This window comes from Actinospica durhamensis, assembly GCF_018139695.1.
Lineage (GTDB): Bacteria > Actinomycetota > Actinomycetes > Streptomycetales > Catenulisporaceae > Actinospica > Actinospica durhamensis.
Window position 1 is genome coordinate 57672 of sequence record NZ_JAGSOG010000004.1, and the last position, 42705, is coordinate 100376.

The window sequence follows — 42705 nt, forward strand, 5'->3', positions numbered from 1 at the left end:
CAGCCGTCCGCTTTCGGCCAGCGAGGAATTCCTCTACGCCTTCGACCGTGGCGATGATGTCGGCGTCTTCGGCCCGAGGATGATCATCTCCGCCGGTTGGCGTGTTCACGGGCAATTGGACATGACGATCGTGCAGCTCGCGCTGGACGATGTCGTCGCTCGGCATGAGGCGCTGCGTACCACCATCATCAGGGACACCGACGTCCCTTATGCCCGCATCAGCCCGCCGAGCCCGGTGTCCTTCACGGTCCTCGACCTTCCGTCGTCAGCCGGGCCGGCCGACCGCGAGCGCCTGGCGCACGAATTCCACAACGAGGTCGACCGGACCGCCAGGCTCGCCGCCACGGAAACGCCGTTGCTGCAGGTCGCGCTGGGACGATTCGACGACGATGATGCCGTGCTCGTGCTGGCCGCCAATCACGTGGTCAGTGACGGCTGGTCGATGCAGGTGATGATGCGCGACTTCGCCATCTGCTATGCGACCCGGCGCGGGCTGCCCGCACCCGAGCTGCCGGTCATGCGCCAGTACGGCGAGTACGCCGACTGGCAGCGGCAGGCCGGCCGCGGCGAACACGCGGCGATCGCGCGCGAGTACTGGCGGGCCAAGCTGGCGGGCGGGCATATCATCACCCTCCCCAGCGACCGGCCTGGGCGCCCGGGCGTCCCGCCGGTCTATTCGGTGTACCGGTTCCCGATCGACCGGGAGCTGGCCGACGGCGCCGCCTCACTGGCCAAGTCGCTCAACAGCTCGCCGTTCATGATTTTCTATACCTGTTTCACCTTGTTCCTGTACCGCAGGACGAACGAGCGTGACATCCTCTCGCCGATCATCACGTCCGGGCGTACAGAGCCCGGTTTCGACCACACGGTGGGAGTGCTGTTCAACTTCCTGCCGATCCGGACCGACCTGTCGGGCTGTGTGACCTTCACCGACCTGGTGAACCGGAACCGGGCCGCGTTGCTCGAGGCGTACTCCTACGAGCTGCCGTTCAACGAGATCATCGCCCAGGCCGACGTGGAAATGATGCGTGGCCCGACCAGGAGTGAGCACAGCGTCGTCACCACGTTCCAGGTTTCCCAGTTCCCGCCGGAATCGGAGGCGGAGGGCATCGGCGATATCCGCTATACGGCGCTCCGTCGAAGCCTGATCTCCTCGCTCGACACCTCGGAGATCCCGGACGGCGTCCTGTGGGACTTCGACCTCGACGAGGCCGGGGACGTGGCGGGGCTCGTGAAGTTCAACAGCCTTGAAATCGATCAGTCGACCATCGTCGCGATGGTCGACGAGTACCGGGAGTTGCTGCACGCCTCGCTCACGGCCCCGGATTCGGCATTGCCGCATTAGGAATGCGGTCAGTCAGACGGAAAGGACGGCCGGCCGACGGCGTGGGACCACGTCGGCCGGCCATCGTCGTCCACTGAGGCGGGTGAGGCGTTCGGCGGCCTGAGATGGCGGCCGTTGTCAGCAGCACTCGGCCGACACAGCGGATCCGGGTATGTCGTCATTACGCGTCGGCCCGTGACACGCTAATTTGGGTATCCCAAGCAGCAGAGGAGATGCCCATGGGCTCGGTGGTCATGTACGGCTCGGTGTCAGTGGACGGTTTCGTGGCGGACGAGAAGGACCAGCCCGGACCGCTGTTCGATTGGTTGACGTCCGGTGACGTCCCGTTGGACGAGAGCGGCGAGCTGAAGGTATCGCAGGAGTCGTATGACCACACCCGGTCGTATTGGAATTCGATCGGGGTGACCGTGGTCGGCCGTCACGTCTTCGACATGACGGACGGCTGGGATGGGACGCCTCCGAGTGGGATCGAGCATGTGGTGGTCGTGACACACCGGCCGCAGCCGGAGGGTTGGGACCCTGAGGCGCCGTTCCATTTCGTCGAGGGCGTCGAGGCGGCCCTGGCCAAGGCACAGGAGCTTGCGGGCGACCGTATCGTCGAGGTCGCGGCCGGTGAAGTCGGTGGGCAGGTGCTTGCCGCGGGTCTGGTCGACGAAGTGCGTATGGATGTCGTACCCGTGGTGTTCGGGTCCGGCAAGCGCTTTTTCGGATTGGTCGACGTGCAGCACCTGTTGGAGGACCCTGAAGTGACGATCCAGGGCAACCGGGTCCTTCACCTGCGTTATCGGGTGCGTCGTTGACCGATCCGAGCGCGTGCGCGAGGAAGTCTCCCGTGGATGACGATGCAAGATCGTGCCTCCGGCTGCGTGTGCACAGGCCGGAGGCCATTGCGCGGGGCCGCCGCGCGGCGGGACGCGGCCGGCCTCGCAAGCGCAGGTGACAAACCCGGCGACGGCGAACGGTGCTCTCGAGATACTGGTCGCCATGGATGAGGTCGAGGTCGTCGTCGCCCATTCCGAGCGAGCGACTCTGCGCGTCGGCGATGTGTTCCTGAAGGTGGACGCCGACCAGGCGCGCCTGGACGTCGAGGTCGAGGCGATGGCCCTGGCGCCGGTCCCGACGCCGGAGGTTTTGTGGCGCAAGCCTCCTGCGCTCGCGCTCGCCGCGCTCCCGGGGACGGCGCTCGGCCGCTTGGGCGAGCCGTCGAGCGCGTCGCCGGCGGTGTGGGCCGCGGCGGGTGCTGCCATCCGGAGGTTGCACGATGCACCGTTGCCGCCCTGGCCCGGCCATGGCCTCCAGGAGTTGGCATCAGGCCTGGACGGCGAGTGCGAGTGGCTCCTGACGAACGGCGTCCTACCCGCCGACCTGATCGCCCGCAACCGCAAGGTCGCCGAGGCCGCGCTGCGGCCGTGGACTCCGGTGTTCGCGCACGGCGACCTGCAGATCACCCACGTGTTCGTCGACGGTGACGAGATCACCGGCATCATCGACTGGTCCGAGGCGGGTCCGGGTGATGCCCTGTTCGACCTCGCCATCTTGACGCTCGGACACGAGGAGCATCTCGGCGACGTCGTCGCCGGCTACGGCATGGATGTCGACCTCGACGTGATCCGCGGGTGGTGGTCGCTGCGAAGCCTGCTGGCGGCCCGCTGGCTGATCGAGCACGGCTTCGACCCGTCCGCGCCGGGCTGCGAGTTCGACGTGCTCAGATCCGCCGCGAGGCTGTACGGACCCGACGGCCACGAGTAGTCCCCAGGGCTTCCCACGGGGTGTGTGGCGCAGTCGCCGCCGGCAGATGATCGGACGGACCCACTCTTGTCGGGAGTCCTCAAGCACCACTGTCGGGGAGGGCGAGCCACCAGGGATTGTCGCGGGCCCAGGCGATGGTCTGGGCGAGCCCGTCCTTGAGGGTGGTGGTGGGGTTCCAGCGCAGCAGCGTGCGGGCTTTGGTGTTGTCCGGGATGCGGCGGTTGAGGTCCTCGTAGGCCTGCCCGAGGGTGGCCTGGGTGTCGACATAGCTGATCGGCGCGCTGGGAGGCCCGGCCAGCTCGGAGATGAGCCTGATGGTGTCGCCGACGGTGGTTTCGGTCATGCTTCCGACATTGAACGCCTCACCGATGGCGGCGGGGTGGTCGGCGGCGAGCAGGGTCGCGCCGACGGCGTCCTGGACGTACGTGAAGCTTCGAGTCTGATCGCCCGTGTCGTAGACGACCAGCGGGCGCCCGTTGAGTGCCCGATGGACCGAGCGGCTGACGATGAAGCCCGGGCGTTGACCGCCGCCGTAGACGTTGAAGTAACGAACAATGGTCGCCTGTAAGCGGCGTTGTCGCACGAACCCGAAGGTGAGGTGCTCGGCGAGGGCCTTGCTGGAGGAATAGGCCCAGCGGTCCGCGGCGGTGGAGCCCAGGACTCGGTCGTCGTCCTCGCGCCAGGGCACGGACGGGTTCTTGCCGAACACCTCGCTGGTGCTGGCGATCACGACCTTGGCGCCGACCCCGCTGGCCAGGTCGAGCACGTTGCGGGTTCCCATGAGGTTGACGTCGATGACTTCCAGCGGCCGCGCAAGGTACTGGTCGACGCCGACCATGGCGGCAAGATGGAACACCACGTCCACCCCGTCGGTGACGGCGCGCCGCAGCGCGGCGGTGTCCAGGACGTCGCCCTCGAGGTAGCGGGCATGCTGACGGGCGAGCTTCTGGTGCGGCGGCGGCGGCGTCCGGTCGAGGATGGTCACCTCGTCGCCCCGGGAAATCAGCCGCTCCACAAGGTGACCGCCGATGAAGCCGCAGCCACCGGTGACCACGACGCGGGACGCGCTCATCGCCCGACCCCCCGATAGTGGTAGCCCAGCGCCCGCAGCGAGGCGATCGTCTCACGGGAGTAGTACGCCCGGCCGTCCAGGATCAGACATCCCGGCGCCACCGGGAGCGCTGCGAAATCGAGATCCTCGAACTCCCGGTGCAACGCCAGTACCGCGATACAGTCTGCCCCCGCCACCGCATCGTGCAGGCTCGCCGCCTGCGCCCGGCCGAACAGCCTGCGCGCTTCGTCCGTGTCCACCAGCGGGTCGTAGATGCTCACCTCGGCGCACGCGCCTGCCAGGGACGCCACCGCCTCCACGGTCGGTGTGGCCCGCAGGTCCCCGGTGTTGTTCTTGAACGCCAGCCCCAGCACGGCCACCTTCGACGTGGCAGGGTCCTTACCGAGCTTGGTGAGCTCATCGATGGCCAGCTGCGCGGTGTACTCCGGCATGCTGGCATTCACCCGCCTGCCCGCCGGCGCGGTCAGGATCTCCAGACCCCGCTCCCGCGCCGAGTGCCACACCATCCACGGATCCTTGGTCAGACACGACCCACCGACACCCACGCTCGGCAACAGGATGTTCACCTGGCCTTTTCCCTTGGGGATCGAGTTCGCGGCGGTAATCACGTCCAGCACATCCACATCGAACAGCGCCGAGTACTTGGCCAGCTCGTTACCCAACGCGATGTTCAGATCAATCCACCAATTGTCGGCCAACTTCACAATCTCCGCGGCCTCCAACGAGTCCATCACCATGACCTCGACCCCTAGCGATGAACGCCAGAACTCCGCCGTATCCTGCGTACTGTCGTCATTCAAACCGCCGACGACGATCGGGAACGACCGCAACTCCGCCAAGGCCGCGCCCTCCGCCAACCGTTCCGGAGTGAACGCCAGGCCGAAATCGACCCCGCCGATCAGCCCGCTGTCTTGTAACAACGGCAGCACCAGACCGCGAGTGGTCCCCGGCGGCACGGTGCTCTTCAACACCAGCAACTGGCCCGGACGAATATGGCTGCTCAACTCCAGACATGCACCGCGCAGCTGTTCCTCGGCGAGCGAACCATCCTCGAGGACAGGCGTGCCCACCGTGATGAGCACGACATCGACATCCCTCACCAGCGCATAGTCGGTCGTCGCCCGCAACCGGCCGGCAGCCACTGCGCCGGCCATCAATTCGGCGAGCCCTTCCTCCTCGAGCCGACAGTGGCCGGCGTTGATCTCCTCGACAAGGCGCGGGTTCGCGTCCACGCCGACCACATCCAGGCCACGAGCAGCCAATGTCGCGGCGACACACGAACCGACGTAGCCCAGGCCGATGACCGCTACCCGGAGATCTTCGCCATCGTGTGGAAGGGGAATTCGCGCTCCACTCCCGCCAGGTACCACTCCGCGATCTCCAATCCTCATACCGATGGGGATCATCTCCTCGGTCTCGACCCGGAACAGGCCTCTGATATGTGATGGAAGCGGAGCCGAACGGCCATTCTCAAGAATCGGCCTCGACGCCCCGTGGCTTGGCGAAGTTGAACCGTTGCGCGAGCTGGTTCGAAGCCGAACCGCGTCCACGCCACCTTCTTCCTGGCATCGTCACAGTTGATGGGGCGGCGCCGCATCTCCTGGGTTGCCTGACGGAAAAGCGATCGCATCCCCGTCCGGACACGGCAATCCACGAGATGTCGCGCCGGCCCGAACGACGGATAATTCGACTGCGGAGCGGAGGCAATTGTTCGGCTGTGATGACGAGGCGAAACGAAACAACGTCAAGAAGGTGTTGCATTGTTACCCGCCCTCGAACGGCGGCCCCTGCAGTAGTGACGCCCAGGTTAGGCGGGAATTTCTCATGTATATCAATTGTCGGGTATGTGGCGGCAACGTCCAGGAGTTCGTCGACCTGGGACGTCAAACCATGGCCAACGGCTTCCTGCGGCCAGAAGATGTCGAGCGCGAGTACTTCTTCCGGCTCGCGGTGGGCATGTGCGAGTTGTGCACCATGGTTCAATTGCTCGAGGAAGTCCCCCAGCACCTCCGATACCACGACGCGTACCGGTATCACGCGTCCGGCTCGGAAAGCCACCGGAAGCACTTCGCGCAGAACGCGCGCCGCTTCATGGAGTCCGAGCTGACCGGCCCGGATCCCTTCATCGTGGAGATCGGGTGCAACGACGGCGTGATGCTTTCGACCATCGCGCAGGCCGGGGTCCGACACCTCGGTGTGGAACCCGCCGGCAACGTGGCTGAGTTGGCCAAGGCCAAGGGCGTCCAGGTGCTGAGCGAGTTCTTCGATCTGGCGACCGCAACGGAGATCCGCGCCGAGCACGGCCGTGCCGATGTCATCTTCGGCGCCAACACCATATGCCACATCGCCGACATCGAGTCGCTGCTGCTCGGCGTGGACGTACTGCTGGGGCCCGACGGAGTGTTCGTGTTCGAGGAACCCTATCTCGGCACCATCGTCGGGCGGACGGCCTTCGACCAGATCTACGACGAGCACATCTTCTACTTCACCGTCAGGTCGGTACAGGCCATGGCGGATCGCTTCGGACTCGAGCTCGTCGACGTCGAGCGGATACCGCTGCACGGCGGCGAGATCCGCTACACGCTGGCCCGCCCTTCCAAGCGCACGCCGACACCGGCGGTGGGTGACCTGCTCGCGGCCGAGCGTACCCGGGGGCTGGCCGAACCCGAGACCTTCGAACGCTTCGGGCATGACGTCGAGCGCGTCCGCGGCGATCTCGTCACGCTGCTGCGAGAGATTCGCGCCGAGGGCAGGCGAGTCGTCGGCTACGGTGCACCCGGAAAGTGCACGACGGTGACGAACTACTGCGAGATCGGGCCGGATCTGGTTCCCTTCATCTGCGATTCGACCCCGTCCAAGCAAGGGCATCTGGTCTCGGGTTCGCATATCCCGGTGCGACCGCCGGAAGCCTTCGCGCACGACTACCCGGACTTCGCCCTGCTTTTCGCCTGGAACCATGCCGAAGAAATCATGACGAAAGAGAAGGCGTTTCGTGATGCCGGCGGTAAATGGATTCTCTACGTACCGGATGTCCACATCATCGGATGAGCGCGGGCGAACAGGAGGCCGCCGTCCGCGACCAGCCCGCTCGCCGTCCCAGCCGGCGCGGTCCTGACCGGTGTGACCGCACCTCCGCCGCCATCCATCCGGCACCGCACTCTCGGAGATGCGGCACTGAACGACCCGTACAACGATTCGTGGGGACACAAACTCATCCACGGCTGTGGGGCGCCTCCTGATCGGGATCCGACGCCTCGTCAGCCGTATTGGTCGGCCACCTGAACGGCGATGAGCTTCGCGCCGGATGCCGCCTCACGAGAGGCCACCCGATACGAGCGGCTCCCGACGAGAGGATCGAGAACTTGACTATGGACAAGGTCGCGCCGAGGGCCGGTCGGCGAGAGTGGCTCGGGCTGGCCGTGCTGATTCTGCCCACGATGCTCACGATGATCGATATCAATGTACTGTTTCTGGCGCTGCCCCGCCTGAGCGCGGACCTCAATGCCACTGCCATCCAGCAATTGTGGATCACGGACAGCTACGGGTTCGTGAGTGCGGGGTTCCTGGTCACGATGGGTACCCTCGGTGACAAGATCGGCCGCCGAAGAGTGTTGATGAGCGGTGCGGCGGCGTTCGGTCTCGTTTCGGTGCTGGCCGCCTATTCGAGCAGCCCCGAGTTGCTCATCGCCGCCCGCCTGCTGCTCGGCGCGGCCGGGGCGACGGTCATGCCCTCGACCCTGGGACTCATGCGGAGCATGTTCAAGGACCCCAAGCAGATGGGCACGGCCATCTCCGTGTGGGCGTCCGCGATCATCGCCGGCGTCGCGCTCGGCCCGGTGGTCGGCGGGGTGATGCTGGCGTACTTCTGGTGGGGTTCGGTATTCCTCATCGCAGTACCGGTGATGGGGCTTCTGTTGGTGGCCGGGCCGTTTCTGCTGCCCGAAGCCCGGGACCCGGACGCGGGTCGGCTGGACCTGTTCAGCGTGTTCCTGGCGCTGGTCACGGTTCTGCCGGCTGTCTACGGCCTCAAGGAACTGGCCAGGGACGGCTGGGGCCTGGTGCCCGCCGCCTTCATCGTGGTCGGCGTGGTGTTCGGCAGGGTCTTCGTGGTTCGACAGCGTAAGCTGGCAAGTCCGCTTCTCGACCTGCGCCTGCTGCGCATCCCCATCCTGAGCAGTGCGTTGTTGGTCGGGCTGCTGTTCGCGGTCATCCAGGGCGGCAGCGGCTTCATGGTCACTCAGCACCTGCAGCTGGTCGAGGGACTTCAACCGCTGCAGGCGGGGCTGTGGCTGCTGCCGCCGACCGCCCTGTTGATCAGCGGCATCTATCTGAGCCCACTGCTCGCGCGCCGGATTCGCGCGGAGTACCTCCTCGTGGGCGGCACGCTGCTCGCCGCGGCAGGCCAGTTCGTGATCACTCAGGTCAGCGCCACGTCCGGGCTGGCGGTCCTGCTGATCGGGTTCGGCATCGTCTACCTCGGCATCAGTCCGATGGGCGTGCTCGTGGCCCAGTTCACCATGGGATCGTGCCCACCGGAGATGGCTTCGTCGGCGGCGTCGCTGTCGGCGACCGGTAGCGAGCTCGGCGCCGCACTGGGCATCGCCGCCCTGGGCTCAGTCGGCTCATTCGTCTATCGCAGCGACTTCCATGTCCCCGCCGGGGTCCCGTCCGCGGCGGCGGACGCCGCCAAGGAGAGCATGGCCGGAGCCGCGGCCGTGGCCCCGAATCTGCCCCCTCAGGTGGCCGCCAACCTGTTGGACTCCGCTCGCGATTCCTTCAATTCCGGCCTCCACGTGGTCGCCGTCGTCGCTGCCGTCCTGTTCGTCGGGCTCGCCGGCCTCGTGGCGGTCACGTTTCGGCAGGTACGTCCCTCGAGTGCGGATCCGGCGGAACAGGCCGAGGAAGTCGGAGCGGACGAACCTGAGATGGAAAGCCAACCTGCCGACTGACAAGTCGCAATCGAGAAGGCGTGAACATGCAATTGCGAGGACGACGATATCCGCGCCGTGTGAATGAGACCTGATGTGGAGGCTGATATGTTTCGTGATGCTGTTCGGGAAGCGTTCGTCCGTGCCGTCGCCGAGCGGTCGTGGGCGCCGAGGGTGAACGCCGAGGTGGGTCGATGAACGGCCGCCTCGGAGGCCGGGCCGTGGTGCTCGGCGGAAGCATGGCCGGCGTGCTCGCCGCCCGGGTGCTCACCGAGTTCTACGACGAGGTGCTCGTCGTCGAGCGCGACGAGGTGCTCGGAGTCAGCTCTCCGCGGAAGGGCGCACCCCACACCGTGCACGCCCACGGCCTGCACGCCCGCGGCCACCTGATTCTGGAGGAGTTGTTCCCCGGCCTGACGGACGAGCTGGGCGCGGCCGGCGTGCCGATCGGCGATCTCGGCGAGATGCGTTGGTACTTCGACGCCAGGCGGCTGCAGCCGGCGCACACGGGACTGATCTCGATCACTGCTCCGCGGCCGGTCCTCGAACACCATGTTAGGTCGAGGGTGGCGGCCCTGCCGAACGTCAAGTTCCTGGAACGGCACGACATCCTCGGGCTTGTCGGCACGCCCGACCGTGCCCGGGTCGTGGGTGTGCGGGTGCAGCAGCGGGCGGAGGATGCCACGGCGGAGGTGCTCGAGGCCGATCTGGTCGTCGACGCCACCGGCCGCGGGTCTCGAACTCCCGCTTGGCTGGAGGAGTTCGGCTACAAGCGCCCCGAAGAGGAACGGATAAAGATCGGTCTCGCCTACACGACTCGGCACTACCGGACGCGTCCGGAGTGGTTCGACGGCGTCCAGTCGATCAATCCGGTCGCTTCACCCGAGTATCCGCGCGGTGCCTTCTTCGGGCAGGTCGGCCCGGACACGTGCATCGTGTCCCTGACGGGCATCCTCGGTGACTTCCCGCCGACCGAGCCCGAAGCGTTCCTCGAGTTCGCCAAGTCGCTGCCGGTACCGGACGTGTACGAGGCCATTCGAGACGGCGAGGCGCTCGACGAGCCTGTCTCGTTCCGTTTCCCGGCCAGTGTTCGGCGTCGCTATGAACGGCTGACCCGGCTGCCGGAGCGTCTGCTGGTCCTGGGCGACGCGGTGTGCAGCTTCAACCCGGTCTACGGCCAGGGCATGAGCGTCGCCGCCATCGAGTCACTGACGCTGCGTGACCACCTGCGGCAGGGCATGGCGCCGCAGCCGCAACGGTTCTTCGCGGACATCGCCCGCGTCATCGACACGCCGTGGGAAATCTCCGCGGGTGGCGATCTCGACTTCCCCGAGGTGGAGGGACGACGGACGATCAAGGTCCGCGTCGGCAACGGCTACATGGCGCGGCTGCGCTACGCCGCGACCAAGGACGAAGAGGTCACCAAGGGATTCATGCGGGTCGCCGGGCTCATCGACCCGCCCCAGTCGCTCATGCGCCCGGGAATGCTGCGGCGGGTCCTGCGACACGCCGTCCGCCGCCCCTCGGCAGGGCCGGTTGTGGTCGGCCAGGCAGAACCCGGTCAAGTGATCGACCACCGGTAGCCCCGACCACGGACAGGCCGCCCACCTCCCGGCGATGACCCGTCGCGGCGATAGCCACAGTACTGGTGGGAAGAAGGGGAGAACCGCGAAGCGCGGTTCTCCCCTTCTTGGTCTGTCCGCTGGGGATTTCGTTCCGGCCACCGGGGGTCCGGGGGAGTCGTGGGCGAACGTTTGCGCGATGCCGCCCGGCGGGGGACGCGGCCCGGTGCCGGCCGCCGGCGCTGGGGCGCTGGGGCGTACTCCGAGCGCGCGAAGGCGTGTACATGGGGTAGGAGGCAGGCACCACGTCGAAGACCACCAGCCGTGAGGCGCAGTCGGAGCGGGAGAACGAAGAGCTCAAAACCGCCTCCTCGGCGAGGCCGCGGCCGAGCTGGGGGTGGGGGAGAAGAGCGCCGAGGACCTGGCCCCTCCCGCGGACCCCGAGGCGAAACGCCAGGACGCAGTGATGCCGGCCCGAGGTTCGCAACGCTCATCGGCATCCCGCGGCGCACCTCTGTGCCAGAAGCTTGACGCGGGACATCGTCGGCGATCAACACCGCGTCCGGATGGGCGAGTTGCTCGAGCACGAAAGCCCGTCCGTTTTCACGGACGGGCTTCGGCGTCCCACGCCGCCTCGCCGAGGAGTCGTCGCATCCGCCGCGGGCTGTGGTGGCCGGCAGGCTCGGCCGGCCACCACAGTTCTTCCGCTCCACCGGCGACTGTTGTCGTATCCGCCGTGCTCAATGATCAGGAGGCTGCCGCCCTCGCGCATCCGCGCGGCTCACACTGCGGCGCCGATCGGAACTGCCGTATCAGGAGAGGGTGGCGGTGTCGATGACGAAGCGGTAGCGGACGTCGGAGGCCAGGACGCGGTCGTAGGCGGTGTTGATGGCGTCGGGGGTGATGACCTCGATGTCGGCGGTGATGCCGTGGGCGGCGCAGAAGTCGAGCATCTCCTGGGTTTCGGCGATGCCGCCGAACAGGGAGCCGGCGAGGGTTTTGCGGCCCATGATGAGAGCGAAAGCGGGCAATGCGAGGGGCTCGGGGGGAATGCCCACGGTGACAAGGGTGCCGCCGGGCGTCAGCAGGGACAGCAGGGCGGCGAGATCGTGGGGTGCGCTGAGGGTGCTGATCATGAGGTCGAACTGGCCGCCGAGGCCGGCCAGGGCGTCGGGGTCGCCGGTCGCGTGGTAGTCGGTGGCGCCGAGGCGTATGCCGTCCTCCCGCTTTTTCAGGGTTTGGGACAGCACGGTGACCTCGGCGCCCATCGCGACGGCGAGCTTGACGCCGATGTGGCCGAGGCCGCCCAGTCCGATCACGGCGACCTTCTTGCCCGGGCCGGCGCCGTAGCGGCGCAGCGGGGAGTACATCGTGATGCCGGCGCACAGCAGCGGTGCGGCCCCCGCCGGGTCGAGGCCTTCGGGGATGCGGAGCACGAAGTGCTGGTCCACCACGATCCTTCCGGCGTAGCCGCCCTGCGTGGTGGTGCCGTCGGTGTCGGGGTCGCCGTAGGTGCCGACCCTGGCCGCGCAGTCCTGCTCCTGCCCCGACCGGCAGCTCGCGCAGTCCCCACAGGACCCGACCATGCAGCCGACCCCGACCCGGTCTCCGGGTGAGAACCGGGTCGCCTGCGCTCCGACCGCGACGACGGTCCCGATGATCTCGTGGCCGGGCACCAGCGGGTAAGACCGCGGCCCCCACTCCCCGCGTACGATGTGAATGTCGGTATGGCAGATCCCGCAGTAGGCCACGTCGATCAGCACGTCGTGCGGACCAACGTCGCGTCGGGCGACCGACGTGATCCCGAGCGGGGCTCCCTCGGCCGGTGCGGCAACAGCATCAGTGGTGAACAAGGGTCAGCACTCTCCTCACGAGCTCGGAAACCATCGCACCATCGAGTCAATCACCCAGCCCCCGCACCCGCGTATCTCACGTTGCCCAACCTCGCAGGCCGCCCTTCGGTACGGCTGGGATACCGGGCGGCTCGGAACGATGACCGTGGCCGAGTGCGGCCGTGGTCGCGAGCCCAGACGACCCAGACCAATGGGGAATCGATCATCTGGACGGGACACGGCGGCCGCTGTCGATCAGGGCCTCAGCCCACCCACGAGAACGTCATAAGGGCCCTCATCGCGACCGCCGCGAACGACTCCCAGGCACAAAGACGATGATGTGATGGGATGGCCTGTCCCAGGGCGCCGTCGTCGGTGACGATCAGGGTCGACTCCTCGCAGGGACACGTGATGTCTGACCCGCACCGCCGGACGCTACTTCGCATTGACGCTGCTCACCAGGTTGTCCACTACTTCCGTGACCACCGATTCAGTAGCTGCTGATTTGGTCGAGTACCGCCGTGGCCAGCTCTGGTGTCACGGCATCAGGCCGTTCCGCGGGGGGTGGTGGTGTGATCCGGCACCGCTCCGGAGCAGCCCCGGGCAACACGAAGCCCGGTTCGTCGGTCAGCACTGACACCGCGACCGCAGCGGAGGGCGCTTTCGCCGGCTGGTCGTTGCGGCAGGCCAGAAGGAAGGCGAGCCACGTCCGGTAAGACACCCGCAGCTCGGAGAATGCCAGGGGGACGGCACCGAGTCCGAGCCGTGTCGCCAACCCGGTCAGGTCCTCAGTCATGTGCCGCTCTATCTCCGCGATACAGGACCACGGATCGCCATCCAGGTCAGGGTGCGGCCGGCTGCCCGCGCCCAGCTTTCCCTGGAACTCGACGAGTCGCTCGGTGACGTGTGCGTCGCCCGGCCAGGTCGGTTGCACCAGAATGGTGGTGATTTCCCGGTCGCTGCTCAGGAGACTGGCGATCCGCAGGGACAAACCCGCGGCGCTGCAGTGGCTCACGACGAACGCCCGCTGCTCCGTTGCCGCCGAAGACTCGCCTGCGCGAAAGATGGCCGCTGCCTCCTCGGCCAGGTCCGGCAGGGCGGCGTAGAGCCGGTCACCGGACAGCGCACCGCGCGGATCCACCTGGTAGACCGGGTGACCGGTGGCGGCGTCGCTGATCAGCCTGCTGAGCCGCGGCGCCGGGGTGAGCGGCTGGAAGTCGGCAACGAGGATAGCCGCTCCGTCCCCGGCGCTGAGCTGGCTGCACAGTGGTCTGGTACCCACCACGGCCTGCATCGAAGTTTCCTTCCCTCGGACCCTCAGCCCTGCAGCACCATCGGGACTTCTTCGTACCCGTTGAAGATGTACGTCGCGGCGGGCTTCAGCTCGGCGGCCGGAACGGCCAGCCTGAGGTGGGGAAACCGCTCGAACAGTGCCGGCAGCGCGACCATCGCCTCCATGTTGGCCAGCGCCGGGCCGAGGCAGCGGTGCCGGCCGTAACCGAAGCTCAGGCTGCCCTTGTCCGCGCGGGTGATGTCGAACTCGTCGGCGGTGTCGCCGTACCTCGCGGGGTCACGGCCGGCCCCCGCGTAGTTGATGAGCACCAGGTCACCCTTGGCGATGGTCACCCCGGCGATCTCGATATCGTCGATCGCGCAGCGGAACGGCATCGAGCCGACGGCGCCGTCCTTGCGGACCTCCTCTTCCCACGCCGCCTCCCAGCTCGCGTTCCCGGCGAGGACCGCGGTGAGCTGGTCGGGGTGCGTGAGCAGGTCGACGACCGTGTGGCACAGGACGTTGGCCGTGGTTTCCGTGCCACCGCCGATGAGCAGGTGCACCGAGCCGAGGACCTCTTCGTCGGTCAGGGGCGCCTCGTCGTCTTCCGTCGCCCTGAGGATGACGGTGGTGAGGTCGTCGCCCGGCTCGCGGCGCTTGGTCTCGACCAGTTGGCCGAGCGCCTGGTGCGTCTGGTGGAGGTTGGCCTCGGCCTCCTCGGCCGTGTTCGTCGTCTTGGCGTTCACGCGGGCGCCCTGCAGCATGGTCACCTGGTCCTCCTCCCGGATGCCCAGCAGGTCGCAGACGAGGATGGTCGAGAGCGGGTAGAAGTACTGCCCCTTGATGTCCACCACCTCGCCGGCGGGCACCTTCTCCAGGTCGTCGAGGAGCCGGCGCACGATGCCCTCGATGATCGGCCGGGTCGCTGCCACCCTTCGGCCGGTGAAGGCCTGCGCGACGAGCTTGCGCAGGCGGTCGTGTTCCGCGCCGTCCCTGGTCTGCATGTTGTCCATGACAAGCCAGGAGTAGAGCTCCCAGTCCTGCGACACCCGGCCCTGCAGGAACTCGGGCCAGTTGTCCTTGGTGTTCTTCGCTATCCGGGAGTCGACGAGCAGTTGCTTCGCCTCGTCGTAACCGGTCACGGACCAGGCGGTGTATCCGCCGAGCAGTTCCACCCGAGTGACAGGGCCGCGGGCGCGCAGGTTCCTGTTCTCCCCGTGCAGGTCACTGCCGGTGCGGTCCAGTACGTAAGGGCACTTGTCCATTTCCTACTCCACATTGCCGACGGTACCGGAAAGGTTGAGCTTGATTCCGTGCCATGGGCCGACCCGAACGGTTCGACCGGCAGGAAGCCCCTTCATCATCCGTGCAGTCCGGGCCGGCGACGTCTTGAATGCTGCTCGAAATCGCCCGGCCGCCCGGCGCATCAGATCGCCCTGGCGACGTCGCGGGCCCCGACCGGGTCCCGGGCCGCTTCGCGCTCAACGCTCGGGACCGGGACCGGGATCGGGACCGCATGGGACCGGCTCAACCAGGGATCTGCGACCCGGTGACGGCCAGCGTCGCCAGCTCTACGAGCCGGGTGCCGACGTCGATGACGGGCAGGTCGCAGGCCGCGGTGATCAGCGGCAGGATGGTGGTGAAGTGCGTGCAGGCGAGGACGACGGCGTCCAGGTCGAGGCGCTGCGCCAAGCGCAGCGTCGTCGGCAGGTGCGAGTGGGTGAAGGCCGCTTCCGGGTCACCGGTCTCGATCCCGCTAACCAGGGCAGGATCCGACAACCCGACCATCCGATGGCCGGGGCTGACCTGCCAGGTGGTCCGTTCGACACCGACGAGGGCTTGCGCGTTCCCGGTGATCACCAATGACGAGCGCAACTCCGGAAACACCTCCCGGTAGACGGCGATGGGCGAGATCACCGGCAGCGCCGCCTTGTCGTGGTCCACCACGGCGGACATCGAATTGCAGAACAGCATCGCCAGCTCGGTCCCCCGAGCGTGCAGGCCGTGGAGGCGAGCGTGGAACGCCGCAGCCAGCCCGCGGGGATCCTGGTACTGCATCGAGTCCTGCTCGTGCGGCGTATTCGCCATGCCATACGGAACCGCCGCCAGTCCCTTGGCCCGCAGCAACTCGGCGCCGAGGCCGGCGTCGAAAGGCGTGCCGGCGATCACCGCCACCGCGGGCGTCTCACCGTCCAACATCATCGCGTCTCCGTCTCCGTCACCGCAGGCGTCCTGGTCCGGGGTCAGTGGGTGCCGGGCTTCGGCAGCTGCTGCTTGGCCGGGGTGTTCTGGTAGGAGGCCAGGTGCCAGGATCCGTCCCGCTTCACGACGGTCCAGGAGGCCTTGATCGACTGGGAGTCCGCGACCTCGGTCTCGCCGGGGGCGAGGACGCCGCCCTGGGTGATGAGAACGCCGGAGTCCGGGGTGAAGAAGCGGATCTCCAGCGGCCGCCCGGTGACCTGTGTGCCCTTGTAGTTGCCCGCGAACGACTCCGCCAGGAATGCGCGGATCTCGTCGCGGCCCTTCTTGTAGACGCCGGGCAGGATCATGGTGCCGTCTTCGGTGAAGACGCCGGCGAACGAGTCTGCGTCACCGTAGGCCCAGGCGGCGATGACCTTCTGGGTCAGTGCCGCGATCGCGGCCTGATCGGCGGCGGTGCCGGTTTCGGTCGTGGTCATGACGGTCCCCTTAGATGTAGAGCGTGTTGGGCTCGAGGCCGCAGAGCACACGGCCGTACAGTTCGGCATTGGTGTTCGGGTGCATCAACGCATGGAGGTTGATCGCGGCGACGTCGCGGGCGATCCGCTGGATCGGAATGCCCTGATAGATCGAGGAGCCGCCGGAGGCCGTGGCCAGGATGTCGATGGACTCCTTGGCCAGGCGGACCACCGCGCCGAGGTCGGCCCGTGCGATCGCGCGCTCTTCCAGCTTCCACGAGCCGCCCTCGACGGTCTTCGTGTCGACCAGAGTGGAGAGCCGGTGCGCGTGGAACGCGGCTTCGTCGATCTTCAGCGCAGACTCGGCCACCTGGTAGTGCGTGATCGGGGCCTCGCGCTGCGATGCGTAAGCGGTGTAAGTGATCTTGCGGTCCGGCAGCCGCTTGAGGAAGCTGTCCTGAGCCGCCTTGGCCAAGCCCAGCAGCGTGCCGACAGACGAGGCCGAGGCGACCGGCAGCAGCGGCGCCCGGTAGATCGAGCCGGCCGCACCGCCCTGCCCCTCCAGCACCGCGGGCAGCGGGAGCACGCGTTCGGCCGGGATGAAGACGTCCTGGGCCACCGTCGAGACGCTGCCGGTCCCGCGCAGGCCCGCAGTGTCCCAGTCGTCCACGATCAGCAGATCCGACAGCGGAACCAGCGCCATGATCGGGTACGGCTCGCCCTCGGCCGGGACGAGGATCGCGATGATCTCCTGCCACTGCGCGTGCAGCGCCCCGCTGATGAAGCCCCACTTGCCGTTCACCACGACGCCGCCGTCGACCGGCGCGGCCATCGCGGACGGGCTGAGCGTGCCGCACACTCGCACGTCCGGGGTCGCGAACACCTCGTCCTGCACGGTTTCCGGGAACTGGCAGGCCATCCAGGTGGGGATCCAGTACACCGAAGCCACCCAGGAGGTCGAGCCGTCGGCGCAGCCGAGCTCGGTGGCGACGTCGACGAGCGTGCGGGTGTCGGCTTCGAAACCACCGTAACGCTTCGGGCGGCGCAGCTTGAAGACGCCGGCCTCGGCCAGCGCCTCGATGGACTCGTCGTGAACCCGCCGGTTCTGCTCGGACCAGTTCGCGTGCTTCTTCAGTACGGGAGCCAGTCCGGCCACGTTGCGGACCAGTTCCTCCCGCGTCGGAACATCGGTGCTCGACACCTTGACCTCCTACGTAGTCGACGGCACCCAGCTTCGCAGCGGGACAAGGGAGACGCGTCTTCCCACTTGCCGGTGACTCACGTCGCAGCACACTCGGTGGCGCGGCGCGCAGAAGGGTCCGCGCAACTGTCGCAGGTGGTTGTCGATGCCGTGGGCCGGCCCGCGGCGTGTACTCAGCCCGAGGCGCGGCGCCTGGCCGCCGATCCGGCCGGCGGCGAGGTCGACGATCCGGTCACCCGGGAGATCCCGGGCCTGCCGGATCGTCGACTCGACACCGTCGTGACGAACGTCAACGGCGCGGTGTCCGCGAAACCCCGGTCGTCCGGCGCCCGGTGGGTGACGACGAAGACGTGCTCGCCCGCGGCCGGCACACCGCCCCGGCCGTGGGTCTGGCCGACGGGGAACCGACCTCCACGGAGCCGTCCACCGACACGACGGCGCCCTTGATCGTCCTTCCCGTCACGCCGCTGCCTAGGCCGTTCGCGGCCGGTATCGGAGCGTGACCACCCCGGACTTGTACGGCGTGGCCGACACCAGCTCGAGCCGCAGCGGCCCGAAGCCGTCGAAGAACCGCGGGCCGGCGGGCCACAGGCTCGGGTGCACGCCGAACCAGTACTCGTCAATCAGGCCGCGCTGCGCCAGCGCCTGCGCGAACTCCCCACATCCGGAGACCCACAGCGTGCTGTTCTCCTTGATCTTCGCCACGCTCTCGGTGAGGTCGCCCTCGATCAGCGTCGCGTTCCACTCCAACGGGCCGGACAGGGTCCGCGATCCGACGTATTTCGGCATGGCGTTGATCCGGGCCGCGAAGGTCTCCATCCCCGGGACGTCAACGAGTTTCGGCCATACGGCCGCCAGGCCCTCATAGGTCTTGCGTCCGAGCAGCATCGCGTCGGCGATCGTCAGCTGATCGAGGCTCGCATCGCGGCTGTCGCCGTCGAGCTCCAACCAATCCTCCGGGGTCGGCGCCTCGTAGGCGCCGTTGACGGTGACCGCGCTGTGCAGAATGACTTTTCCCATGCAGCGCATATTACTAAGCGAGTTGCCGTATGTCTCGTCGGTGATCGCCAGGTTGTCAGGGTGATGCTAAAGGCGGGGTGGCGGCGGCCATTCGGGTTCGTGTGCGGTGTCGGAAGAAGGCGTGGGCATCCGCGATCCGGCCGACGCGAGCGACGGCCGGGCGCCCGGACCGCATTGATATGCCCATGCTGATTCTTGCTTTCGAGTTCTGACCAGGTGCGCGCGCCACCCGCCCCGTCTTCGGGTGCTGTGCTGCGGCGATTGTCCGATCTGCCGATCGCCGGGACATCTCCGAAATTGCCCGGCCGGGATAACGCGGATTCCCCGCACACGTCCGGCAATCAGGGAGAGGTGAACACGCGTGCCGCGCATCTACGTTGAGTGACACAGCCGCACAAAACGCGGAGGACACCGTGTCAGATTCGACCGCAGTGCAGGACCCGATCGTCATCGAAGTACGGCTCGCGGGCAGCCCGAGGATTCCCGGTACGGACGAGCATGCGCTGCCGGGTTTCGGTGACGCGCGCGTGGCGGCGGGGGAATCGTTCGCTCGCGCCCGCCCGCGCAATCGGGTGGAGATCAGGATGGTCGATTTCCGGGCCCTGCCGGAGGAGGTCGGCGCGGCGAACGAGCAGGGCCAGAGGCTGCTCGACCGCCCCAACGCCGCCGCCCCGGCCTGCCCGCCGGTGAATCCGGACGTGCTCAGGGGCGGCTGAGAGCGACCCCGCGACGACGGTATGGCCGGCGAAGACAACTCGCCGGCCAGACCCGCGTCGTCTGTGCGCTCACCGGGAAAGAAACCCGTGCGTCGCAGGACTCGAAGATTACAACCTCAGGAAGGTGCCCCCGGATGCCCACTGCGCTCGGATCGCTCCGCAGACTCGTGCTCACCCCTTCGCTGGCATCGGTCAGCTTCGCCGGCCGCCGTTTCCCGATCACCGCCACGCCCGCCACCCGGCGGCTCGAGGCGATACCGCAGAGTGTGATCTGCGGATTCGAATGGGGCATCGACTCGCGCACGCTGTGGGAGGTGGAACGACGGCTGGAACTGGTCGAGCCGGAGATGCGCGGGTTCGCCTACGAGGGCGCGACGATGGCCTTCACCGTGCGCGACACCATGCGCGGACACCGCACCAGGGACCTGATGCTCGGGTCCGGGCAGCCGCACATCTTTTTGACCTACATCGGCATCGGCTTCGCGATGGCCCGGCTGCCGCGGCCGCTGTGGCGCAAGGTGCTGCCGGACCTCGGCGACGCGCCGTTCCACCCGACGATGAGCTGGCTGGCCGTCGACGGGTACGGATTCGACCGCGCCTACTTCGACACCAAGCGCTGGGTCGAGCGCCAGGCCCGGCCCAAGCCCTACCCCTGGGAGGGGCACCCGGGCTACTTCAACCGGGCCGTGGACCAGGGCATCGGCCGCGCGCTGTGGTTCATCCACGGCGGCCGCCCGAGCGCGGTGGCCGACGCCGTGGACCGCTTCGCCGCCGACCGGCGCCCGGACCTGTGGGCCGGCGTCGGGCTCGCCTGCTGCTTCGCCGGCGGAGCCGGGGCCGACGAACTGGCCGCCCTGCGCGAGCGCGCGGACGAGCACCGGCACGAGCTCGCGCTCGGCGCCGTGTTCGCGGCGAAGGGCCGCGACTGGTCCGGGTTCGTGCCCGGACACACCGAGGTCGCGGTCAAGGCACTGACCGGGCTGAGCGTGTTCGAGGCGGTCGAGATCGCCGACGCGACCGAGGTCGAACGGGTCGGCACCGGGCCCGAGCCGCAGTACGAGCTCTGGCGCGAGCGGATCCGGGCGCGGCTGCGCGCGCGGGACGGCGCCGCGGCCCGCTGACCGGCGGACCGCACTCCATCAAGACACCCTCCGACGACGGGAGAAGAAATGGCCAGCATCATGGGAGCACTGCGACGCCGCGTCCTGACACCGGACATGGCCGAGACCAGGCTCTCCACCCGGGGCTTCTACGAGAAGAACCCGGCCGCCCGCGACCTGCTCGAAACGGTCGGCATGTCCTTCCTGACCGGGTACGGCTTCGCGGCCGAGGCGGCCGGTCCCACCGACGCCGAGTCCGGGCTCGAACAGGTGCCCTACGAGTTCCGCGGCTTCGCCTACGAGGGCGCGGCCATGGCCTGCGCCGTACGCGACGGCCTGCCGTTCGGCCACGCCCACCGCGTGGAGCGCTTCCTGACCGGCCAGGCCGCGCGCCACGTCTACATGGTCTACGTCGGGGTCGGCTGGGCGATGGCACGGGTGCCGCGGTTCCGGTGGTCCTCCATGTACACCGCCGACCCGCTGCTGCGCTGGCTGGTGCTGGACGGGTACGGCTTCCACCAGGCCTACTTCCGCACCGCCAAGTACGTGCACGAGCAGTATCAGGAGCCGAACTTCCCCTGGCCGGGCAAGGGCTGGTCCTGGTACGCCGACCGGGTCATCGACCAGGGCATCGGCCGGGCGACCTGGTTCGTGGCCGGCACCGACGCGGCGCGGGTGGCCGACATCTTCGAGGAGTTCCCGGAGAGCCGCCGGGCCGACCTGTACGCCGGCGCCGGGCTCGCCGCCACCTACGCGGGCGGCGCCGGCGAGCAGGAGCTGGCCGAGTTCCTGCAGCGCGCCGACAAGCACCGCCGCTGGGTCGCCCAGGGCAGCGCGTTCGCCGCGTCCGCGCGGGTCGAGGCGGGGCTGGTCACGCCGCACACCGAGCTCGCCACCCGGGTGCTGTGCGACGGGATGACGCCCGAGGAGGCCTCGATCGTGTGCGCCGAGTCCCTGCCCGACCCCTGCGTGGACGGCGCGGTGCCCGCGTACGAGGTGTGGCGCACGCGCATCGCCGAACGGTTCGCCCAGGCCGGGGACTGACGGATGACCGTGACGAACGCTCCGACGGCGCGCGCCGCCGGCCGGGGCCCGCGCAAGGCCCCGCCGGGCCCGCCGCGCACCCGCACCGTCAAGCTGCTGCGTCAGCTGATGGGCGATCGGCTGGCGCTGATGCAGGAGGCCGCCGACGAGTACGGCGACGAGGTGCGCCTGGCGGTGGGGCCCAAGACGCTCTACTTCTTCAACCACCCGGACTACGCCAAGTACGTACTCACCGACAACAGCGAGAACTACCACAAGGGCATCGGCCTGCACCAGGCCAAACGCGCGCTCGGCGACGGCCTGCTGACCAGCGAGGGCGACCAGTGGCGCAAGCAGCGCAGGGTGATCCAGCCGGTCTTCCAGGCCAAGCGGATCGCCCGGCAGGCCGACGTCGTGGCCGACGAGGCCGCGACGATGGTGGCGCGGCTGCGCACCAAGGCCGGCACCGGGCCGGTGAACATCACCGGCGAGATGACCTCGCTGACCCTCGGCGTGCTCGGGCGCACCCTGCTGGACGAGGACCTCGGCGGCCACGGCGGCATCGGCCACGCGTTCGAGGCGGTCCAGGACCAGGCCATGTTCGAGATGCTCAGCCTCGGCGCGGTCCCCACCTGGCTGCCGCTGCCGCGCCAGCTGCGCTTCCGCAAGGCCCGCGCCCACCTCGAGGAGGTCGTGCGTGAGCTCACCGTCGCGCGCGAGCGGCGGCCCACCGTGGACGGCGAGGACGTGCTGTCCCGGCTGATCGAGTCCGTGCGCGAAGAACGCGATCCCCGGGTCGGCGAGCAGCGGATGCGCGACGAGCTCATCACCCTGCTGCTGGCCGGCCACGAGACCACGGCGAGCACGCTCAGCTGGGCCTTCCACCTCGTCGGCGGCGACCCCGAGGTGCGCGAGCGCCTGCACGAGGAGGCCGTGCGCGTCCTGGGCGACCGCCTCCCGGTCTACGAGGACCTGAATCAGCTCACGTACACGTCCATGGTGGTGGAGGAGTCGATCCGGCTCTACCCGCCGGTGTGGATGCTCTCCCGGATCGCCCAGGGCCCGGACGAGATCGGCGGCTACCGCATCCCGTCGGGTGCGGACGTCGTCATCTGCCCGTACACGATGCACCGCCACCCCGAGTTCTGGGACGCGCCGGAGAAGTTCGACCCGGAGCGCTTCCGCCCCGACCGCCCGACCGACCGCCCCCGCTACGCCTACATCCCGTTCGGGGCCGGCCCGCGCTTCTGCGTGGGCAACAACCTCGGCATGATGGAGGCCGCGTTCGTACTCGCCATGGTCATGCGCGAGCTGCGCCTGGAGCCCGTGCCCGACCGCCCGGTCGTGCCCGAGGCCATGCTCTCGCTGCGTGTCCGCGGCGGCCTGCACATGAACGTCGAGCGCGCCTAGCAGCCCGCGAGACACCTTCGATCATCAGCGTTCTGGCCCGGCCGCCCACGCGGCCGGGCCAGAACGCTGTCCCATTCGCACACCGCGTGACCGTCCTGTTCCGGAACCGTCGCTCCGGTCTTGACATGACTGTAACCGCGCCGTAAACAGTTCCCTGATTGGAGAGCGCTCTCCCACCTCCGCGCCGGACCCACCCCGCGCCCGCGCGCGCACCGCGCCGAAAGGGACACCGCACCATGCCAGAGAACACTCCACACGCCGCCCCGGCGGCGGGATCCACCGCGCCCGAACCCGCATCCCGGCCGCACCGCGCCCCGCGCCGGCGTTCCCTGCTGGCCACCGCAGCCCTGATCGCGAGCAGCCTGACCGGCTCCGTCGCCGCCGCGGTGATCGCCGCGCCGGCCGCGCACGCCGACACCGCCCCGCCCGCGCCGTCGGGCTGGAACACGGTGTTCTCCGACAACTTCGCCGGAGCCGCCGGGTCCGCGCCGTCCGCGAACAACTGGTTCTACGACATCGGCACCGGGTACGGCACCGGCGAGGTCGAACAGACCACGAACTCGACCAACAACGTCTACCTCGACGGCAACGGGCACCTGGTGCTCAAGGCCACCGAGAACGGCACCGCCTGGACCTCCGCCCGGATCGAGAGCACCCGCGACGACTTCCAGGCCCCGGCCGGCGGCCAGTTGGAGATGACCGCGTCGATCGAGCAGCCCGATCCCGCCAACGGGCTCGGCTACTGGCCCGCGTTCTGGGCCCTGGGCTCGCCCATGCGGGCCGGCGGCGGCTGGCCGACCTCCGGCGAGATCGACATGATGGAGGACGTCAACGGCCTGAACGAGGCCTCGCAGACCCTGCACGACGCCTCCAACAGCCCCGGGCACGCGCTGATCTCCTGCCCGACCACCACCTCCACCTGCCAGACCGGCTACCACACCTACTCGGTCCTGGTGAACCGGGTGAACACCGGCGCCGAGTACCTCGAGTTCCTGATGGACGGCACGGTCGAGAGCACCATCACCGAGGCCTCGGTCGGCACCACGGCCTGGCAGGAGGCCATCGACCACGGCTTCTTCATCATCTTCGACCTGGCCATGGGCGGTAACTACCCGGACGGGATCTACGGCTCCACCACCCCGACCACGGCCACCAGCTCCGGCGCCTCGATGAGCGTGGGCTACGTCGCCGTGTACGAGCAGGGCGGCAACTCCACCCCGAGCGGCACCGCCACCGCCACCGGCCCGATCACCGGCAACGGCGGGCTGTGTGCGACCAACCAGAACTCGCTCAACACCGAGGGCAACCCGTTGTACGCGAGCACCTGCAACGGCAGCGCCGGTCAGCAGTGGTCGACGTACTCCGACGGCACCGTGCGGGTACAGGGCGGCTGCCTCGACGTGGTCAGCGCCGGCACCACCAGCGGCACCGACGTCGACTGGTATCCATGCAACGCCACCAACGCGCAGAACTGGACGGCGCAGTCCAACGGTGAGCTGGTCAACCCCAACTCCGGGCTCTGCTTGACCGAGCCGGGCGGGAACTCCGCCTCCCGGCTGGACATCGAGACCTGCACCGATGCCGCCGACCAGATCTGGAAGATGCCCTCCGGCAGCGGGACCACCACGAACACCGTGACGGTGGCCAGCCCCGGAAATCAGACCTCGACCGTCGGCACCGCGGCGAGCGTCCAGGTGACCGGATCTGACTCCGCCTCCGGGCAGACGCTGACCTACAGCGCCTCGGGCCTGCCGGCCGGGCTGTCGATCAACTCCTCGACCGGCCAGATCTCCGGCACACCGACCGCGGCGGGCACCTCCACCGTGGCGGTCACCGCCACCGACACCACCGGCGCCACCGGCTCGACCTCATTCACCTGGACGGTGAACGCGGCGGGTGGCAGCTGCGGCACCGACAACGTGGCCCTGGGCAAGACAGCCACCGCGTCCTCGCTGGAGAGCGCCGCGTACCCGGCTGCCGACGCGGTCGACGGGAGCACGACCACCCGCTGGTCCAGCGCCTTCAGCGACCCGCAGTGGCTGGAGGTGGACCTGGGTCAGACCACGTCGATCTGCCAGGTGGCACTGGACTGGGAGACGGCGTACGCCACCGCGTTCCAGATCCAGACCTCGAACGACGGCTCGACCTGGACCACGATCTACTCCACCACCGCCGGCACCGGCGGCAACCAGACCCTGAACGTCTCGGGCAGCGGCCGCTACATCCGGATGTACGGCACGGCCAGAGCCACCCAGTACGGCTACTCGCTCTGGGAGTTCCAGGTATACGCCGCCGGCACCGCGAACGCGCTGCTCTCGCAGGGTGATCCGACCACCGCCTCCTCGCTGGAGTCAGCCGCCTTCCCGGCGTCCAACGCCACCGACGGCAACACCGGCACCCGCTGGTCCAGCGCGTTCAGCGACCCGCAGTGGCTCGAGGTGGACCTCGGCGCCACCCACACCATCAGCCAGGTGGTGCTGGACTGGGAGGCGGCGTACGCCACCGCGTTCCAGATCCAGACCTCGAACGACGGCTCGACCTGGACCACGATCTACTCCACCACCGCCGGCACCGGCGGCAACCAGACCCTGAGCGTGTCCGGCAGCGGCCGCTACGTCCGCATGTACGGCACGGCCCGGGCCACCCAGTACGGCTACTCGCTCTGGGAGTTCCAGGTATACGGGAGCTGATCCGCCTCGCTCCAGACGGACGCGGCCGGGACACTCCCGGCCGCGTCCTCGCGTGCGTGGCGCCCGTCGCCGCGCCTTCGGCCGGGGCCACGGAACTGCGCTGCACCGGGGCGCGTCACTGGGGATGCCTTGGATTCCGAATGGGGAGAAAGATCAGCACTGTGTCAGCAGTTGGAGAGAACAGGGCACTTCGCGTCTCGCCCACCCGCCGCAGGGTCATCACGGCCCTGACGGTCTGGTTCCTGACCCGCGCGGTGCTCTACGTCACGGCGACCGGCCATATCCTGCGCCACTGGGGGATCCCCAGCACCGGCGACATCCGCCAGTACATGAGCTGGGCCGAGAAGTCGCTCCAGCACGGGCAGATCCCGGTGGACACGAAGTGGCAGTACCCGCCGCTGCTCGCGCCGATCCTGAGCTTCCCGCAGTGGCTGTCGAACGCGTTCGGCGTGCACTACCGGACCGGGTTCACCGCGATGACGTTCCTCGCCGACGCGGTGATCACCGTGCTGCTGCTGTGGACCGCGGCGCACCGGCAGGTGTGGTCGGGCCCCTGGTACTGGATCCTCGGCGTCCCGCTGCTCGGCCCGATCGTGTACGGGCGCTACGACGTCTTCCCGGCTCTGTTCGTCGTGTTCGCGCTGGTGCTGGTCGGCAGAGGCGTCCCACTCGCGCTCGTCGAGGGCCCGGACGACCGGCGCCTGCGCGGCAAGCGCCTGCTGGCCGGCGTCCTGATCGGCCTCGGCGCCGCGGTGAAGATCTGGCCCGGCCTTGCCCTGTTCGGCATGCCGCGCACCCGCCGTGGCCGCGAGACCGTCATCGCCGCGGTGGTGGCCGTGGTCGCGGTGATCGGGCTGCTCTCGCTGTTCTACAGCCACACACTGAGCTTCGTCGGCAACCAGGGCGGCCGCGGCATCGAGATCGAGTCGGTCTGGGGCATCCTGCTGCTGTTCGGCCGGTGGCTCGGCCTGTGGCACGTGCGCGTGAAGATGCTCTACGGCTCGTATCAGGCGATCCCCGGCGGCGGCGGTGGGCCCATGGTCGCCGTGGTGGACTCCACCTACTACATCGCGCTGGCCGCGCTCGTGGTCGGATTCGCCTTGATGGCCTACTGGTGGTGGCGCAAGGCCTGGCGCCCCGCGGTCCTGGCCGACGCGACCTTCGTCGCGACACTGATCATGATCGTCACCAGTCGGGTGATAAGCCCGCAGTACATGATCTGGCTGCTCGCCGTCGCCGGCTTCTGCCTGCTCTACAAAGACAGCACCCAGCGCCGCAGCGCACTGCTGGTCCTGCTGGCGCTGCCGCTGACACAGTACGAGTTCCCGTTCGAGTTCCAGGAACTGCTGCGGGTCCAGTTCCTGCCCGTACTCGCCGTCATGCTCCGCGACGCCCTCCTCCTCGCCGCGTCCTACTACGGCTACCGCGACCTGTGGGCCTCAACCGTAGACGGCCCGTTCCTCCCGCAACGCGTACGAGCCGCACTCGGCCGCAAACCTGCCGCCGTCGCCGGTCCCGCCGCCACGGACCCGGACCCCGGTACCGCCGTGGGCGCCCCGCGTTCCGCCCCCGAGAGCGAGGCCCAACCTGCGCAGGCCTGACGTTCCTGCGGTGGCGAAACAGTGCTTGTACATCGTGGCGTGCGGCGCGCCCCCGGCCGGGGAGGTGCTGCGGGTTGTCGGAATGGCGCACGCGGCCGGCCTTTACGGACGCACGGGGAAGCCGACGTATCCCTGAGGCGAGATCGAGGACGCGGTCGGGCGCATAGCCGGCGGTCTCGCCTGATCATCAGGCGAGACCGCCGGTGCGTACGCTGACAGCTCTTACGTCCCCTGATACAGCCGCCTGCCCTGGGTGCGGGCCGCGGTCCAGGCGGACCACGCGGTGAGCTCGATGAGCGGGGCGTCGTCGGGGTTGACCATGCGGAAGTCGCCGATCAGGGAAGCGTCGATCTGGTACGAGGCCAGTGCGGTGAGCAGGGCCAGCCGGCCGGCTGGGCGCTGTTCGGCGGGGAGGGTGCGGGCGCAGTCTTCGACCCAGGCGCGGCTGACGCCCTTGGGGCGGCCGTCCCAGGCTTCGACTTCCATCCGCAGCATCGTGCGTACCGCGGACGGCACTGAGCGTTCGCCCGCGCGCTCTATCGCGGCGTCGGCTCGGGCGAAGGCTTGGGCGATGATCGGGTTCGACTGTGTCCACGCCGCGTCGAGCGGGGTCGCGGCCTTGGGGAGCAGGTCGAGTGAGTCGCCCGGGGCGCCGATGTGGCGGCCGGCGGCGCGGATCATGCCGCTGAGGACCCGCTTGACCATGCCGAGGCCCTGGCGCGGGGCCCTCGGGGGCATCGGCGCGTCCTCGAGGAAGGTGTTGACCATGCGGTTGAGGTAGTGGAAGGTCACGGCCACGCCGACGTACTCGGGGGCCTGCTCCACCGGGAACGGGAACGGGCCGCGCGCTTCGTCCGCGATCCAGGCCGCCGCGGCCCGCACGGCCGGGTCGCGTACGCGGTCGACCTCGCCCGCCGCGACGTGGCGGGCGTCCTTGCCGCCGGACAGGCCGTGCAGGGTCGCGCTGTGCACGGTGACGCAGTACGGGCACGTATTCTCGAGCGAGACCGCGGAGGCGACCGCCTCGCGCACCGCGCGGGGGATCAGGCCGGGGGCCAGCAGCGTCTCGCGGAGCATCAGCCAGCTGGCGGCCATGGTCTCGGGTGCGGGGGAGTGCATCGCCACCGGCGGCGCGAGCACCCCGAAGTCGCGCTCCACCTGCCGGTAGACCTCGTCGACGCTCGCGCCCGCCGAACCGGGCCGGGCCGGCTCGACGTAGCGGATCTGCGCCAACGCGAGCGGCCGCATGGCGGAGCGGGCCAGTGCGCTCGCCATGTCAACCGCCGACCATGGCGGCGGCCGCGGCGGCGGTCGCCTTGCGGCTCGAGGTCGCGCCCTCCGGCGACGGGGCGCCGTAGACCACGTTCACGCCCCTGGCCCGCGCGGCCCGCACGATGCCGGGCATGGCCCGCTCCGCGAGCGCGGCGATGGTGAACGCCGGGTTCACGGTGAGCGCGCCGGGCACGGCCGAGCCGTCGGTGACGAAGATGCCCGGGTGCCCACGCAGCTCGTGCCGGTCGTCGAGGGCGGAGGAGTGCGGGTCGTCGCCGATCCGGCAGGAGGCGAGCGGGTGGACGGTGTAGGCGCCGATCACGTCGTTGGTCCAGGGCATCACCCGGGCCAGCCCGTCGTGCTCGAGGATCTGCTTGACCGCCGCGTCCGAGACCTCCCAGCCGCGCAGCGTGTTGGCGGTGGGACGGTAGCTCAGCGCGCCGAAGCCGAGCAGCTGCTGGGACAGGCGGGCCGAGTTGCCGGTGGGCGGCGGCGGGCCGAAGACGCCCTCGTTGTCGTCCTCCGACATGGTGAACACGGTAAGCCAGGACTGCCACTTGCGCAGCATCTCCTTCTTGCGCGGGCCGAACCAGCTCGGGCCGTCCGCGTCCGGGATCTGCGCCAGGATGGTGCCGAAGCCGGGCGGGAAGTAGAGCTGCTCGAGCGAGAAGCGCTCGTACTCGGGCAGGTCCCCGTCCAGCCGGTCCCAGGAGGCCACCACCGGGCCGCGCCCGATCTGGTAGCCCTTGTACGCCTTCTGCTCGTCCCGGGACAGGCCGAGCAGTTCCCTGACCTTCTCGTCCTCGAGCACCGCGGTGTTGAGCCGCTCGCCGTTGCCGGAGAAGTAGCGGCCGACCGCGTGCGGCATCGGGCCGAGGTCGGCCTCGGAGCGCTGCAGGATCACCGGGGTCGCGCCGGCGCCTGCCGCGAGCACGACGATCTTCGCCTCGATCACGCCGCCGCCGGTGTGCTGCCGGTAGTCGACCTCGTCGATCGTGCTGTAGTGCACCTGGTACGAGCCGTCGTCGGTGCGGGTGATCTTCTGCACCTCGTGCAGCGGCCGGATCTCGGCGCCGTGGGACAGGGCGGCGGGCAGGTAGTTGAGCAGCAGCGAGCGCTTCGCATCGAAGCGGCACCCTGACATCATCCAGTTGCAATTCGTGCACAGCGACGTGTCGACGGCCGAGGGGGAGGGGTTCACGGTGTGCCCGGCCGCCCGGCACGCGGCCGCGAACACGCCGCCGATGTAGGGCACCTCGTCCCACCCGGTGGGCGTGATCGGAAGCGCCTCGGCCACCCGGTCGTACCAGGGTTCGAGCGCGTCCCGGGTGATCGAGCCCGGCCACATCCGCCGCCCGATGCTGCCGCGGCGCTCGAAGACGAACCGCGGCGCCCGCGGCATGGTGGCGAAGTACACCACGCTGCCGCCGCCGACGCAGTTGCCGCCCAGGATGCTCATCCCGTCGCCGACCACGAAGTCGAACACGCGGGTGGTGGACGAGCCGAACTTGAAGTCGTGGTCGAACTCCTCGCCGCTCAGCCACGGCCCGCGCTCGAGCACCACCACCTTCGCCCCGCCGGCCGCGAGGTGGTAGGCGGCGATGGCCCCGCCGAAGCCGCTGCCGACGACCAGGACGTCGGTCTTCTGCCTCGCGGTCACGAGGGGCTCCCGGTGGCGTCGGTGTCGGGGTGGATGTCGGCCAGCTGACGCCCGTACGAGTACTGCGGGAAGCGCCACAGCCCGTCCTCGTCCGGGTCGGCGAACCCGAGCGTGCGCAGGCCCGGGTGCCCGGCCGCGAGCGCTTCGGTGGTGTGCATGTGCGCGCCGGTGTCGAAAGCCATGTAGCTGAACATGGCGACACCGACCCACATCATCTTCTCCGGATGATCCGGCGAGACCAGCTGCTGCACGAGTGCCGTCCTGTGGTCGTAGGAAAGCCCGACGAAGGGCAGGGCCGGGTCGGGCTCGAGGTCGTGGCTCGCGCAGTACGCGCGGGCGTGGCCGTTGAGGGCGACGGCCAGGTCGTCGAGCGCGCCTTCCATGCCGCCCTCGGGGGTCTCCAGGATCGGCACCGCGCCGGCGGCCACCGCACCGCCGCCGGTACTCACCCCGGCCACGGCGCGGTCTTCGGGGTGGCGCTTCTCGCCGGGGATGATCGTGTCCGCGAAGGCCTCTAGCGTCAGCGTTCTGACGTCGTGGTCGGGCTCGGCCGAATGCATCGCACCTCCAGGCGCGCATCAAGGGTCTGTCTCGTTGATTCTTGGCCGCGGCGCGCCCAGCCGCATCTTCGGAAGTGCCGTGCTGGTGGGACGCACTGCGGAAGAAGACCGGGCTCTGCGGTCGCCGGATACTGACAACCGTTGAGTGCTAGCGATCTGATTCCACAGAGAGGCCGGATACGTGTCTCAGCAGCAAGACGTGTACACCGACTTGGTCGCGGACGGGGACGAGCTCGACGCTCTGGTCGCCGGCCTCGATCCGGACCGGTGGGCCACCCCGACCCCGGCGCCGGGCTGGACCATCGCGCACCAGGTGGCCCATCTCGCCTTCGTCTCGCGCCTGGCCCTGCTCGCCGCCGCGCAGCCCGAGGTCTTCCTCGCGCACGCCGCGCAGGCCAGGGCGGACTTCCAGGGCGCGGTGAACGCCGCGCTGGAGGAGTACCTGGCCGAGCCCCCGGCCGAGATCCTGGCGCGCTGGCGCCGGGACCGGGCCGCCGCGGCCGGGGCGCTGGCCGCGATCGAGCCAGGCGCGACCGTGCCCTGGCTGGTCACCCCGCTCCCGCCGTCCGTCCTGGCCGCCGCCGGGATGATGGAGAACTTCGGGCACGGACAGGACATCGCCGACGCGCTCGGCGTGCGCCGCGTGCACACCGACCGGATCGGGCACCTGGCCTGGTTCGGCGCGCGCACCAGGGACTTCGGCTACCTCGCGCACGGGCTGACGCCGCCGCAGGGGGAGTTCCGGTTCGAGCTGACCGGCCCGAGCGGGGTGGTGTGGGAGTTCGGGCCCGCCGACGCGACGGACCGGGTGACCGGCCCCGCCGTCGACTTCGCGCTGCTGGTCAGCCGGCGCAGGCACCGCGACGACCTGGCGCTCAAGGCCGCCGGGGCCGAGGCCGAGCGCTGGCTGGACATCGCCCAGGCCTACCGCGGTCCGGCCGGCCAGGGCCGGCGCCCCGGCCAGTTCTCCGCATCAGCCTCCTGAATCGCATCAGCCTCCCGAGCTCAGGGATCGGAAACACCCCACCTACATCCGAACGAAAGGGAGACTACGGTGACCTTCCGCGAGCGACTTCGCCGACTCGTACCCGGGTTGACGGCGCTTCTGGTGATGGCCTCGCTCTTCGTCGGCGCCCGGGCCGCGGTCGCGGTGGGCGGCGGCGCCCAGGCCGCGGCGGCGTTCAAGTTCGAACAGATGCCCATCGCGCTGCCGCCCGGCTACAACGAACAGCACATGAACACCGTGCGCCAGGTGAACCCGGCGTTCGAGAAGATCGACGCCTGGATCTCCTCGGTCGGCGCCAGCATCGCCGTCAACGACCTGACCGGCCACGGCCTGGCCGACGGCATGTGCATCGTCGACACCAGGACCAACGAGGTCATCGTGACCTACACCCCGACCGCGCCCGCGGCCGACCGGTTCACCCCGTTCGTGCTCGACCCGGCCCCGCTGCCCTACGACAGCACCATGGCGCCGACCGGCTGCACGCCCGGCGACTACAACGGCGACGGCCGGATGGACCTGCTGGTCACCTACTGGGGGCGCACCCCGATCCTGTTCATGGCGAATTCGGACTCGAAGACGCTGAGCGCGGCCTCCTACACCCCGCGCGAGCTGGTGCCGAACGAGAGCCCTGACGGCAAGTACCACGGACCGCGCTGGAACACCGACGCGGTCTACGTCGGCGACCTCGACGGCAGCGGCCACCCGTCCATCATCGTGGGCAACTACTTCCCGATCTCGGACGTGCTCGACCCGAACGGCGAGGCCAACGTCCAGATGCTCAACTCCCTGTCCAGCGCCAAGAACGGCGGCGGGGACTACGTCTTCCAGTGGTACGGCGCGACCTCCGGGGCCGACCCGAACGTGCAGTACATCCAGGAGGAGGGGGCGATCCCCTACGCCGACACCACCGGCTGGACCCTCGCGATCGCCGGCGCGGACCTGACCGGCGACGGCCTGCCCGACGTCTACATCGCCAACGACTTCGGGCACGGACACCTGCTCTACAACCGCTCGACCCCCGGGCACATCGAGTTCACCGAGGCCACCGGCGACCGCACCCCGACCACGCCGAAGTCGTTCGTGCTGGGCAACGGCTCGTTCAAGGGCATGGGCGTGGACTTCGTGGACCTCAACGGCGACGGCAAGTTCGACATCATCGTCAGCAACATCACCGTCGCGTGGGGCCTTGAGGAGAGCAACTTCGTCTTCATCAACAAGTCGAGCAGCAACGCGAACATGGCCTCCGACCTGGCCTCCGGCCTCGCACCCTTCACCCAGGAGGCGCAGCAGTACGGCCTGGCCTGGAACGGCTGGAACTGGGACGTGAAGACCGGCGACTTCCTCAACAGCGGCACCCAGGAGGTCGTGCAGACCGACGGCTTCGTGCAGGGCAGCGTGGACCGCTGGAACTGGCTGCAGGAGATGGCCATGACCAACGACGACCTGCTCTCGAACCCGGCGATGTGGCCCAACGTGCAGCCCGGCGACGACCTGGCCGGCCACGAGTACCTCGGCTTCTTCGCCAAGAACTCCTCCGGCACGTACGTCAACGTGAGCACAGAGCTCGGCCTGAACGCCGAGATCCCCACCCGCGGCATCGCGACGAGCGACACCACCGGTGACGGCGCACTCGACTTCGCCGTGGCACGGCAGTGGGGCCCGCCGGCCTTCTACGCCAACGAGTCGCCGGACCTCGGCAACTACCTCGACCTCAACCTCTACCGCCCGTCCACCGACGGCCAGTCGAACCAGGGCCTGGAGGGCCCGGGCGCGCCCGCGTACGGCGCCACGGTGACCATCACCACCCCCTCCGGCACCCAGGTCTCGCAGCTCGACGGCGGCGGCGGGCACGGCGGCTACCGCAGCTTCGGCGTGCACTTCGGCCTCGGTTCCTACACCGGCCAGGTCTCCGTCCAGATCCAGTGGCACGACGTCAACGGCGCCCTGCACACCGAGACCACGAAGCTCGCGCCGGGCACCCACTCCCTCATGCTGACCGATGCGATCCAGGAGGTTTCCCGCTGATGAGCGTGGCAGCCCAGACCCATCCCTCCGCGGGCAACGCGCCCGTGCCGGCCGCCGCGGCCGCCTCCGCCGCCGCGGTGAAGCCGAAGGACACCCGCTATCTCGCGCTGCGCAACTTCGCCCTGTCGATCAGCGTGTTCAACATCTTCGGTTACACCCTGCTCGGCTTCGAGCAGCCCTGGCTCTGGCCCCTGATCGCCGTCGGCACCGCCTACACCACCGAGCTCAGCTTCGAGGTGCTCAGCGCCTGGGCGCAGCGGCGCGAGGTGCGCTTCCGTGGCAACGGCATGCGCGGGCTCTACGAGTTCCTGCTGCCCGCGCACATCACCGCACTCGCCGTCAACATGCTGCTGTACGCGAACAACCAGATCCTGCCGGTGCTGTTCGGCGTGGTGGTCGGCGTGGCCGGCAAGCACGCCTTCCAGGCCCCGATCAATGGCAAGATGCGCCACTTCATGAACCCGTCCAACTTCGGCATCGCGGTCACCCTGCTGGTCTTCGGCTCCTGGGTCTCCATCGCCCCGCCGTACGAGTTCACCGAGAAGGCCAACACCTTCTTCCGGGTCATGATCGTGCTCATCATCGCCATCTCCGGCACCGTGCTCAACGCCCTGCTGACGAAGAAGACCTCGCTCATCGTGGGCTGGCTCGGCGGCTTCGCCATCCAGGCGTTCGTGCGCCACGCGATCTGGCACGTCTCGCTCTTCGGCGCCCTCGGCCCGATGAGCGGGGTGGCCTTCATCCTGTTCTCCAACTACATGATCAGCGACCCGGGCACCACGCCCACCAAGTTCGGCCCGAAGTTCATGTTCGGCGCGTCGGTGGCCACGGTGTACGGCATCCTGATGGAGTTCAACATCGTCTACACCCTGTTCTTCGCCACCGCGGTCGTCTGCTCGGCGCGCGGGCTCGGCTGGTGGGCGGTGCACCTGCTGCGCCGGCGCGGGCAGCGCGGGAGCGCGGGCGAGAACGCCGCCCGGGCCGGCGCGGGAACGGTCGCCGCATGAGTGCGACCAGGATCTCCGTCGTCGGCGTGGCCTGCCGCTACCCCGACGCGGACTCTCCCGAAGAGCTCTGGCGCACGGTGCTGGCCGGGCGCCGGGCCTTTCGCCGGATCCCGGACGAGCGGATGCGGCGGGAGGACTACTACTCGCCCGATCCGGCCGCGCCGGACCGCTTCTACACCCGCAAGGCCGCGGTCATCGAAGGGTACGAATTCGACCGGGTGGCCTTCAAGGTGGCCGGCAGCACCTTCCGCTCCACCGACATGACGCACTGGCTGGCGCTGGAGACCGCGGCCAAGGCGCTGGCCCACGCCGGGTTCCCGGCGGGCGAGCGCCTGGCCGGGGCCAACACCGGCGTCATCATCGGCAACAGCCTGACCGGCGAGTTCAGCCGGGCCAACCTGATGCGGCTGCGCTGGCCGTACGTGCGCCGCACCGTCGGCGCCGCGCTGCGCGAGCAGGGCTGGGACGAGCCGGCTCTGGCCGAGTTCCTCGGCGGCCTCGAGCAGCGGTACAAGGCCCCGTTCCCGCCCATCGACGAGGACACGCTGGCCGGCGGCTTGGCCAACACCATCGCCGGGAGCATCTGCAACCACTTCGACTTCAAGGGCGGCGGGTTCACCGTCGACGGGGCCTGCTCCTCCTCCCTGCTGTCGGTCGCCACCGCGTGCAACGCGCTGTCCGACGGGCAGCTCGACGTCGCCGTGGTCGGCGGCGTGGACCTGAGCATCGACCCGTTCGAGGTGATCGGCTTCGCCAAGACCGGGGCGCTGGCCACCGGCGAGATGCGCGTGTACGACAAGCGCTCCAACGGATTCTGGCCGGGCGAGGGCTGCGGCATGCTCGTGCTCATGCGCGAGGACGACGCCCTCGCGCAGCGCAGGTTCCGGCACGCGACCATCGCGGGCTGGGGCTACTCCTCGGACGGCAAGGGCAGCATCACCCGGCCCGAGGCCGGCGGCCACCGGCTCGCGATCCAGCGGGCGTACGCCGCGGCGGGCTTCGGGATGGAGAGCGTGTCCTACTTCGAGGGCCACGGCACCGGCACCGCGGTGGGCGACGCCACCGAGTTGCGCGCGTTCACCGAGGCGCGCCATGCCGCCGACCCGCACGCCCCGGCGGCCGCGATCAGCACGGTCAAGGGCAACTTCGGGCACACCAAGGCGGCGGCCGGGGTGGGCGGTCTGATCAAGGCCATCCTCGCCGTGCGCCACCAGGTCATCCCGCCCGCGACCAGCCACGAGGATCCGCACCCGGCGCTGGGCGGGGACCGCCCGGCGCTGCGGGTGCCGAGCGACGCCGAGCTGTGGCCCGCGGGCGCCCCGGTGCGCGCGGGCGTGTCCTCGATGGGCTTCGGCGGCATCAACGCCCACGTCGTCGTCGAGCGCGCGGACGGCGCACGCCGGGTGTCGATCGGCCGCACCACCGAGCGGCTGGTCCGATCGCGTCAGGACGCTGAGCTGCTGCTGCTCGACGCGACCGGCATCGCCGAACTGCGCGGCCAGGTCGCGCACCTGGCCGCGATGTGCGGCAAGCTCTCCTACGCCGAGCTCGGCGACCTCGCCGCGACCCTCCAGGCCGGTCTCGCCGACCGGCCGATCCGGGCCGCGGTCGTGGCCGGCGCGCCCGAGGACGCCGAGGCGCGCTTCACCACCCTGCTCTCGCTGCTCGACAGCGGGGCGCGCTCGGTGCTCGACACGGTCGGGGGCGTCTACCTCGGCCGCCGGGGGCAGCGTCCGCGGATCGGTCTGCTCTTCCCGGGGCAGGGCGCCGGACGGCGGGCCGACGGCGGCGCGCTGGCCAGGCGCTTCGCCGCCGTCGACGAGCTCTTCCGCGCCCACCCGGTGCCGCCGGGCGCGGACCTGGTGGACACGGCCGTGGCCCAGCCGCGGATCGCGGTCGGCTCCGTCGCCGGACTCAGGGCCCTGAGCATGCTCGGGATCCACGGCTCCGGCGCGGTCGGCCACAGCCTCGGCGAGCTCACCGCCCTGCACTGGGCCGGCGTGCTGGGCGAGGCGCAGGTGCTCGACCTCGCCGCCGCCCGCGGCCGGATCATGGCAGAAGGCGGCGACGGCGACGGCACCATGGCCGGGATCGCCGCGCCGGCCGAGGCGGTGGAACCGCTGCTGGCCGGCGAGGACGTGGTGATCGCCGGGTACAACGGTCCGGGCCAGACGGTGGTGTCCGGGCGGCGCGAGGCCGTCGCCCGGGTCGCCGCCAGGGCCGCGGCCGCCGGACTCGCGGCGCACGTGCTCGCCGTCTCGCACGCCTTCCACTCCCGCGGGGTGGCCCCGGCCGCGGCCGCGCTGCGCGAGCGGCTGGCCGGGGAGCACTTCGGCCCGCTCGCCGGGCGGGTGTTCTCCACCGTCACCGGGGCCAAGCTGCCCGAGGACGTGGACGTAGCCGGGCTGCTGACCCGTCAGGTGCTCGATCCGGTCAGGTTCAGCCAGGCGGTGACCGCGCTGGCCGAGGAGTCAGAGCTCTTGCTCGAAGTCGGCCCCGGCCGGATCCTGGGCGGCCTGGCCGCGCAGATCGTGCCCGAGGTGCCGGTGGTCTCGCTCGGTACCGACGGCACCTCGCTGGCCGGCCTGCTGCACGCGGTGGGCGCGGCGTACGTGCTCGGCGCGCCGGTGCGGCACGCGGCCCTGTTCGAGGACCGCTACACCCGCCCGCTCCCGCTGAACAAGGAATTCCGCTTCTTCGCCAGCCCCTGCGAATCCGCGCCGGAGCTCGATTTCGCCGTCGAGGAGGGTCGGCCGGCCCCGTCGTCCGCGCTCGTCGCGCCGGCTGCGGCGGGGGCGAACCCCACGGCCGAGACCGCGCCGCAGCCGCTCGCCGACGGCGGCCTCGTCGACCCCGCCGAGACCAGTCTCCAGGTGCTGTTGCGGCTGGCCGCGCAGCGCGCCGAACTGCCGGTGGAGGTCGTGCGTCCGGACACCAACCCGCTCGACGAACTGCATCTGAGCTCGATCACCGTGGGCCAGATCGTGAACCAGGCCGCGCGCGACCTCGGCATCACCGCGCCGATGACCGCCTCCGCGTTCGCCACCTCCACCCTCGACGAACTCGCCGCGATGCTCGACGAACTCGCCGGCACGGCGCAGGCCGCCGACGCGGACCGAGCCGGGGTGGCGGGCGTGGGACCGTGGGTGCGCGCGTTCTCGGTCGACCTGATCCCGACTCCGGTCGGGCCGCCGGTGGCCCGCGCGTCTTCCGACGGCACGTGGCAGACCTTCGTCACCGACGGCCACCCGCTCGCCGAGGCGCTCACCTACGCACTGCGGCGGGCCGGGCTCGGCGGCGGCGTGCTGCTGTGCCTGCCGCGCGACCCCGACGAGAGCCACACGGGCCTGATGCTCGCGGCCGCACGCGCGGCCCTGGCCGGGCCCGGCGGCACCCGCTTCGTCGCGGTCGGGGACCGGCGTTCGGCCGCGGGCCTGGCCAAGACGCTGCACCTGGAGAACCCGGGCATCGCGACCACGGTCGTCACGCTGCCGCTACCGAGGGACCTGCCGGAGCCGCAGGCCGCGCAGGCCGCCGCGCGCATCGCCGCGGACGTCGCGGCGACCGCGGGCTTCGCCGAGGTCTGCTACGACGCGCAGGGCGGGCGCCGGGTGCCGGTGCTGCGGGCGCTGCCCGAGAGCGAGCCCGACGACGCGCTCGACCTGCTCGGCCCGGACGACGTGCTGCTGGTCACCGGCGGCGGCAAGGGGATCACGGCCGAGTGCGCGCTCGCCCTCGGCCGCGACACCGGCGCCGCGATCGGCCTGATCGGCCGGTCCGACCCGGCGCAGGACGCCGAGCTCGCCGCGAACCTCGAGCGGATGGCCGCGGCCGGCGTGCGCTACCACTACACCCAGGCCGACGTCACCGTGTTCGACGACGTGAAGGCCGCGGTCACCGCCGTGTGCGAGGTGTTCGGCGACGTGACGGCGGTGCTGCACGGCGCCGGGCGCAACGAGCCGCGGTCGCTGGCGGCGCTCGACGAGGACGCCTTCGCGCGCACCCTCGCCCCGAAGATCGACGGACTCGAGGCCGTGCTCTCCGCGCTCGACCCGGAACGGCTGCGGCTGCTGGTGAGCTTCTCCAGCATCATCGGCCGGGCCGGACTGCGCGGCGAGGCCGACTACGCGACCGCCAACGACTGGCTCACCGACCTGACCAAGCGGATCCAGGAACAGTACCCGAACTGCCGCTGCCTGTCCCTGGAATGGTCCGTGTGGGCCGGAGCCGGCATGGGCGAACGGCTCGGCGTGCTCGAGTCGCTCACCCGCGACGGCGTCGAACCCATCGCGGCCGAGCAGGGCGTCGCGCTGCTGCAGCAGCTGATCGCCGATCCGCGCACGCCCACCGCCGTGGTGGCGATGGGCCGGGCCGAGGGCCTGCCCACGATCACGCTGGAGCGGCCGGAACTGCCGCTGCTGCGCTTCGTCGAACGGCCGCGGATCTTCTACCCGGGCGTCGAGCTCGTCGTGGACGCCGACCTGAGCGCCACCGGCGACCTCTACCTGCCGGACCACGACCTCGACGGCGACCTGCTGTTCCCGGCCGTGCTCGGCATGGAGGCGATGGCCCAGACCGCGTACGCCCTGACCGGCCGGGCCGAGCTGCCCGTGCTCGAGGACGTGGAGTTCCTGCGGCCCATCGTGGTGCCCGCGGACGGCACGACCACCCTCCGCGTCGCCGTGCTGGCCACCGGCCCCGACACGGTCCAGGCGGTGATCCGCAGCGGGGAGACCGGATTCCAGGCCGACCACTTCCGCGCGCGGCTGCGCTACCGCACGCCGCTGCCGGGCGGGTCGAGGCCCCACCCGATCCTGGCCGACCTGCCGCGGCTCGCGCTGCGGCCGGCGGACCTGTACGGACCAGTGCTCTTCCAGGGCAGCCGGTTCCAGCGGCTGCTCGGCTACCGGCAGCTGGCCGCGACCAGCTGCGTGGCCGAGATCGCCCAGCGCGGCGACGTGTCCTGGTTCGGCGGGTTCCTGCCCGGCGACCTGCTCGCCGGCGACCCCGGCGCGCGCGACGCGTTCATGCACTCCATCCAGTGCTGCGTGCCGGACGCGACGCTGCTGCCGGCGGGGATAGAACGGCTCTACCTCGCCGACCCGGCCGCCACTTCCGGGCAGGGCAGCCTGGTCATGCACGCGGCCGAACGCCTGCGCGACGGCGACACGTACGTCTACGACGTGGACGTGCGCGACGAGTCCGGCACCCTGGTCGAGCACTGGCAGGGGCTCAGGCTCCAGGCCGTGCGCAAGCAGGACGGATCAGGCCCCTGGCACCCCGCCCTGCTCGGCGCCTACCTGGAGCGGCGCACCGGGCCCGCGCTCGGACGCGAGCTGTGCTGCGTCGTGTGGCCGGACACCCCGGGCGAGGATTCCGGGGGCCAGGCGGCCAGGCGGCGGCACACCGGCGACGCGCTGGCCTGGCTGATGGGCCCGGACACCGTGGTGCGCCACCGCCCCGACGGCAAGCCCGAGGTGGACGGCATGGCGCAGGTCTCCGCGGCGCACGGCACGGGCGTCACCTTCGCCGTCGCCGGGGACCACCCGGTCGGCTGCGACATCGAGGTCGCGGCCGGGCGCAGCGAGCAGGACTGGGCCGGCCTGCTCGGCCCGGACGGGCTCGCCCTGGCCCGGCTGCTCGCGGCCGAGCACGGCGAGGACCTCTCGCTCGCGGCAACGCGCGTGTGGGGCGCGATCGAGTGCCTGCGCAAGGTCGGGCGCACCGGCGGCACCGGCCTGGCCGCGGACGGCGCGGGCCCCGGGCCGGAGCGCTGGGTCAGGCTGCGCGCGGGCGCGGCCCGGATCGCCACGTTCGCCACGCACCTGCGCGGGATCGAGGAACCGGTGGTGTTCACCCTGCTGTCGGAAGGCGGTGCATGACCGTGGAACCGTACTACGAGTACCGGCACCTGGTCGGCTTCGAGGAGACCAACCTGGTCGGCAACGTCTACTACGTCAACTACCTGCGATGGCAGGGTCGATGTCGGGAGATGTTCCTACGCGAACACGCGCCGGAGGTGGTGGCCGACATCCGCGAGGACCTCAAGCTCTTCACGCTCAAGTGCGAGTGCGAGTTCCTCGCGGAGATCACCGCCTTCGACGAGCTGGCGATCCGGATGCGCCTGGAGGATCTGACGCAGACCCAGATCGGGTTCGCGTTCGACTACGTCCGGCTGCGCGAGGGCGGCGTGGAGGAGCTCGTCGCCCGCGGCCGCCAGCGCATCGCCTGCATGCGCGGCCCGAACACCGACACCCGGCCCGCCCGGGTGCCCGAACCGCTGCGCCGCGCGCTGGAGCGCTACACCCTGCACCCGCCCGCTCCCGACGCGAGGGCGCTTGACGGCCGCCTCGCCGACCTGGCGCGGTAGGAGAGGGCTGATGAGCGCCGACGGAAGGTCCCTGCGGGTCGCCACAAGCGGCCCGCAGGCCGGGGCCGGGGCCGGATCCGCGGTCGCGACCGGGGAAGGAATCGAGTCCGGCAACGGAATCGAGACCGGGCACGGGATCGCGGACGGCCGCAACGGCCACCGCGTCCCCCTCGACCACAAGGAACTGCGCGGCGTGCTCGGCCGCTTCGCCACCGGGATCACGGTGGTGACCGCGGTCGGGCGGGCCGGCCCGCACGGGATGACCGCGAACTCGTTCACCTCGGTCTCCCTCGATCCGCCGCTGATCCTGGTGTGTGTCAAGCACACCGCGGTCATGCACACCGCGCTGCTGGAGGCCGGGTCCTTCGCGGTCTCCATCCTCTCCGCAGGGCAGGAACACACGGCCCGCTACTTCGCCGACCGCTCCAGGCCGCGCGGCGAGCACGAGTTCGACATGGCCGGCAGCGAGCCCGGTCCGCGCAGCGGCGCCCCGATCCTCACCGGGGCGCTCGCCTGGCTCGAATGCGAGCTGGCCGCCGTCCACGAGGGCGGAGACCACTCGATCTTCCTCGGTGAGGTGACGAACGCGGGCCGGGACGAAAGCGTAGGGGCGTTGCTCTTCTACTCCGGTGGGTTCCACCGGCTCGAGACTGGGGACATCTAGCAACTGGTGCGGGATGTGATGCGGTGGATCGCATGCCGACAGTGGGACCACTTGACACGGAGGTTTCCGGAGCAGCCATGGTGAACCCGGTGGAACGCGCGATCGAAACGATGTGGGAGCACTACCACGAGCCCATCTCGCTGGCGGACCTGGCGGCGGCGGCGAACCTGAGCAGGTTCTACTTCGCCCGGGTCTTCCGGGCCTCCACCGGGACGTCGCCAGGCCGCTTCCTCGCCGCCATCCGGCTCAGCCGGGCCAAGCAGCTGCTGCTGGAGAGCTCGCTGAGCATCACCGCGATCTCCTACCGCATCGGGTACAACAGCGTGGGCACGTTCACCAGCCGGTTCACCGCGAGCGTGGGCATGTCCCCGACCCGGTATCGCTGGCGCTCGAGATCGCACGCAGGCATCGGTCCACTCACGGCGGCCGCGCCCCCGCAAGGGGCCGGCCGCCGTCGCAATCGCGTCGTCGGCACCGTATGCCTGCCCCCGTGCGAGACCCCCGTGCGCGTCTACGTGGCAGCGTTCGACGGTGCCGTGGCGGAGGGGCTGCCCAGTTCCTGCGACATCCTCGACGGCGAGCGGACCCAGTTCGAACTGAGCGCGCTGCCCGACGGAGAGTGGTTCATCCGGGCCGCGGCCGTGGGCCTGCGCGGCCCTGTGGCCGGACCATGGCGACGTCAGCCGCTGTTCGTCGACGGCCAACAGATCGCGGCGGGCCCGGACGCGCGCGTGATCCAGCTCGCCCTCGATCTGCACCCCACCGGCGTGCTCGACCTGCCCATCCTCACCGCCCTCCCCGAACTCGACTGCCGCCATCCGCCCAGCCTGATCGAGGCGACCGGCTGAGCGCGCACCCGCACAACCCGTCGGTGGCCGCGGTTCTCACCGTGGCCACCGACGTCTGCGTGCTGATGTGTGAACCTTGGCTCAATACCGGTGATGCGTCGGGTGGGTGGGTTG

General features: G+C 70.0%; 31 protein-coding genes (1 of these 31 cut by a window edge). 19 read left to right on the top strand and 12 right to left on the bottom strand.

The window, feature by feature from the left end; genetic code table 11:
• From KDL01_RS01700 to KDL01_RS01710, 3 genes are all read left to right on the top strand, one after another.
• A protein-coding gene (locus tag KDL01_RS01700; RefSeq protein WP_212526492.1) for a condensation domain-containing protein crosses the window boundary here: on the top strand, positions 1-1345 show its 3' portion. 44 nt of this gene lie to the left of the window's left edge; only the last 1345 of its 1389 coding nucleotides appear in the window; its start codon lies beyond the left edge, outside the window; its stop codon occupies positions 1343-1345.
• 218 nt (positions 1346-1563) lie between these two features.
• Positions 1564-2145 carry a dihydrofolate reductase family protein gene (locus KDL01_RS01705; RefSeq protein WP_212526493.1) on the top strand — a complete coding sequence of 194 codons (582 nt, stop codon included), beginning with the start codon at positions 1564-1566 and terminating at the stop codon, positions 2143-2145.
• 184 nt (positions 2146-2329) lie between these two features.
• Positions 2330-3094: a phosphotransferase family protein gene (locus KDL01_RS01710; RefSeq protein ID WP_212526521.1), complete on the top strand. Its 765-nt coding sequence runs from the start codon at positions 2330-2332 to the stop codon at positions 3092-3094.
• 79 nt (positions 3095-3173) lie between these two features.
• Here KDL01_RS01710 and KDL01_RS01715 read toward each other — a convergent pair whose 3' ends face one another.
• Together KDL01_RS01715 and KDL01_RS01720 are read right to left on the bottom strand one after the other, a co-directional pair.
• Complete coding sequence (locus KDL01_RS01715) at positions 3174-4166, bottom strand: NAD-dependent epimerase/dehydratase family protein (protein ID WP_212526494.1); 993 nt, start codon at positions 4164-4166, stop codon at positions 3174-3176.
• The gene (locus tag KDL01_RS01720) at positions 4163-5557 is read right to left on the bottom strand and encodes a nucleotide sugar dehydrogenase (protein WP_246575812.1); all 1395 of its coding nucleotides are present in this window, start codon (positions 5555-5557) and stop codon (positions 4163-4165) included. The genes KDL01_RS01715 and KDL01_RS01720 overlap by 4 nt, the downstream gene beginning before the upstream one ends.
• Positions 5558-5990: 433 nt before the next feature.
• On the opposite strand from KDL01_RS01720, the gene KDL01_RS01725 reads away from it, so the two are divergent.
• From KDL01_RS01725 to KDL01_RS01735, 3 genes are all read left to right on the top strand, one after another.
• On the top strand, positions 5991-7214 hold the full coding sequence (locus KDL01_RS01725) for a methyltransferase domain-containing protein (RefSeq protein WP_212526496.1): 1224 nt from the start codon (positions 5991-5993) through the stop codon (positions 7212-7214).
• A gap of 320 nt (positions 7215-7534) precedes the next feature.
• Positions 7535-9115 (top strand): MFS transporter, encoded by a 1581-nt coding sequence (locus KDL01_RS01730; protein ID WP_246575813.1) that lies wholly within the window; start codon positions 7535-7537, stop codon positions 9113-9115.
• 173 nt (positions 9116-9288) lie between these two features.
• Positions 9289-10677 carry an FAD-dependent oxidoreductase gene (locus tag KDL01_RS01735; RefSeq protein ID WP_212526498.1) on the top strand — a complete coding sequence of 463 codons (1389 nt, stop codon included), beginning with the start codon at positions 9289-9291 and terminating at the stop codon, positions 10675-10677.
• 791 nt (positions 10678-11468) lie between these two features.
• On the opposite strand, the gene KDL01_RS01740 is transcribed toward KDL01_RS01735, so the two are convergent.
• The 7 genes from KDL01_RS01740 to KDL01_RS01770 form a co-directional block, all read right to left on the bottom strand.
• The gene (locus tag KDL01_RS01740; protein ID WP_212526499.1) at positions 11469-12509 is read right to left on the bottom strand and encodes an NAD(P)-dependent alcohol dehydrogenase; all 1041 of its coding nucleotides are present in this window, start codon (positions 12507-12509) and stop codon (positions 11469-11471) included.
• A gap of 469 nt (positions 12510-12978) precedes the next feature.
• Positions 12979-13782: a hypothetical protein gene (locus KDL01_RS01745; RefSeq protein WP_212526500.1), complete on the bottom strand. Its 804-nt coding sequence runs from the start codon at positions 13780-13782 to the stop codon at positions 12979-12981.
• 23 nt (positions 13783-13805) lie between these two features.
• The gene (locus KDL01_RS01750; protein ID WP_212526501.1) at positions 13806-15026 is read right to left on the bottom strand and encodes a cytochrome P450 family protein; all 1221 of its coding nucleotides are present in this window, start codon (positions 15024-15026) and stop codon (positions 13806-13808) included.
• 262 nt (positions 15027-15288) lie between these two features.
• Positions 15289-15963, bottom strand: coding sequence for an aspartate/glutamate racemase family protein (locus tag KDL01_RS01755; RefSeq protein ID WP_212526502.1), 675 nt, complete (start codon positions 15961-15963; stop codon positions 15289-15291).
• Between the two features lie 41 nt (positions 15964-16004).
• Entirely contained in the window at positions 16005-16439 is a 435-nt protein-coding gene (locus tag KDL01_RS01760) for an SgcJ/EcaC family oxidoreductase (protein ID WP_212526503.1), read from the bottom strand.
• Positions 16440-16449: 10 nt separating this feature from the next.
• On the bottom strand, positions 16450-17619 hold the full coding sequence (locus KDL01_RS01765; protein WP_212526504.1) for an acyl-CoA dehydrogenase family protein: 1170 nt from the start codon (positions 17617-17619) through the stop codon (positions 16450-16452).
• Between the two features lie 471 nt (positions 17620-18090).
• Positions 18091-18639 (bottom strand): dihydrofolate reductase family protein, encoded by a 549-nt coding sequence (locus KDL01_RS01770; protein ID WP_212526505.1) that lies wholly within the window; start codon positions 18637-18639, stop codon positions 18091-18093.
• Positions 18640-19070: 431 nt separating this feature from the next.
• Between KDL01_RS01770 and KDL01_RS01775 the strand changes: the two genes are divergently transcribed.
• The 6 genes from KDL01_RS01775 to KDL01_RS01800 all read left to right on the top strand — a co-directional run bounded on the left by KDL01_RS01775 (position 19071) and on the right by KDL01_RS01800 (position 27179).
• Positions 19071-19355: a hypothetical protein gene (locus KDL01_RS01775; RefSeq protein ID WP_212526506.1), complete on the top strand. Its 285-nt coding sequence runs from the start codon at positions 19071-19073 to the stop codon at positions 19353-19355.
• Between the two features lie 134 nt (positions 19356-19489).
• Positions 19490-20476 (top strand): DUF1702 family protein, encoded by a 987-nt coding sequence (locus tag KDL01_RS01780; protein ID WP_212526507.1) that lies wholly within the window; start codon positions 19490-19492, stop codon positions 20474-20476.
• 48 nt (positions 20477-20524) lie between these two features.
• The gene (locus KDL01_RS01785) at positions 20525-21499 is read left to right on the top strand and encodes a DUF1702 family protein (RefSeq protein ID WP_212526508.1); all 975 of its coding nucleotides are present in this window, start codon (positions 20525-20527) and stop codon (positions 21497-21499) included.
• A 3-nt stretch (positions 21500-21502) separates the two neighbouring features.
• Positions 21503-22888, top strand: a complete 1386-nt coding sequence (locus KDL01_RS01790; RefSeq protein ID WP_212526509.1) for a cytochrome P450 — start codon at positions 21503-21505, stop codon at positions 22886-22888.
• Between the two features lie 236 nt (positions 22889-23124).
• Positions 23125-25578 (top strand): discoidin domain-containing protein, encoded by a 2454-nt coding sequence (locus tag KDL01_RS01795; RefSeq protein WP_212526510.1) that lies wholly within the window; start codon positions 23125-23127, stop codon positions 25576-25578.
• A gap of 161 nt (positions 25579-25739) precedes the next feature.
• Entirely contained in the window at positions 25740-27179 is a 1440-nt protein-coding gene (locus KDL01_RS01800) for a glycosyltransferase 87 family protein (protein WP_212526511.1), read from the top strand.
• A 222-nt stretch (positions 27180-27401) separates the two neighbouring features.
• On the opposite strand, the gene KDL01_RS01805 is transcribed toward KDL01_RS01800, so the two are convergent.
• From KDL01_RS01805 to KDL01_RS01815, 3 genes are read right to left on the bottom strand one after another with little or no spacing between them, the layout of a single operon-like run.
• On the bottom strand, positions 27402-28454 hold the full coding sequence (locus KDL01_RS01805; RefSeq protein ID WP_212526512.1) for a carboxymuconolactone decarboxylase family protein: 1053 nt from the start codon (positions 28452-28454) through the stop codon (positions 27402-27404).
• Position 28455: 1 nt separating this feature from the next.
• A complete protein-coding gene (locus tag KDL01_RS01810) occupies positions 28456-30111 on the bottom strand; it encodes an FAD-dependent oxidoreductase (protein ID WP_212526513.1) in 1656 nt (551 codons plus the stop codon).
• Complete coding sequence (locus KDL01_RS01815) at positions 30108-30671, bottom strand: DUF5987 family protein (RefSeq protein ID WP_212526514.1); 564 nt, start codon at positions 30669-30671, stop codon at positions 30108-30110. The genes KDL01_RS01810 and KDL01_RS01815 overlap by 4 nt, the downstream gene beginning before the upstream one ends.
• 181 nt (positions 30672-30852) lie before the next feature.
• Between KDL01_RS01815 and KDL01_RS01820 the strand changes: the two genes are divergently transcribed.
• The 7 genes from KDL01_RS01820 to KDL01_RS01850 all read left to right on the top strand — a co-directional run bounded on the left by KDL01_RS01820 (position 30853) and on the right by KDL01_RS01850 (position 42591).
• The gene (locus tag KDL01_RS01820; protein WP_212526515.1) at positions 30853-31656 is read left to right on the top strand and encodes a TIGR03084 family metal-binding protein; all 804 of its coding nucleotides are present in this window, start codon (positions 30853-30855) and stop codon (positions 31654-31656) included.
• 126 nt (positions 31657-31782) lie between these two features.
• Positions 31783-33702 (top strand): CRTAC1 family protein, encoded by a 1920-nt coding sequence (locus tag KDL01_RS01825; protein ID WP_212526522.1) that lies wholly within the window; start codon positions 31783-31785, stop codon positions 33700-33702.
• Positions 33702-34709, top strand: coding sequence for an enediyne biosynthesis protein (locus KDL01_RS01830; protein WP_212526516.1), 1008 nt, complete (start codon positions 33702-33704; stop codon positions 34707-34709). The genes KDL01_RS01825 and KDL01_RS01830 overlap by 1 nt, the downstream gene beginning before the upstream one ends.
• On the top strand, positions 34706-40591 hold the full coding sequence (locus KDL01_RS01835) for a type I polyketide synthase (RefSeq protein ID WP_212526517.1): 5886 nt from the start codon (positions 34706-34708) through the stop codon (positions 40589-40591). The genes KDL01_RS01830 and KDL01_RS01835 overlap by 4 nt, the downstream gene beginning before the upstream one ends.
• A gap of 2 nt (positions 40592-40593) precedes the next feature.
• On the top strand, positions 40594-41079 hold the full coding sequence (locus tag KDL01_RS01840; protein WP_368861494.1) for an acyl-CoA thioesterase: 486 nt from the start codon (positions 40594-40596) through the stop codon (positions 41077-41079).
• Between the two features lie 136 nt (positions 41080-41215).
• Positions 41216-41743 (top strand): flavin reductase family protein, encoded by a 528-nt coding sequence (locus KDL01_RS01845; RefSeq protein ID WP_438801941.1) that lies wholly within the window; start codon positions 41216-41218, stop codon positions 41741-41743.
• A 77-nt stretch (positions 41744-41820) separates the two neighbouring features.
• On the top strand, positions 41821-42591 hold the full coding sequence (locus KDL01_RS01850) for a helix-turn-helix transcriptional regulator (protein ID WP_212526520.1): 771 nt from the start codon (positions 41821-41823) through the stop codon (positions 42589-42591).
• Positions 42592-42705 lie beyond the last annotated feature (114 nt).

Excerpts from the sequence above, each read along its gene's own strand:
- KDL01_RS01705 (WP_212526493.1), top strand. The coding sequence starts at position 1,564 with ATGGGCTCGGTGGTCATGTACGGCTCGGTGTCAGTGGACGGTTTCGTG.
- KDL01_RS01710 (WP_212526521.1), top strand. The coding sequence starts at position 2,330 with ATGGATGAGGTCGAGGTCGTCGTCGCCCATTCCGAGCGAGCGACTCTG.
- KDL01_RS01715 (WP_212526494.1), bottom strand. The coding sequence starts at position 4,166 with ATGAGCGCGTCCCGCGTCGTGGTCACCGGTGGCTGCGGCTTCATCGGC.
- KDL01_RS01720 (WP_246575812.1), bottom strand. The coding sequence starts at position 5,557 with ATGAGGATTGGAGATCGCGGAGTGGTACCTGGCGGGAGTGGAGCGCGA.
- KDL01_RS01725 (WP_212526496.1), top strand. The coding sequence starts at position 5,991 with ATGTATATCAATTGTCGGGTATGTGGCGGCAACGTCCAGGAGTTCGTC.
- KDL01_RS01730 (WP_246575813.1), top strand. The coding sequence starts at position 7,535 with ATGGACAAGGTCGCGCCGAGGGCCGGTCGGCGAGAGTGGCTCGGGCTG.
- KDL01_RS01735 (WP_212526498.1), top strand. The coding sequence starts at position 9,289 with ATGAACGGCCGCCTCGGAGGCCGGGCCGTGGTGCTCGGCGGAAGCATG.
- KDL01_RS01745 (WP_212526500.1), bottom strand. The coding sequence starts at position 13,782 with ATGCAGGCCGTGGTGGGTACCAGACCACTGTGCAGCCAGCTCAGCGCC.
- KDL01_RS01750 (WP_212526501.1), bottom strand. The coding sequence starts at position 15,026 with ATGGACAAGTGCCCTTACGTACTGGACCGCACCGGCAGTGACCTGCAC.
- KDL01_RS01755 (WP_212526502.1), bottom strand. The coding sequence starts at position 15,963 with ATGATGTTGGACGGTGAGACGCCCGCGGTGGCGGTGATCGCCGGCACG.
- KDL01_RS01760 (WP_212526503.1), bottom strand. The coding sequence starts at position 16,439 with ATGACCACGACCGAAACCGGCACCGCCGCCGATCAGGCCGCGATCGCG.
- KDL01_RS01770 (WP_212526505.1), bottom strand. The coding sequence starts at position 18,639 with ATGGGAAAAGTCATTCTGCACAGCGCGGTCACCGTCAACGGCGCCTAC.
- KDL01_RS01780 (WP_212526507.1), top strand. The coding sequence starts at position 19,490 with ATGCCCACTGCGCTCGGATCGCTCCGCAGACTCGTGCTCACCCCTTCG.
- KDL01_RS01785 (WP_212526508.1), top strand. The coding sequence starts at position 20,525 with ATGGCCAGCATCATGGGAGCACTGCGACGCCGCGTCCTGACACCGGAC.
- KDL01_RS01790 (WP_212526509.1), top strand. The coding sequence starts at position 21,503 with ATGACCGTGACGAACGCTCCGACGGCGCGCGCCGCCGGCCGGGGCCCG.
- KDL01_RS01795 (WP_212526510.1), top strand. The coding sequence starts at position 23,125 with ATGCCAGAGAACACTCCACACGCCGCCCCGGCGGCGGGATCCACCGCG.
- KDL01_RS01805 (WP_212526512.1), bottom strand. The coding sequence starts at position 28,454 with ATGGCGAGCGCACTGGCCCGCTCCGCCATGCGGCCGCTCGCGTTGGCG.
- KDL01_RS01815 (WP_212526514.1), bottom strand. The coding sequence starts at position 30,671 with ATGCATTCGGCCGAGCCCGACCACGACGTCAGAACGCTGACGCTAGAG.
- KDL01_RS01825 (WP_212526522.1), top strand. The coding sequence starts at position 31,783 with ATGGCCTCGCTCTTCGTCGGCGCCCGGGCCGCGGTCGCGGTGGGCGGC.
- KDL01_RS01830 (WP_212526516.1), top strand. The coding sequence starts at position 33,702 with ATGAGCGTGGCAGCCCAGACCCATCCCTCCGCGGGCAACGCGCCCGTG.
- KDL01_RS01835 (WP_212526517.1), top strand. The coding sequence starts at position 34,706 with ATGAGTGCGACCAGGATCTCCGTCGTCGGCGTGGCCTGCCGCTACCCC.
- KDL01_RS01850 (WP_212526520.1), top strand. The coding sequence starts at position 41,821 with ATGGTGAACCCGGTGGAACGCGCGATCGAAACGATGTGGGAGCACTAC.